General features: G+C 59.4%; 40 protein-coding genes, 1 pseudogene and 1 riboswitch (1 of these 42 cut by a window edge). Of the genes and pseudogenes, 14 read left to right on the top strand and 27 right to left on the bottom strand.

All coding sequences use genetic code 11. The features are described 5' to 3' along the window. Positions 1-33: 33 nt before the first annotated feature. The 3 genes from zapE to ACM6IR_RS10005 form a co-directional block, all read right to left on the bottom strand. Positions 34-1,128, bottom strand: a complete 1,095-nt coding sequence (zapE, locus tag ACM6IR_RS10015; protein ID WP_414907568.1) for a cell division protein ZapE — start codon at positions 1,126-1,128, stop codon at positions 34-36. A gap of 90 nt (positions 1,129-1,218) precedes the next feature. Further along, positions 1,219-2,574: a tryptophan--tRNA ligase gene (locus tag ACM6IR_RS10010; protein ID WP_414907567.1), complete on the bottom strand. Its 1,356-nt coding sequence runs from the start codon at positions 2,572-2,574 to the stop codon at positions 1,219-1,221. A gap of 24 nt (positions 2,575-2,598) precedes the next feature. Continuing rightward, the gene (locus tag ACM6IR_RS10005) at positions 2,599-3,228 is read right to left on the bottom strand and encodes an alpha/beta hydrolase (protein WP_414907566.1); all 630 of its coding nucleotides are present in this window, start codon (positions 3,226-3,228) and stop codon (positions 2,599-2,601) included. 144 nt (positions 3,229-3,372) lie between these two features. Between ACM6IR_RS10005 and ACM6IR_RS10000 the strand changes: the two genes are divergently transcribed. Next, positions 3,373-3,807, top strand: a complete 435-nt coding sequence (locus tag ACM6IR_RS10000) for a YhcB family protein (protein WP_414907565.1) — start codon at positions 3,373-3,375, stop codon at positions 3,805-3,807. 195 nt (positions 3,808-4,002) lie between these two features. On the opposite strand, the gene ACM6IR_RS09995 is transcribed toward ACM6IR_RS10000, so the two are convergent. The 8 genes from ACM6IR_RS09995 to ACM6IR_RS09960 all read right to left on the bottom strand — a co-directional run bounded on the left by ACM6IR_RS09995 (position 4,003) and on the right by ACM6IR_RS09960 (position 13,335). Then, the gene (locus ACM6IR_RS09995) at positions 4,003-5,388 is read right to left on the bottom strand and encodes an aspartate aminotransferase family protein (protein ID WP_414907564.1); all 1,386 of its coding nucleotides are present in this window, start codon (positions 5,386-5,388) and stop codon (positions 4,003-4,005) included. Positions 5,389-5,399: 11 nt separating this feature from the next. Then, the gene (locus ACM6IR_RS09990) at positions 5,400-6,872 is read right to left on the bottom strand and encodes an NAD-dependent succinate-semialdehyde dehydrogenase (protein ID WP_414907563.1); all 1,473 of its coding nucleotides are present in this window, start codon (positions 6,870-6,872) and stop codon (positions 5,400-5,402) included. Positions 6,873-7,018: 146 nt separating this feature from the next. After that, complete coding sequence (locus tag ACM6IR_RS09985; RefSeq protein ID WP_414907562.1) at positions 7,019-7,498, bottom strand: Lrp/AsnC family transcriptional regulator; 480 nt, start codon at positions 7,496-7,498, stop codon at positions 7,019-7,021. Positions 7,499-7,594: 96 nt separating this feature from the next. Then, the gene (gene doeB, locus ACM6IR_RS09980; protein ID WP_414907561.1) at positions 7,595-8,596 is read right to left on the bottom strand and encodes a N(2)-acetyl-L-2,4-diaminobutanoate deacetylase DoeB; all 1,002 of its coding nucleotides are present in this window, start codon (positions 8,594-8,596) and stop codon (positions 7,595-7,597) included. A gap of 3 nt (positions 8,597-8,599) precedes the next feature. Then, positions 8,600-9,790 (bottom strand): ectoine hydrolase DoeA, encoded by a 1,191-nt coding sequence (doeA, locus tag ACM6IR_RS09975; RefSeq protein ID WP_414907560.1) that lies wholly within the window; start codon positions 9,788-9,790, stop codon positions 8,600-8,602. 43 nt (positions 9,791-9,833) lie between these two features. Continuing rightward, positions 9,834-10,826, bottom strand: a complete 993-nt coding sequence (eutC, locus tag ACM6IR_RS09970) for an ectoine utilization protein EutC (protein WP_414907559.1) — start codon at positions 10,824-10,826, stop codon at positions 9,834-9,836. Between the two features lie 36 nt (positions 10,827-10,862). Further along, positions 10,863-11,834 (bottom strand): hydroxyectoine utilization dehydratase EutB, encoded by a 972-nt coding sequence (gene eutB, locus ACM6IR_RS09965; protein WP_414907558.1) that lies wholly within the window; start codon positions 11,832-11,834, stop codon positions 10,863-10,865. A 106-nt stretch (positions 11,835-11,940) separates the two neighbouring features. Beyond that, entirely contained in the window at positions 11,941-13,335 is a 1,395-nt protein-coding gene (locus tag ACM6IR_RS09960) for a PLP-dependent aminotransferase family protein (protein WP_414907557.1), read from the bottom strand. Positions 13,336-13,617: 282 nt separating this feature from the next. Between ACM6IR_RS09960 and ehuB the strand changes: the two genes are divergently transcribed. From ehuB to ehuA, 4 genes are all read left to right on the top strand, one after another. After that, positions 13,618-14,475: an ectoine/hydroxyectoine ABC transporter substrate-binding protein EhuB gene (gene ehuB, locus ACM6IR_RS09955; protein ID WP_414907556.1), complete on the top strand. Its 858-nt coding sequence runs from the start codon at positions 13,618-13,620 to the stop codon at positions 14,473-14,475. 69 nt (positions 14,476-14,544) lie between these two features. Further along, the gene (gene ehuC / locus ACM6IR_RS09950; RefSeq protein ID WP_414907555.1) at positions 14,545-15,204 is read left to right on the top strand and encodes an ectoine/hydroxyectoine ABC transporter permease subunit EhuC; all 660 of its coding nucleotides are present in this window, start codon (positions 14,545-14,547) and stop codon (positions 15,202-15,204) included. After that, positions 15,201-15,857 (top strand): ectoine/hydroxyectoine ABC transporter permease subunit EhuD, encoded by a 657-nt coding sequence (ehuD, locus tag ACM6IR_RS09945; RefSeq protein WP_240888109.1) that lies wholly within the window; start codon positions 15,201-15,203, stop codon positions 15,855-15,857. The genes ehuC and ehuD overlap by 4 nt, the downstream gene beginning before the upstream one ends. Positions 15,858-15,937: 80 nt before the next feature. Further along, a complete protein-coding gene (gene ehuA, locus ACM6IR_RS09940; RefSeq protein WP_414907574.1) occupies positions 15,938-16,732 on the top strand; it encodes an ectoine/hydroxyectoine ABC transporter ATP-binding protein EhuA in 795 nt (264 codons plus the stop codon). 76 nt (positions 16,733-16,808) lie between these two features. On the opposite strand, the gene ACM6IR_RS09935 is transcribed toward ehuA, so the two are convergent. The 8 genes from ACM6IR_RS09935 to ACM6IR_RS09900 form a co-directional block, all read right to left on the bottom strand. Further along, on the bottom strand, positions 16,809-17,528 hold the full coding sequence (locus ACM6IR_RS09935) for an OmpA family protein (RefSeq protein ID WP_414907554.1): 720 nt from the start codon (positions 17,526-17,528) through the stop codon (positions 16,809-16,811). A 105-nt stretch (positions 17,529-17,633) separates the two neighbouring features. Beyond that, entirely contained in the window at positions 17,634-18,278 is a 645-nt protein-coding gene (locus ACM6IR_RS09930; RefSeq protein WP_414907553.1) for an MBL fold metallo-hydrolase, read from the bottom strand. 101 nt (positions 18,279-18,379) lie between these two features. Beyond that, positions 18,380-18,958 carry a DUF4337 domain-containing protein gene (locus ACM6IR_RS09925; protein WP_414907552.1) on the bottom strand — a complete coding sequence of 193 codons (579 nt, stop codon included), beginning with the start codon at positions 18,956-18,958 and terminating at the stop codon, positions 18,380-18,382. A gap of 191 nt (positions 18,959-19,149) precedes the next feature. After that, entirely contained in the window at positions 19,150-21,888 is a 2,739-nt protein-coding gene (locus tag ACM6IR_RS09920; RefSeq protein WP_414907551.1) for a LuxR C-terminal-related transcriptional regulator, read from the bottom strand. 385 nt (positions 21,889-22,273) lie between these two features. After that, positions 22,274-23,638, bottom strand: coding sequence for a DUF1329 domain-containing protein (locus tag ACM6IR_RS09915; RefSeq protein ID WP_414907550.1), 1,365 nt, complete (start codon positions 23,636-23,638; stop codon positions 22,274-22,276). 28 nt (positions 23,639-23,666) lie between these two features. After that, positions 23,667-25,604, bottom strand: a complete 1,938-nt coding sequence (locus ACM6IR_RS09910) for a DUF1302 domain-containing protein (RefSeq protein WP_414907549.1) — start codon at positions 25,602-25,604, stop codon at positions 23,667-23,669. Between the two features lie 337 nt (positions 25,605-25,941). Next, positions 25,942-27,624: a fatty acid--CoA ligase gene (locus ACM6IR_RS09905; RefSeq protein ID WP_414907548.1), complete on the bottom strand. Its 1,683-nt coding sequence runs from the start codon at positions 27,622-27,624 to the stop codon at positions 25,942-25,944. Positions 27,625-27,923: 299 nt separating this feature from the next. Beyond that, positions 27,924-28,553, bottom strand: coding sequence for a LysE family translocator (locus ACM6IR_RS09900; RefSeq protein WP_414907547.1), 630 nt, complete (start codon positions 28,551-28,553; stop codon positions 27,924-27,926). Between the two features lie 313 nt (positions 28,554-28,866). Between ACM6IR_RS09900 and ACM6IR_RS09895 the strand changes: the two genes are divergently transcribed. The 3 genes from ACM6IR_RS09895 (at position 28,867) to ACM6IR_RS09885 (ending at position 31,713) form a co-directional block, all read left to right on the top strand. Continuing rightward, complete coding sequence (locus ACM6IR_RS09895; protein WP_414907546.1) at positions 28,867-29,832, top strand: 2-hydroxyacid dehydrogenase; 966 nt, start codon at positions 28,867-28,869, stop codon at positions 29,830-29,832. 33 nt (positions 29,833-29,865) lie between these two features. Continuing rightward, on the top strand, positions 29,866-30,864 hold the full coding sequence (locus tag ACM6IR_RS09890; RefSeq protein ID WP_414907545.1) for a methyltransferase: 999 nt from the start codon (positions 29,866-29,868) through the stop codon (positions 30,862-30,864). A 51-nt stretch (positions 30,865-30,915) separates the two neighbouring features. Next, positions 30,916-31,038: riboswitch (yybP-ykoY riboswitch) on the top strand. A 90-nt stretch (positions 31,039-31,128) separates the two neighbouring features. Beyond that, the gene (locus ACM6IR_RS09885) at positions 31,129-31,713 is read left to right on the top strand and encodes a TMEM165/GDT1 family protein (RefSeq protein WP_414907544.1); all 585 of its coding nucleotides are present in this window, start codon (positions 31,129-31,131) and stop codon (positions 31,711-31,713) included. Between the two features lie 124 nt (positions 31,714-31,837). On the opposite strand, the gene ACM6IR_RS09880 is transcribed toward ACM6IR_RS09885, so the two are convergent. Beyond that, positions 31,838-32,656: a M48 family metallopeptidase gene (locus ACM6IR_RS09880; protein ID WP_414907543.1), complete on the bottom strand. Its 819-nt coding sequence runs from the start codon at positions 32,654-32,656 to the stop codon at positions 31,838-31,840. Between the two features lie 222 nt (positions 32,657-32,878). On the opposite strand from ACM6IR_RS09880, the pseudogene ACM6IR_RS09875 reads away from it, so the two are divergent. Next, positions 32,879-33,997, top strand: a pseudogene (locus ACM6IR_RS09875) (methyl-accepting chemotaxis protein); the annotation flags it as partial. A gap of 118 nt (positions 33,998-34,115) precedes the next feature. On the opposite strand, the gene ACM6IR_RS09870 reads toward ACM6IR_RS09875, so the two are convergent. Genes ACM6IR_RS09870 through ACM6IR_RS09860 form a run of 3 tightly spaced genes read right to left on the bottom strand, consistent with a single transcriptional unit; the run spans position 34,116 to position 35,231 of the window. After that, positions 34,116-34,739, bottom strand: a complete 624-nt coding sequence (locus ACM6IR_RS09870; RefSeq protein ID WP_414907542.1) for an SOS response-associated peptidase — start codon at positions 34,737-34,739, stop codon at positions 34,116-34,118. A 35-nt stretch (positions 34,740-34,774) separates the two neighbouring features. Next, a complete protein-coding gene (locus ACM6IR_RS09865; protein ID WP_059406176.1) occupies positions 34,775-35,035 on the bottom strand; it encodes a putative signal transducing protein in 261 nt (86 codons plus the stop codon). Between the two features lie 13 nt (positions 35,036-35,048). After that, positions 35,049-35,231 (bottom strand): CPXCG motif-containing cysteine-rich protein, encoded by a 183-nt coding sequence (locus ACM6IR_RS09860; protein ID WP_414907541.1) that lies wholly within the window; start codon positions 35,229-35,231, stop codon positions 35,049-35,051. A 142-nt stretch (positions 35,232-35,373) separates the two neighbouring features. On the opposite strand from ACM6IR_RS09860, the gene ACM6IR_RS09855 reads away from it, so the two are divergent. Next, a complete protein-coding gene (locus tag ACM6IR_RS09855; protein ID WP_414907540.1) occupies positions 35,374-36,537 on the top strand; it encodes a 1-acyl-sn-glycerol-3-phosphate acyltransferase in 1,164 nt (387 codons plus the stop codon). 74 nt (positions 36,538-36,611) lie between these two features. Here the strand turns inward: ACM6IR_RS09855 and ACM6IR_RS09850 are convergent, their stop codons facing one another. Further along, positions 36,612-36,896: a hypothetical protein gene (locus ACM6IR_RS09850; protein WP_414907539.1), complete on the bottom strand. Its 285-nt coding sequence runs from the start codon at positions 36,894-36,896 to the stop codon at positions 36,612-36,614. A 194-nt stretch (positions 36,897-37,090) separates the two neighbouring features. Between ACM6IR_RS09850 and ACM6IR_RS09845 the strand changes: the two genes are divergently transcribed. Beyond that, entirely contained in the window at positions 37,091-37,297 is a 207-nt protein-coding gene (locus ACM6IR_RS09845) for a hypothetical protein (RefSeq protein WP_414907573.1), read from the top strand. A gap of 189 nt (positions 37,298-37,486) precedes the next feature. Here ACM6IR_RS09845 and ACM6IR_RS09840 read toward each other — a convergent pair whose 3' ends face one another. Beyond that, the gene (locus tag ACM6IR_RS09840) at positions 37,487-38,071 is read right to left on the bottom strand and encodes a YajG family lipoprotein (RefSeq protein ID WP_414907538.1); all 585 of its coding nucleotides are present in this window, start codon (positions 38,069-38,071) and stop codon (positions 37,487-37,489) included. A gap of 225 nt (positions 38,072-38,296) precedes the next feature. Between ACM6IR_RS09840 and ACM6IR_RS09835 the strand changes: the two genes are divergently transcribed. Together ACM6IR_RS09835 and mqo are read left to right on the top strand one after the other, a co-directional pair. Continuing rightward, positions 38,297-38,530: a hypothetical protein gene (locus ACM6IR_RS09835; protein ID WP_414907537.1), complete on the top strand. Its 234-nt coding sequence runs from the start codon at positions 38,297-38,299 to the stop codon at positions 38,528-38,530. Positions 38,531-39,266: 736 nt separating this feature from the next. Continuing rightward, positions 39,267-40,775 carry a malate dehydrogenase (quinone) gene (mqo, locus tag ACM6IR_RS09830; RefSeq protein WP_414907536.1) on the top strand — a complete coding sequence of 503 codons (1,509 nt, stop codon included), beginning with the start codon at positions 39,267-39,269 and terminating at the stop codon, positions 40,773-40,775. 135 nt (positions 40,776-40,910) lie between these two features. Here the strand turns inward: mqo and ACM6IR_RS09825 are convergent, their stop codons facing one another. Beyond that, the gene (locus ACM6IR_RS09825; RefSeq protein WP_414907535.1) at positions 40,911-41,198 is read right to left on the bottom strand and encodes a PA4642 family protein; all 288 of its coding nucleotides are present in this window, start codon (positions 41,196-41,198) and stop codon (positions 40,911-40,913) included. A 63-nt stretch (positions 41,199-41,261) separates the two neighbouring features. Next, positions 41,262-41,747: a hypothetical protein gene (locus tag ACM6IR_RS09820; RefSeq protein WP_414907534.1), complete on the bottom strand. Its 486-nt coding sequence runs from the start codon at positions 41,745-41,747 to the stop codon at positions 41,262-41,264. Positions 41,748-41,898: 151 nt separating this feature from the next. On the opposite strand from ACM6IR_RS09820, the gene dauA reads away from it, so the two are divergent. Continuing rightward, a protein-coding gene (dauA, locus tag ACM6IR_RS09815; RefSeq protein ID WP_414907533.1) for a C4-dicarboxylic acid transporter DauA crosses the window boundary here: on the top strand, positions 41,899-42,753 show its beginning. Its footprint extends 867 nt past the window's final position; 855 of the gene's 1,722 nt are visible here — the first part of the coding sequence; it begins with the start codon at positions 41,899-41,901; the stop codon falls past the right edge of the window.

The raw sequence follows: 42,753 nt of genomic DNA, 5'->3' as shown, positions 1-42,753 counted from the left end.
TGCAATGCAGGCCCTTTTTTTTTCCGAATCGTCCTACGGCTTGTGCGCCCGGGACAGGAATTCGTGGGACTGCATTTCCAGCAGTCGGCTGAGGGTGCGCTGGAACTCGAAGTTCAGGCGACCGCCGGTGTAGAGGTCTTTAAGCTCGACTTCAGCAGAAATGATCAGTTTCACGTTACGGTCGTAAAACTCATCGACCATGTTGATAAAGCGTCGGGCGATGTCGTCGGTGGTGACGCTCATCTGCTCGACACCGCTGAGCAACACGGCGTGGAAGATCTTGCCCAGTTCGATGTAATCGTTCTGGCTGCGCGGGCCGTCGCAGAGTTCGCGGAAGTCGAACCAGGCCACGTCATCACAGGTGCGCAAGGCACGGATTTCGCGGTTTTCGATCATCAGCACGTCGTTCTCAATGGCTGCCGTGCATTCCGGCGTCAAGGCGCGGAAGCTTTTACGCAGGCTTTCGTGAGACGCTTCGTCGAGCGGAGAGTGGAACAGCTCGGCTTGTTCGAGGTGACGCAGACGGTAGTCGACACCGCTGTCGACGTTGACGATCTCGGTGTTCTGCTTGATCAGCGCAATGGCCGGCAGGAAGCGAGCACGTTGCAGGCCGTCCTTGTACAGACCATCTGGCACGATGTTCGAGGTCGCGACCAGGGTCACGCCGTTCTTGAACAGCTCTTCCATCAGCGTGCCGAGGATCATCGCGTCGGTGATGTCGGACACGAAGAATTCATCGAAGCAGATGACCCGGGCTTCATCGGAGAAACGCTTGGCGATGATGGTCAGCGGGTTTTTCTCGCCGCCGAGGGTCTTCATCTCTTCGTGCACGCGCTTCATGAAGCGGTGGAAGTGAGTCCGGACCTTTTCCTTGAACGGCAGCGCTTCGAAGAAGGTGTCGACCAGGTAGGTCTTGCCACGGCCCACGCCACCCCAGAAGTACAGGCCCTTGACCGGCGCCTGCTCTTTCTTGCCAAACAGTTTGCCGAACAGGCCCGGCTTGCTGTGCGAGGCTGCGACCAGATCGTCGTACAGGCGCTGCAAATGGCGCACGGCAGTTTCCTGCGCGGCGTCATGAAAGAATTCCGGGCGTTTCAGATCAGCTTGATATCGTTCTAGGGGCGTCATAATTCGTTAGCAAGGCAACAAAAACGGGCCGACACTGTAGCGACGGCCCGGGGGAATGGCAATCGGCCCTTGGTCGGACCGAGCCGCTGATTATTCCTGAACTGGCGTCAGCGCAACGCGCAACGCGTCAATGGCGACGTCGCGAGCGGCACTGTCAGCAAAGGTTGCGCTGTCGGCAACACACTCACCTTCCAGCCAGATGCTGAAGCTCAAGTCTTCGCTGCGCACGTCCAGCGGTTGGCCCGCTTGCAGTTGTTTGGTGACCTGACCGGCGGTTTTGCCATCGGCAAAGTTGCGCGACAGCAGCAGTTGCTCGCCATCGGCCGCCAGCAGACGGAAGCGGAAACTGCCGTCGTCCTCACGAAAACTGACGAAACGCGCAGCTTTTGCGGCTTTCTTCTTGGTGGTCGCCGCGACTTGCGTCTGGGCGACGAAAGAACGCAGGCCGACCGCTTCTCGCAGTTCGTGAAGAAATGGCGTGGCCACCGAGCGAGCCTTTTTGGCGCCGGTTTGCAGGATGTCTTCCAGGTCCGCCGGACGCTCGATCAACTGGTGGTAACGCTCACGGGACTCACCCAATTCGCTGTCGAGCAGTTGGAACAGACGATTCTTCGCCTCGCCCCAACCCAGGCCCTGCAACAGTTCGCTGCGGAATTCGTCGGACTGCGCCGGAGTGGCGAAGGCCTGAAACAGCGTGAACAAGTGGGAATTGTCCGGATCCTTGGCTTCTCCCGGCGCGCGGGAGTCGGTGACGATCCGCGAAATCGCGTCTTTCATCTCTTTGGCGCTACTGAACAACGGAATGGTGTTGTCGTAGCTCTTCGACATCTTGCGCCCGTCGAGGCCTGGCAAGGTGGCGACGCTTTCTTCGATCAGCGCCTCGGGCATGGTGAAGAATTCTTTGCCCTGGCCGAACAGATGGTTGAAACGCTGGCCAATGTCGCGGGCCATTTCCACGTGCTGGATCTGATCACGACCGACCGGCACCTTGTGGGCGTTGAACATCAGAATGTCCGCGGCCATCAGCACCGGGTAGCTGTACAAGCCCATGGTGATGCCGGCATCCGGGTCTTCGCCGGTTTCGACGTTCTTGTCCACCGACGCCTTGTAGGCGTGGGCGCGATTGAGCAGGCCCTTGGCGGCAACGCAGGTCAGCAGCCAGGTCAATTCAGGAATTTCCGGAATGTCGGACTGGCGGTAAAAGGTCACGCGGTCCACATCCAGGCCACCGGCCAGCCAGGTCGCGGCGATTTCCAGACGCGAGCGCTGGATGCGCAGCGGGTCATCGCATTTGATCAGGGCGTGGTAGTCCGCCAGGAAGTAGAACGAATCGGCATTGCTGTCGCGGCTGGCCAGGATCGCCGGGCGGATGGCGCCGGCGTAGTTGCCCAGGTGCGGCGTGCCGGTGGTGGTGATGCCGGTGAGGATACGGGTACGAGTCGTCATGGGTAATCGCTTGTCAGACTGCAATCAATTCGAAAGACGCGGCAGGATCAGATCCTTGAGATCGGTCAGCTTGCCATGAAAAAAGTGTCCGCATTCTGCCACTTTCAGCAGCTCATGGGGGCGCTCAAGCGTGTCGGACCATACGTAAACGAGCTGCGGATCGATGACTTCGTCGGTTTCCGGTTGAATCAGGGTCAACTCGCCCTGCTGCGCCAGTTGATCCTGATCACCCAGGCGCATGACCGCTGGTGCGACCATGAACACATGCTTGAGCCGTTCGCCCTTGGCTTCCAGGCGCCCGCCGAGACTTGCTGCAACAAAGCCGCCGAAGGAGAAACCAAACAGGGTCAGTGGCAATTCAGGGTGCTTGGCGCGCAGCCATTCAGCCACTGCCTGGGCATCGTCGACTTCGCCAGTGCCCATGTCGTGCGTGCCTGCGCTGGCACCGACGCCACGGTAGTTGAATCGCAAGGTAATCAGACCGGCATCGCGCGCCGTGCGCTGCAGGGTCGATACCACTTTGTTGAGCATGGTGCCGCCCTGGACCGGGTTCGGGTGGCAGATCAGCGCAATGCCGCGGGGCTGGTCGCTGTCCAGGTAGAGGGCTTCCAGTTGGCCGACCGGGCCATCAATCAATACAGGGGTTTCGCGCATAAGCAAGGAAGGAACTCCGTGACCTCGAATCGGGTCGACTCGTCTAGCAAATTGTCTGTGCCAATCTATTGCGAGTGAATCGCGGTATACAGCGCAGGTTCGAGCCGTTAACGTAAAGCAAAGCCGTTTATAGAGGAAGGACTCGTGGAACACTCGCTCTTAGTTTGGTTGTTGCCGACTCTTGCCCTGGTTGTGGGTGTCGCCATTGGATTCCTGATCGCTCGCCTGGTGCCGAATGCCGCGCCTAGCAGCACGCAACGTCAGCTGGATGACATTCAGGAACGTTTTGACAGTTATCAGAACGAGGTGGTCACCCACTTCAACAGCACTGCAAACCTGGTCAAGAAACTGACTCAGAGCTATCAGGAAGTGCAGGACCATCTCGCCGAGGGCGCCAACCGCCTGGCCCTGGACGAGCAAACCCGCCAACGCCTACTGGCCTCCCTGCACGCCGACACGGCAGCAGCCCCACGGGAGCGCCTGACGCCGCCGCGCAATCAGGAGCCGCCTCGCGACTACGCCCCGAAAGCCCCGAACTCACCGGGCATGCTCGATGAGCATTACGGCCTGAAGAAGTAATCAGGTTTCGCGCCGCACAAAAAAGCCCTCGGACAAGTGATTGTTCGAGGGCTTTTTTGTTTCTGACAGCTGCTTTACCAGTTCGGGCCTCTTCGCGAGCAGGCTCGCTCCCACTGGAAACCGGGCAACCATCCAACAACTCGGTCAACGGTGGGAGCGAGCCTGCTCGCGAAGGGTCACTCAGTTCGAACGGGGTTAGCCAAGCACCTCGCTGGCCACATGATCGACCGCACTTTTGGTGATGTCGACAATCAGGTCGGCCTCTTCCTCGGTCAGGATCAGCGGTGGTGCAAAGCCGAGAATGTCGCCATGGGGCATGGCCCGGGCAATCATGCCGCGCTCAAGACAGGCTGCCGATACTTTCGGACCAACCTTCAACGCAGCATCGAAGGGTGTGCGTTGTTCACGATCGGCCATGAACTCGACCGCAGCCAGCATGCCGTCGCCGCGCACTTCGCCCACCAGCGGATGGCCCTCCAGGGTTTCGCGCAACCGACGATTGAGGTAGCTGCCGACCTTCTCGGCGTTGGCCGTCAGGTTTTCCCGTTCCAGGATGTCGAGGTTGGCCAAGGCCGCCGCCGCGCAAATCGGATGCCCGGAGTAAGTCCAGCCGTGCCCCATGGCACCTTGGGATTCGGAGGCTTTTTCGATCACGTCCCAGACCTTTTCACCGACGATCACTGCCGACAACGGCGCGTAGGCGCTGGTCAGGCCTTTGGCCGTGGTGATCAGGTCCGGGCGCATGCCGTAGCGCTGACTGCCCATTTTCGAACCCAGGCGACCGAAGGCGCAGACCACTTCGTCGGCGATCAGCAACACGTCGTACTTGTTCAACACCGCTTGTATGGCGGTCCAATAGCCGGCCGGCGGAACGATGATGCCGCCGGTCCCCATCAACGGTTCGCCGATGAACGCGGCCACGGTGTCCGGCCCTTCGGCCAGGATCATTTTTTCCAGCTCGTCGGCGCAGTAGCGCACAAATGCCGCTTCATCCATGCCGACCGGTGCCTTGCGGTACCAGTGCGGACAAACGGTGTGTTTGACGCCTTGTTCGGGTAGATCGAAATGCTGATGGAAGGTCGGCAGGCCGGTCAGGCTGCCGGTCATGATGCCCGAGCCGTGATAACCACGATCACGGGAGATGATTTTCTTCTTCTGCGGGCGACCCAGCACGTTGTTGTAGTACCGCACCAGTTTGACCTGGGTTTCGTTGGCGTCGGAACCGGACAGGCCGTAATAGACCTTTTTCATGCCCTCGGGCGCCCAGTCCATGATGCGGCTCGACAGCTCGATGATCGCTTCGGTCGAGTGCCCGACATAGGTGTGGTAATAGGCCAGCTCCTTGGCCTGCTTGTAGATCGCATCGGCGACTTCGGTGCGGCCGTAGCCGATATTCACGCAGTACAGCCCGGCAAAGGCGTCGATGAATTCGCGTCCCTCATGGTCGCGAATGCGGATGCCCGACGCGCTCTTGATTATGCGTCCCTTGAGCGCGCCGCTGGCGTGGTCATGGGCATGGGTCGAGGGGTGCATGAAGTGCGCACGGTCTTGTTCGAACAGCGTTTCGAGTTCTTGGTTCATGGCATGTCTCCTTAGAACTGGCCTTGATGGTGCAGGCAAAAGTATTTGGTTTCGACAAAGGCTTCGAAGCCCTCGGTGCCGCCCTCGCGGCCCAGCCCCGAGGCTTTCATGCCACCGAACGGGATCGGATGGCCGGTGAACTTGACGCCATTGACCGCGACCATGGCGTGGTCGAGGCGGCGAATCAGGGGGTAGATCAGGTCGAGGCGGTTGGAGCAAACGTAGGCGGCCAGACCGTATTCGGTGTCGTTAGCCATTTCGATGGCCTGCTCCAGCGTGTCAAACGGCATCACCCCGGCGATAGGCGCGAAATTCTCTTCACGGTAGATGCGCATCTGCGGCGTGACATCGGCCAGCACCGTTGGCTGATAGAACAACCCGCCAAGGGCATGCGCTTCGCCACCCACCAGACGTTGTGCGCCACGTTGCAGGGCGTCTTCGACGCGTTCAGTCGTGACATCAAACGCGGCCTGGTGCATCAGCGGACCGACATCGACGTTTTGCTCCTGATCACCCACCAGCGCCGGGCCGACCCGCAGTTCGCGCACTGCAGAGGCGAAGCGATTGAGAAACGCCGGGTAAATCGAGCGCTGCACCATGATCCGATTGGCCGCACAGCAATCCTGGCCGGAGGTCTGGAACTTGGCCTCCACCGCGACTTTCACCGCCAGCTCCAGATCGGCATCGGCACAGACAATGAACGGCGCGTTGCCGCCCAGTTCCAGCGACACCTTCTTCACATCCTGGGCTGCTGCTTGCAGCACCAACTTGCCGACGCGAGTCGAGCCGGTGAAGCTGACCGAGCGCACGCGAGTGTCCTGCACCAGGGTTTGCATGGTCATTTGCGGGTCACCCAGCACCACGTTGAACACGCCAGCCGGGAAGCCCGCCTCCTCTGCCAGTTGCGCCAGAGCCAATGCGGAAAACGGCGTTTCATGGGCTGGCTTGATCACCACCGTGCAACCGGCGGCCAGTGCGGCAGCCGCTTTGCGGGTGATCATCGCCGACGGAAAATTCCATGGGGTCAGCAGCGCACAGACGCCGACGGGTTCCTTGATCGTGCCCAAGTGCGCGCCAGGGATATGGCTGGGGATGTTCTGCCCATAAAGACGCCGCGCCTCTTCGGCAAACCAGGGAATGAAGCTGGCGGCGTAGGCGATTTCGCCGCGAGACTCGGCCAAGGGTTTGCCTTGTTCCTGGCTGAGGATGCGCGCCAGGTCTTCCTGATGCTCAAGAATCAACGCCGCCCAGCGCCGCAGAATCGTCCCGCGGGCATCGAGGCTTTGTTCACGCCAGGTAGCAAACGCCCGGTGTGCAGCATCAACGGCGGCAATGATCTGAGGCTGATCGAGCATCGGCACATGACCGATCAACTTCTGATCGGCCGGATTGTGCACGGCGACGCTGTGGCCGCTCTCGCTGTGGACCCAATGCCCGTCTACGTAGCAAAGTGCTTTGAACAACAGCGGATGTTTGTATGTCATGGCGTTCACTCCAAACCGTGTGCGTGAATCCATGCTAGGGCAGCGCAGCCCGGGTGATTTGGCGTTTGGCGGGGTCGTAACCACAGGTTTTTTCTGATTGAGCACCGGCAAACAGGGGCTTTTTGTGGTGAAGGTTTTGCCCCGGTTTATGGCTCTTGCGCCAGCTCGGTCGGCAGGGCTCCCGCGGTCTTGATGGTTTTGGTGACGATGTAGGTGAAGTAGCGCTCGATGCCCAGGTCATCGAGCAACAACTGGTCGATAAACCGCTGGTAATGGTCGATGTCCGGCGCCTGGATCATCGCCATGTAATCGACGCCGCCACCGGTGGCGTAACAGAACGCCACTTCGGCAGCTTCGTTCATGCGTTGCTCGAAACGCCGCATGTCCTGGGCGGTGTGCCGGGCCAGAGTGATTTCCACTAGCACCTGCTGGCTTTTGAACACCGCGTTCCAGTCAATCTGCGCTCGGTACCCTTTGATCAGCCCAAGCGCCTCCAGCTTGCGAACCCGCTCCCATGCCGGAGTCACCGAGAGATTGATCGCCTCAGCCAGGCTCGACTTGGTGATCCGACCGTCTTCGGCGAGGATTCGCAGGATCTTCAGGTCATAGCGATCGAGTTTGTGCATGGTTTGAGGATCTCCGGTGCGATTAGAGAGGTTGGGCTGGAACACTGACCTGTGGGAGCGAGCAGGCTTGCTCCCACAAGGTTTCGTTTCAGCCGGTCAGGTCAACACATCGGCGATGACTGCAAGGGTATCGCCGCACTGCACCAGGCCGGGAAAGTGGCGCGCCGCCAGCAATCCATTGCGCGCCGCGCGATATTCCACCGGGGCGACGCCGCTGCGGGTGGCGTCGTACACACGGGCGATCACCTCGCCCTTGTTCACGTTGTCGCCCAGATCACGGCACATTTCCAGCAAGCCGTCGTGTTCGCTGGCGATGAAACAATCGGCATCAGGCATGTCGAGCATGCACGACTCCGAAGTCTGGATTTCACCTTGGAGAATCCCCGCATGTACCAACAGATTGCGCACCCCACGCTCGGCAATCGCCACACTGCGAGCCGTGGACGTGCCTCCGCCCCCCAGCTCGGTCGTAACAAAGACTTTGCCCTGGCGTTCAGCGGCGGTGTCGTACATCGCCCCGGCGTCGAGTTCCAGCATGCGCATGCTGTAGGGCGCATTGAACGCGCGCATGCCCGCTTCACACCGGGCCTGCTGGTTTTTATCGGGTAGCACATGACAGGCTGCGAACGGCAGGAAATCCAGGGTGCGGCCGCCGGAATGAATGTCCAGCACGATATCGGCCAAGGGCAACAAGGTCCGGTTGAAGTAATCGGCGATTTTCTCCGTCACGGTGCCGTCCGGCTTGCCGGGGAAACTGCGATTCAAATTGCCCTTGTCGATAGGCGAAGTCCGCCGCCCGGCATGGAACGCCGGAGTGTTCATGAACGGGACGATAATCACACGCCCGGTTACTTCGGTAGCCGTCAGGCTCTGCGCAAGCTTGCTCAGCGCCACCGGGCCTTCATATTCGTCACCGTGGTTACCACCGGTGAGCAACGCAGTCGGACCCTGACCGCGCTGAATCACTGTGACCGGAATCATCACTGCGCCCCAGGCCGAGTCATCCCGGGAATACGGCAGTTTGAGAAATCCGTGCTGCACGCCTTCGCGGGCAAAGTCCACCGTGGCATTGATCGGGTTGTCAGGCAATTCGCTCATGGCTCAATCCTTCACGAACAATTGGCGTGGCACGTTGCACAACGTCTCGACGCCGGTCTCGGTGATCAGAATGCTTTCGGTGATTTCCAGCCCCCAGTCGTCCATCCACAAACCCGGCATGAAGTGAAAAGTCATGCCCGGTTGCAACACGCTGGTGTCGCCGGGACGCAGGCTCATGGTGCGTTCGCCCCAGTCTGGCGGATAACTGATCCCGATCGGGTAGCCGCAACGGCTGTCCTTATGGATGCCGAATTTCTCCAACACTTTGAAAAACGCCACAGCGATGTCGCCAGTGGTGTTGCCCGGTTTCGCTGCTTCCAGTCCCGCGGTGATGCCTTCGACCACGGCTTTTTCGCCGTCGAGGAAGTGCTTTGGCGGTTTGCCCAAATAGATCGTCCGCGACAGCGGGCAGTGATAACGCTTGTAGCAACCGGCGATTTCAAAGAAGGTCCCGGCGCCTTTTTCGAACGGCGTATCGTCCCAGGTCAGGTGCGGCGCGCTGGCGTCGGCACCCGTGGGCAATAGCGGCACGATGGCCGGGTAATCGCCGCCATGGCCATCAGCACCGAGGATCCCGCTGCTGTAGATTTCAGCCACCAGTTCATTTTTGCGCATGCCCGGCTCGATCCGTTCGAGGATCCGCCCATGCATGTTTTCGACGATGCGCGCAGCGATGCGCATGTAAGCGATTTCCTGGGGCGACTTGATCGCCCGCTGCCAGTTCACCAACCCGAGCGCGTCGATCAGCCTGGCCTGCGGCAGGTTTTTCTGCAGCGACAAATACGCGGCGGCGCTGAAGTAATAGTTGTCCATTTCCACGCCAATGGTCAGCGCGTCCCAACCCCGGGCACTGATGACTTCCCGAGACAGGTAATCCATCGGATGGCGCTCCCGGGACTGCACATAGATGTCCGGGTAACCGACGATGTTCTCGTGCTGCATGAACACCGTGCGCTTGGCGCCGTTGGCGTCTTGTCCGCGACCGAACCAGACCGGCTCGCCGTCGAGCGCCAACAATACGCATTGGTGAACATAAAACGACCAACCGTCATAGCCGGTCAGCCAGGCCATGTTCGACGGATCGGTGACCAGCAACAGCTCGATGCCCTGAACCTGCATGGCCGCTCGAACCTTGGCCAGACGCTGGGCGTATTCCTCCCGTTCGAACGGGAGATTGACGACTATCTGAGACATGCACATGCCCTCTGATAAATGACGCACGGATGAAAAAAGTGGATTAGCTGCCGAACTGAAAACCCTTGCCGGCCGAGCGCGCGCGCTCAAAGGCCAGATTGGCCATGGCGGTGTCCTGGGCACCGGTACCGGTGAGGTCGCACAAGGTGACTTGCGCATCGCTGGTCCGACCCGGGCGTTGACCCGCGAGCACTTGCCCCAATTCGGCCAAGCCCGACTCGTCGGCAATAACGCCGGCCGCCAGAGCGTGATGCAACTCGCCGAGGATTCGCGTCTGGCTCAAGCGATCCGCCACGTAGCGGTCGACCTGTGCCAGCGCCTGGGGGGATATTTCGTTTTTGTGCTCGGCGTCCGAGCCCATGGCAGTGATGTGCAAGCCGGGGTGCAGATGGCGCACTTCGATCAAGGGTTCGCGGCTCGGGGTGCAGGTGATCGCAATGTCCACGCCAGTCATGGCCTCGTCGATGCTTGCGCAAGGCGTGACCGTCAGACCGCTGTCGCGCGCCAGCTCGGCGCTGAAGTCTTTGGCCTTGGCGCTGTCGCGTGCCCAGACTTGAACGGATTCAATCGGCCGAACCAAACGCAATGCCTGAAGCTGCAACGCGGCTTGCTCGCCGGCACCGATCAGCGCCACGCTACGACTGTCGACCCGGGACAGGGCACGAGCCGCCACGGCACCCGCCGCGGCTGTGCGTACGGCGGTCAGATAACCGTTGTCCAACAGCAAGGCGTCGAGCAAACCCGTGCGCGCCGACAGCAACATCATCATCCCGTTAAGGCTCGGTAGGCCGAGTTTCGGATTATCGAAAAAACCCGGACTGACCTTGATCGCAAAACGCTCCAGGCCCGGCAGGTACGCAGTCTTTACGTCCACTTCGCCATTATGTTCGGGGATGTCCAGGCGCAGGATCGGCGGCATTGCCACCGCTGCCGTGGCCAGCAACACAAAGGCTTGTTCGATGGCTTCGATGCTCGGCAAGTCGAGTGCCACGCAGGCACGCAGATCCGCTTCGCTCAATAAGGTGATGTCACTCATCAATGCAGCACTCCATTCAGTCGTTATTGTTAGGGGTCACGCCTCTGCGCCCGCGAGGACTCGCAGGTGCTGATCGATGTCGACGTTACGGCCGCTGACCACCACCACGATCGGCCCGCGCGGCTCAATCAATCCATCAAGCAACGCGGCAATCCCGACCACGGCCGCGCCTTCCAGCACCAGCCGCTCTTCGCGATAGGCATGGCGCAGGGCATTGGCGATGGACGTTTCGCTGAGCAAATGCAGGTGGTCACACAGATCGCGCGTCATGTTGAAGGTGTAACGGTTGTTCAGGCCGATGCCACCGCCGAGCGAGTCGGCCAGGGTCGGCAGCTCTTCGACTTCCACCGGATGCCCGGCTGCGAGGCTGGCGTGCATGGCGGCACCGCGTTGCATGCTGATGCCGTGGGTGATGATGTTTGCGCTGACACTTTTGATCGCCAGCGCCACACCGGCAAATAAACCGCCGCCGGACAACGGCACGAGGATTTGCGCCACGTCCGGTTGCTGTTCAAGGATTTCCAGCCCCAGCGTGCCCTGCCCGGCGATGATGGCCGGGTGATCGAACGGCGGCAGCAATGTTGCGCCTTGCTCGTTGGCGATCCGTTCGGCTTCACGTTGGGCGTCGTCCTGGGACTGGCCGATGATGCAGACCTCGGCGCCCAGATCACGAATGGCTTGAACCTTGTTCGCCGGCACCAGATGTGACAGGCAAATCGTCGCCTTCACGCCTTGTCGGGAAGCGGCATACGCCAGAGCACGACCGTGATTACCGGTCGACGCCGCCACCACGCCACGCGCTTTCTCTTCGGCGCTGAGCTGCGCTACGGCATTGCTTGCGCCGCGCAATTTGAAACTGCCGGTGATTTGCCGGGATTCCAGCTTGAGGTATACCGCCACGCCCACTCGCTGCGAAAGGCTGGGCGAATATTCCATGGGGGTACGCCGGACAAGCGATTCGATGCGCTGGCGAGCGAGGTAAACATCATGTAGCTGCAACGTTGACATGACCGCGTCCCGACTGTGGTGTTGGGCGCAGTCTAAGAGGACTGGATTGTCGCAATGAATGTACTAGGGCAATTTAGCCAACAAACTTTCTGCGGACTTTTCCCGCTCAAAAATCGTGGATTTGCGGGTATTGCCCGAATATCTCGCGCATGCTCATCAATGCATCACGCATTTCTTCGTCGCTGCATTCGGCGCCCACACACATCCTCACCGCTCGAGCCCGAGGCGTTCCACGCACGGTGAACGGGTCAGGCGACGTGACGGCAATGTGCCGGTGACGCAGGGCCCGAGCCAGGCTGTCGACCTCCCAATGCGGGGGAATGCCGACCCACGCATTCAATGCATGAGGATGCTGGCCGAGCAGGTGCTCGCCCAAGTATTCGGTGACCATCGCCTGACGGCCGGCCAGCAGTTTGCGCTGCAAACGCACGAGCGTGTCGGCGCGACCGTCGCGAATCCAGCGCGCGGCGATTTCGGAGACCATGGGCGTGGCCATCCAGCTGTTGACCCGCAAGATGCTCTCGGTGCGCAACGCCAGACGCTTGGGCACCACCAGATAGCCGATGCGCAAACCGGTCAGCACCGACTTGGTCATGCTGGTGCAATAGAACGACAGTTCTGGCAGGTAATGGCTGATCGGCGGCGCGCGATACTCATCCAGCAATGGTCCGTATACGTCGTCCTCGATGATGTGCACACCGAAACGCCGGGCGATGTCGGCAATCTCCCGCCGACGACTGTCCGGCATCAGGCTGGTGGTCGGGTTGTTCAGGTTGGGCGTGCACACCAGTGCGGTGATGCGCTCGTTACTGCACATGTCTTCGAAATGTTCCGGATCAATGCCATAACGGTCCATTTCCAGGCCTTTGAGGGTGAACCCCAACACCTGAGAGTTGCCGATTACGCCGTGATCGGTGAGCCCTTCGCAGAGCACCACATCATCGGGACCGGCTAGAGACGCCAGCGCAAGGAAGATGCCGTGAGCCGCGCCGTTGGTAATCAGGATGTCATCACGCTCGACCCGCAGTCCTTGCCGTCCGATCCAGTGCATGGCCGCTTCGCGGTGCGACTCGAAACCGGCGATCGGACGAAATGCGTGAATCCAAGGCTGATCTTCTTCAGTGCTGAGTTCGAAACAAGTGTCACGCCAGAACTGGTCATGCTCGCGAGTGTGCAGGATCCGCGTGATGGAAAAATCCACCAGCGCCCGTTCGGGGCTATCGAGAATATAGGTAGCCACTCGATCGCTCATGCGCCGCGACACAAAGCTGCCGCGCCCGACTTCACAACGCACCAGCCCCTGACGCTCCAGCTCTTTATAGGCATTGGTGACCGTCTGCACGCTGATGCCCATGGCATCGGCAACGTGCCGCTGGGGTGGCAGGCGCTGATCATTGGCCAGGACGCCCTGCTCGATATCGTTGGCAATCGCCTGCACTAGAATCTTGTATTTGGACTCGCCGCTGCGGGCGATTTCCAATGCTGCTTTCCACTTGTCCATCGGCGCTAAAACCCGCGTCTGTGCTCGTCGGGACAGCATCCCGCGAGAATCCATACAAAGCAATTGTCCTAGTGCAATGCAATGTGGCTCAGAGCTTTTGTATGCTCGGTTCAAGGTCGATCGCCGGGCACGCTTCAAGCCCCCCACAACAAAACCATTCGACCTGTACCGGAACTGTGTCCAGATCCATGGGATCAGTCCTTGTACGCTTTGCTCTTGTAACACTGCCTCCTACCACAGAGCCGTCACCGACGGGTCCACAAGAAACAGGAGATTTTATCGATGAGCAATTTCCCTTCCCGCACCACCCATGTATTGCGTCGCCTGTTCGTGGCTTGCGCAATGTTCGGCCTGGCCGCCAGCGCCCAAGCCGCCAGCACGCTGGAAACCGTTAAACAGAACAACAGCATCCGCATCGGTTACGCGAATGAAACTCCATTCGCCTTTACCGAAACCGATGGCAGGGTCACCGGTGAATCGCCGGAAATTGCCAAAGCCATTTTCGCCAAAATGGGCATTACAAAAGTCGATGGTGTGTTGACCGAGTGGGGCTCCTTGATCCCGGGGCTGCGCGCCGGGCGTTTCGATGTAATTGCCGCCGGCATGTACATCACGCCGGCCCGCTGCAAGCAGGTGCTGTTCACCGATCCGCAGTATCAACTGCCGGACGCCTTGCTCACAGCCAAAGGCAATCCGAAGAACTTGCACAGTTATGACGACATCGCCAAAAACCCCGAGGTAAAACTGGCGATCATGGCCGGGACGGTGAACCTGGCGTATGCGCGGGATTCGGGCGTGAAAGACACGCAAATTCTCCAGGTGCCGGACACCACCGCCCAGTTGCAAGCCGTGCGCGCCGGTCGTGCCGATGCTGCAGTGGGTACTCAACTGACCATGAAAGGTCTGGCCGCCAAGGGTGGCGAAAAAGTCGAAGCGGTCACCGAGTTCAAGGACGACCCGTCCCACATAGGATACGGCGCTCTCGCCTTCCGTCCGGAAGACAAAGACCTGCGCGATGCGGTCAACGCCGAGTTGAAAAAGTGGCTGGGCTCCGAAGAGCACCTCAAGGCGGTCGCCCCTTTCGGGTTTGACAAATCCAACGTAACAAGCAAAACGGCTGCCGAGCTCTGCGCTCAATAGTCGAAACAGGCATGGCGCCACGGCGCGATGCCTTTTTCCCTGCTTAATCCGGATGGCCAGGTTTTAACCATGGGTGAATTACTTCCGCTATTGATACAAGGCGCCTGGGTGACGCTCCAGGTGACCATCTTCGGTTCGCTGCTGGCGATTGTCGCGGCGATTCTCGCAGCCCTGGGGCGCATGTCGCCATGGCGACCATTGCGCTGGTTTTCCATTGCTTACATTGAAGTGTTTCGCGGCACGTCGTTGCTGGTGCAATTGTTCTGGCTGTTTTTCGTGCTGCCGCTGCCGCCGTTCAACCTTGAACTGAGCCCCTACAGCGTGGCCATCGTCGGCCTCGGTTTGCACATTGGTGCTTACGGCGCCGAGGTGATGCGCGGTGCGATCAGCTCTGTCGCCAAGGGTCAGTACGAAGCGTCCACGGCACTGAACTTCAGCGGCTACAAGCGCTTTCGCCGCATCATTCTTCCGCAGGCGTTGCTGGCCGCTATTCCGCCGGGCACCAACCTGCTGATCGAACTGCTGAAAAATACTTCGCTGGTGTCGTTAATCACCCTGTCAGACCTGAGCTTCAGGGCTCGTCAATTGGATCAGGCAACTTTCGAGACTCTGGAAATTTTTAGCCTGGCGCTGGTGATGTACTTCGTCCTGGCGCAGGCGATCAACATCGGCATGCGTCGCATTGAGCGCCATCTGGCTCGCGGGCGGATGCGTGGAGGTCTGTCATGACACTGTTTGATTGGACCTACGCCTGGCAAATCCTCCCTGATTTACTGCGCGCCTCGCTTAACACCGTAGGGATTACCCTGATCGGCTTCCTGATCGCCATCGTGCTGGGGCTGTTCCTGGCTATCGGCCGACGCAGCCGCAGAGTCTGGCTATCGTGGCCGGCCACCGCCGTGATCGAGTTCATTCGCAGCACGCCGCTGCTGATCCAGGTGTATTTCCTTTACTACGTGCTGCCCAATTACGGCGTCAGCATGACCGCCATGCAAGTGGGGATTCTCGGCATAGGCCTGCATTACGCCTGCTACATCGCCGAGGTGTATCGCGGCGGCCTCGATGCAGTGCCGCGCGCACAATGGGAAGCGGTCACGGCGCTGAACATCGCCCCGTACAGCGCTTATCGCAACATCATCCTGCCCCAGGCCCTGCGGCCGATCCTGCCGCCATTGGGCAACTACCTGGTGGCGATGCTCAAGGATACGCCGGTACTGTCGGCGATTACCGTGGTGGAAATCATGCAACAGGCCAAGAACATCGGCTCCGAGAACTTCCGCTATCTGGAGCCGATCACCATGGTCGGTCTGTTTTTCCTCGCCCTGAGCATCGCTTTGGCTTATCTGGTACGGCGCCTTGAAGTGCGCCTGGAGCTACGCTAATGACTTCTCCACTCTCGACACCCAGCGACCTTTCCCGGCACAGCAACCCGACCCCGCTGCATTCGCAGGAGGCCACGGCCATGCAGGAAACCAAACCGGTCAAGCCGATCGTCAGCTTCCAGGACGTCACCAAGAGCTATGGCAACTTCACGGTGCTCGATCACTTGAACCTTGATGTCACGCCGGGTGAGAAAGTCGCGATCATCGGCCCCAGCGGCTCGGGCAAATCCACACTGTTACGGGTCCTGATGACGCTTGAAGGCATCGATGACGGGTTAATCCGCATTGAGGACGACTTGCTGACCCACATGCCCAATCGCAACGGTGTATTGGTGCCAGCCAATGACCGGCACATCCGCCGGGTGCGTGGAAAGATCGGCATGGTGTTCCAGAGTTTTAACCTGTTCCCGCACATGACGGCGTTGCAAAACGTCATGGAGGCGCCGGTCCAAGTCCTCGGCATGAAACCAGCTGAAGCACGTGAACGTGCAGCAGACTTGCTGGAGATGGTGGGTCTGGGCAGCAAACTCGGGCATTACCCATCGCAGTTGTCCGGTGGTCAGCAACAACGGGTGGCGATCGCCCGGGCACTGGCCATGCGCCCGAAAGTGATGCTGTTCGACGAAGTGACCTCCGCGCTCGACCCGGAACTGTGCGGCGAAGTACTCAACGTGATCCGCAAGCTCGGCACCGAGCACAATCTGACCATGCTGATGGTTACGCACCAGATGGGCTTCGCCCGGGAGTTCGCCGATCGTGTGTGCTTCTTCTACAAGGGGCAGATACACGAACAGGGAACGCCAGCGCAAATATTCGAACACCCGCAGCAAGAGCGGACCTGCGCATTTCTCAGCGCGGTGAAAGAAGCCAACTAGGGCAAATCCCAGGCAAAAAAAACGGGCGCTGTGCTTTGCACAATGCCCGTTTTTTTTGGGTCAGGTGTTATGGATACTACTGAACCTGGCCTGGTTGCTGACCGCCATACTGCTGACCTGGAATCGCCTTGAGGTTGACCTCGACCCGGCGGTTCTGCGCCCGGCCATTGACGTCAGCGTTGCTGGCAATCGGGTTATCCGGCCCGGCACCGCGTGCCGACAGGTTGGCACCGCTCACGCCCTGCGACGTCAGGTAAGTCGCCACGCTCTGGGCGCGACGCTGGGACAGGTCCATGTTGTGCTGACGAGCGCCGGTACTGTCGGTGTAGCCAACGATCTCGATCTGGTTCTGGCTGAACTCCTTGAGCGAGCCTGCCAGGCTGTTCAGCGGCTGATAGAAGCTGGACGCGATATTCGCCGAATCGGTAGCGAATGTGATGTTGCCCGGCATGATCAGCTTGATCTGATCGCCCTGGCGTTGCACTTCAACACCCGTGTTGGCCATGCTGGCGCGCAGCTTTTTCTCTTGCTGGTCAGCGTAGTAGCCATAACCGGCGGCGGAAGCACCGCCCAGAGCAGCACCAATCAATGCCCCTTTGCCACGGTTATCGTGGTTAATGGCAGCACCGGCCACAGCACCGGCCAAAGCACCGAGACCGCCGTATTTGGCGGTTTTGCTCATGCCTTGGGAACCGCCATCAGCCTGACCCTGGTTATCGTAAGGGCTAGGCGAGGCGCAGCCAGACAGCAAGGCCACTGCGGTGGCGACAATAATCAAACGACGCGTGGTGAACATGTAGAGCTCCTACTTTTTTGCATTCTATGGTGCAACGGACTTAAGCATTGGACCTTTTGCGGGCGTTGGATCATCTCGCCGGTCAAAAATTCCCCGTGTTACAAATCAGGCCCGCACAAAAGGGTTTTCGCGCATTTCATCGCCCAAACGCGTGTCCGGACCATGCCCGGTCACCACGGTTGCCTCTTCATCGAGGGTGTACAGCCGCTGCTTGATTGACCGCACGATGGTCGCCTGATCGCCACCCCACAAATCCGTACGCCCTACCCCGCGCCGAAACAACGTGTCACCGGCAATCAGCAGCTTAGCCTCTGAAAACCAAAAGCTCATGGAGCCCGGCGTATGACCCGGCGTGTGCAACGCCACGCCGCAGCCGCACGCCAGCTCCTCATCATCGGCCAGCCAGCGATCCGGCGAGGGCACCGGGGTGTAAGGCACACCGAACATTTGGCACTGCATTTCCAGGTTGTCCCAGAGAAATTGATCTTCTTTGTGCAGATGCAAGGTCGCGCCGGTTTTCTCTTTGAGCTGACCGGAGGCCAGAAAGTGATCGAGGTGCGCGTGGGTGTGAATGATACTGACCACCTTCAGGCCCAACGCGTCGAGCCGAGCCAGAATCAGCTCATGATTGCCCCCCGGATCGACCACAATGGCCTTTTTCGTGACAGGATCACCGATGATCGTGCAGTTGCACTGCAACGGGCCGACGGGGAAGGTTTCGCGGATAAGCAGGGGCTTTTCGGCTGCCATGGGTGTTCCTGTAAAGTTAATGGCACATTTCTGGTTCTGTGCAAAAAAGCGATGGTGATGTTTAGGAAGTAAGGCCCGCACCAACATGTTCGGCCATTACTTCAGATATGCAGCCATGCCATGGAGCCGATCAAGACACCAGCGCCAGCGGCACAATACGCGACCTTTTTCAGCCATTCCTTACGCGTCAACAAGGTGATCGCCGCCAGTGAAATGGCGATCTGGATAGCCGTCATGGCCTGGGCCCAGCGGTGATGCTGGTGCAATACTAGTTCGGATTTCGCATCCCACTCGCGAGCCTCGTTCTCAAGCACTTCTGCCTTCTTGCGTGCTTCTTCTTTCTGGTCCTTGTACCGCTGGGCTTCTGCAACGTAGTGCGCGGCGTCCAAGCCAGGTAGATGGCTCGCCAGTTCAGAAAGGTTTTGCCGGCTGGACTTGGCCTGGTAGTAATTCCATTCGTTGGAGGCTTCGGTTTTCGAGATGGCCGCGTTGTTCTTGTCCATGGCCGCCTCACTCTCCGTGGAGCCGGCCTGATAGCTGAGCAACGCACCAATGGTCGCCATGACCGCCGTCATCACCGCGATCTTGCTGGCGAAATCGTCGCCACGGGCATGAGCGTGGTGGGTCGCATGTTCAACATGTTGTTCGTGAGGGCTGGGGACTTCGAACTCTTCAGGCATGGATGTCGATCTTGAGGGATTGATTTCGGATGTTTTCAGGCAGCAAATGCCCGCGGCTTTATATCAATGGATCACCCGTAAGTCGACGCAGGGGACCGTCGTCCCCCCAGCAAGCGTGCAGCCACGCGCGGGAGGATTGAGCATCATGTCCTTCCTGCGAGTCCTGGTGTCGCGGATTGTAAAAAAAATCACTAGCCCAATACCCCCAACTCCTTGGCCCGAGCCACCGCCTGCGTGCGTCGCTCCACCCCAAGCTTGCTGTTGATATGGCTCGCATGGGTTTTAACCGTGTGCAGGGAGATGAATAGCTGATCACTGATTTCCTGGTTGGAACAGCCCTGCGCGATCAGTAGCAGGACAGCCATTTCCCGGGCGCTAAGTTGTTCCGCCGCACAAGCGGCCTCGGGCGCTGAACGGCCTGCCAATACTGGAAGTTTTTCGCAGAGGCTCTGTGCAACAGGCGTCGGCGCACTGAGTTGAAGTTGTCCGCGCAGCCAGTCCGGATGCTCAATCAGTAACCCGTCGAAGGGTTGCAGCACACCCCCCGCTGCCGCATCCATCGCCTGAATCAAGGCCTTGCGGGCCTCGGGTTCACGTCCACTCCCGAGCAACAACTTCACTTTCTGCGTCAGCACCATGACGCTGAGCATCTGCCTGCCGGTTTGCTGACCCTGCTCAAGCAATGCATTCAATCGTCCCTCGGCCAGCATCGGCTGCCCCTGAATGACCTCAAGCAAGGCTTGCTGCAATTCGATGTGCAGCGGCAGTTGTGGATGGAACTCTGGAGGTGCCGCCGCGTGCTCGCCGGTGTAGGTGTGGCCTAATCGCGCCAGCCAGGCCTCGGCCAGGTCGGTGCGCCCCTGGGCCAGCCAGAGTTCGCATTTGACCTGGGTGATCATCGCCAGGTAGTAGATCGGCGGTACGTCCCAAATGTGCATCAGACGTTCAGCTTCAGCGAGCTCGGCGAAGGCTTTGGCAAACTCGCCGCTGCTGCCTTCAAGCCTGGCGATTACACAATGACCGATCAATATGCTGATATCGCGACAGGCGCGCGCTTCAGTCAAACCGCTTTGCAAACGTACCCGGGCGGCTTGTGGCTGCAGGCGCAGGGCCAGCAAAAAACCTTCGTACAAGGTCAGTCGGGCACGTATGGCATAGAGGCGTTGCGGGGATAACCCTTGCAGGCGCTGCTGCCCCTGACGGACCTCATCGAGCGAACGAAGGACTTCCCCTCGCGCTTGCAGCACTCGCGCGCGGTCGTAATGGGCCAGCGCTTCGAACAACGGGTTATCCACCCGTTGCGCCAATTCCAGCGAGTCTCGGTTCAACGCGCGTGCACGCCACAAGTCACCATCGGCAATGGCCAGGTTGGACAGGGTTGAGAGGCACACCAGTCGCTGACCATAACGCTTGGCCGGAAGACTCTCCAGCGCTTCAGTGCAATAGAGCAGTGTCAGTTCGCGATTGCCGCGACCGCGAGCGATGATTCCACTCAAGGCGAGCCATTGCGCCAGCATGGATTTTTGCGCGGTGGCTGATGGGGCTGGCAGGAAGCGGCTCAAATGGCTGGCCAGCTCCTCGGCGGCGTCCAACTGACAGGCCAGCCCCAACGCCCAGCTGTAGAGCACGATAAGCCGCGGCGTACTGACCAGCAGGCTGTCAGGCAAATCCATCTTCCAGCGCAGCAACATGCCGACGTTCTGCTCGGCCAGCAGTTGTTCTTCAGAAAGGTTCTGTACCAGATTCGCCGCAACGTCGAGGTGTCCGGCGCGTAACGCCTGTTCCACCGCCTCATCGATCAATCCTTGAGCATTGAACCAGCGACAGGCGCGCAGGTGCAGGCTGGCGGCCGGCACCACCGTCTGAGCTGTCGGCCGGGTGCGCAGCAGGTCGGAGAACAGATGGTGATAGCGGTACCAGTGACCGTTTTCGTCCAGCGGCACCAGGAACACTTGATGAGCCAGCAGAAAGCGCAAGATCTCTGCACTGTCATGAGCTTCACGGACGGCGTCGCACAGCTCGCTGCAAAAGCGTTCCTGCGGGGCGGTGTCGTACAGGAATGATTGCACCTCGGAAGGCAGGCAGTCGATGACCTCTTCAAGCAGGTAATCGCGGATCAGCCCTTCCCCACCATGCAGCGTCTGGGGCAATGCACCCTGGGTCCCCGCTTCGGAGGCCGCCAGCAGCCAGAAACGCAACCCCGCGACCCAGCCTTCGCTGCGCTGAATCAAGCTTTCCAGCGCTTCACCGCGCAAGGAACTGCTGTGCCGATCAAGCAGGGTCAAGGCTTCGTCGTAGGTCAGGCGCAAGTCCTGCTCGTTCAACTCGAGCAGCTGCCGAGACAGTCGCAAACGCGCGAGATGCCAGTCCGGGCGCTGACGACTGGTGACCATGACCAGCAAACCATCGGGCAAATGATTGAGGAAAAATTGCAAACAACGATCAAGCACCGGCCCCTGGGCCAGATGGTAGTCATCGAGCACCAGCAGCAAGGGCGCCGTCGGCAGCAAGTGCACGGCCAACTCATCGAGCAAACCGTCCAGCCATTCTTCGAAAGCGAACGGTTGATGCCGCTGGCGCATTTTCAGCAACCCCAGAGACTGCCTCCCGAGCTGCGGAAAAAAATCCTGAAGGCCTTCGAGCAACCGCTCAAGAAAACGGCCCGGATCGCTGTCCCGTGGACTCAATCCGAGCCAGAGGCTTTGCCAATGAGCCGGCAGGCTCTGACAGAATTCCACTGCCAATGAACTCTTGCCAAACCCCGCGGGAGCGCTGACCAGCAATAACCTGCCACCCAGACCGGCACTCAGGCGTTCGCACAGGCGAGGTCGCAGCACATGGCCGTCGGGCAACGGAGGCCGGAAAAAACGTCCGTCCAGTGCCGCGACGGCAATGCTTGCAGGGCCCGGAAGTGGGGACAAATCAGTCATGGCCGGCTCTTGTTTGAATTGCTGTTGGCGGCATTGCAGATGTCCGCAGACTAGCGGTAAACGAAGAGGGAATGAAGATTAATGCTACAAATGGCTACAAAAAGGCTACAAACAACATCTTCAGCAGAAGTAGAAACTCGACGCAGAGCCGGGCCGTAGCAGCTGTCGAGCTTGCGAGGCTGCGTTCGGCTGCGCAGCAGTCGCCATATCCGGCACCGCGCCGTGACAGGCCAATTGAGGAGACAGGTCCTACGACTGCTGCGCAGTCGGACGCAGCCTCGCAGGCTCGGCAGCTGCTACAACGGACTGTGTTGATGCTCCAAAAAAAAACGCCCCGAACCAGTCGGGGCGTTTTTTCGAGGATGCGGCCTCAATTCAGTGCTGGTTAGCGAACACCGTCCTGACGCAATGCCGCCGGGGTAAAGTCGCTGGTGGTTGCACTGAAACCGAAGTCATACGCCGACTTTTCTTCGTTCTTCATGCCCAGTGCCAGGTAACGGCCCGACTGCAGGTCGTACAGGGTTTCCAGGGTGTACCACGGCACTTGAACGTTGTAGTAGTTCTGAGAGTGAGCTTCTGCCACACGCCAGAGCTGATTACGACCATCGTAGTGATCGATCACCGCAGCCTGCCAAGTGTCCTCGTCAATGTAGAAGTCACGCTTGGCATAGATGTGACGCTGACCTTCCTTCAGGGTTGCAACCACATGCCAGACCCGGCGCAGCTCGTAACGAGCCAGGTCCTGGTTGATGTGGCCGGCCTTGATGATGTCGGCGTACTTGAGCTGTGGCGAGTCGAGCTTGTAGCTGTCGGAGGCGATGTACATCTCTTTCTTGCCTTCGAGTTTCCAGTCGTAACGATCCGGCGCACCGTTGTACATGTCCAGGTTGTCGGAGGTACGCAGGCCATCGGCAGCGGTACCCGGTCCGTCATAGGACACTTGTGGTGCACGACGCACACGACGCTGACCGGCGTTGTAGACCCACGCCGAACGCGGTTCCTTAACCTGGTCGAGGGTTTCGTGTACCAGCAGCACACCACCGGCCAGACGTGCTGGCGCGGTCACTTTCTGCTTGAAGTAAAACAGGATGTTGCCCGGGTTTTTCGGGTCGTAATCCTTCATCTTGTCGCGGAACACGAACTGGTCCTGGAAGTACACCAGGCTAAACGAACCGTTCGGTTGCGGCGTGGCCTGGGTGACCAGACGGGTCACGCTGCCGCCGCGATAGCGGGTGATGTGGTTCCAGATGACTTCGACGCCGCTTTTCGGAATCGGGAACGGTACTGCGGATTCGAAGTTCTCCAGACCGTTGCCGCCGGACACCAGGTTAGTGGCAATGGCGTTTTTCTTGATGGCGGCGAACACGTCGTCCGGCACGGTCGCACCGCGATGGGACGGGTAGACCGGCATCTTGAAGGTTTCCGGGTAGCGCTTGAACATCGCGTACTGACCCGGAGCGAGTTTGTCTTTGTACTGGTCGACGTTCTGCGCAGTGATGGTAAACAGTGGTTTTTCACTGGCGTACGGGTCGGACAGGAAACCTTTGCTGTCTGCCGTACCGGCGTTTTTCGCCAACGGCTTCCAGGCCGGGATCGAACCGTCGGCGTTGCCCGCCATTTCGGCGCCCATTGGGGTCAGGCTTTTGCCCAGCTTGTCCGCTTCGGCAGCGGGGACCGCCGCCATGACACTGGTCGCCAGCAACGAAAGCCCCAGAACACCAGCGTGGAACAGACTCTTTGTTATTTTCATATGTGTGCTCGTCCTGAAAATACAGTGCTTAGAAGTTCACGCCAACGCTGAGCGCGACGAAGTCACGGTCATCCACGGTGGTGTACTTGCCGTCGAAGAAGTTGGTGTAGGCCAGGCTGGCGGTGTAGGTGTTCTGGTACTCGGCGTCGACTCCCAGGCTCACCGCTTTGCGGCCTTCCTCGAAGTTGCCGCCAGGGCCAGGCGAGTAACCGCTGACGTCATGGGACCAGGCTATGTTCGGCTTAAGGTTCACACCGGCAAATACGTCGTTGTATTCCCAGATGGCGCGACCGCGATAACCCCAGGAGTTGGCAGTGGTGAAGCCATCGTTTTCACAGTAGCGACTGACGTTGTTTTGCGGTCCGCCGGCCAGGGTGCTGGCGTTCAACGCCTCGCACTGACCATTCGGCAATGGCCCAGGGCCATAGCTCGGGTCGCGGCCATAACGTATTTTCGAAGTGCTTTCCAGACCGCCAACGTGCGTCAGGCCGATCTCGCCGACCAGCGTCAGTCGCTCGGCGCCCATCACTTGGTCGAAGAAGTGGGTAAAGGTCGTCTGGAACTGGGTCACTTCCTTGCGGCGATAACCTGGTTCATCCTGCCCTGGCGTTCCCTGGAGCAAGGAAACGTTAGGGTTCAGTGGTGTCAGACCGGAGTAGAGAATGTCGGTGGTGTTGATCTGAACCGGCGCATTCGGACGGTAGCTGACTTCACCGCTCCACGCAGTCCCCGTAGGCAGCGTGGTGGAGAAGCTCAGGCCATACAGGCGAATATCTTCCGGGTATTCGACGTAGTAACTGGAGTTCCCCGCGACCACCAGCGGCAGCAAGCTCGGAGCCAGCCCGCGGGCAACACCGACCGGAACGCCCGAGCCGACCAATGAGCCTACCAGGCCTGCCGCGCTATAAGCGCTCGCCGGAGCCCCCTTGCCGCTGAAAATCGGCGCACGGCTGTGGTAGTTCATGAAGTAGGCACCGAATTCGGTGTCCAGCGGGTCGAACATGTATTTGAAGGACAGGCCAAACTGGCCGCTGTCACGGGCATCGCGATCCGGACCACGAGGAACGATGACACCTTCATCCGGGTTACCCCAGGTGACGCCCTTGGCAGCGAGTGTGTTGATGCTGGCATTACGCAATGAAGCCGGCAGCCCAGCCGCCGCCAGTGAATTGTTCAGTCCGTTTTGGGTACGCAACACAGCCAGGTTATTGTTGCAGCCATCCGCGATCACGTCCGGTTGCGAGAAGAAGGTGCCGCAGTTGTCGACAACGGTCTGTTCCCAATTCAACTGGTAGAAGGCTTCGGTCGAGAGATTCTCGGTGAGGCTCTGGGACACGTAGAACATGTTGACCGGAATCAGGCCTTCCTTGATCTCGGCACCTGGCCGACGAAACGCGGAAACGTCGATCGGGTTAATCGAGTTGATGCCGCCGCCGATGAAGGTACTTTCACCCCAGCTCACGACCTGCTTGCCCAAGCGCACGGAGCCCGGCTCGTCGGCAATGGCGTAGTTGTGGTAGATGAAGGCGTCGAGGATTTCGCCACCGGAGGACTTGGCGCCTTCCTTGCGTCCATCGTTGCTGACGTTCTTGAATTCCAGGTCTTCGTTTTGCAGCGCAAAGTCGTACCAGTATTTACCTCGCACGAAGATGCCGGTGTCGCCGTACTTCAGTTCTAGGTCATGGATGCCCTTGAAGATCTTCGAAAAGGCTTGTCCGCTCTTGAAGTTCAAGTGGCCGTCATCGGACGTCTGGGACAGACCTTGCCCCCCGTTGTTGACACCAATCAGGTTCTTGTTCGGCTGCTGGGTCGACACACTCATACCCAGAGAAAGAGACGAGTCGAACTGACCTTCGATTTCACCAACGTTGAAACTGACGCCGAATGCTGGCCCGGCGAGCGTAGAAGCAAGACTGATCGCCAGGGGCAGTTTCGCCCGGCGCCAGAACTGGTTTACTGATGTCATCGACGCTACTCCATGTGCATTATTGTTATGGCAGTTAGCACTTCTAAAAACGCTGTGGTTGACTGGGCACCAAGGTGTCCCAAAGTCATTCCAAAGTTGCATCGCCCCGTTTTGTGCGTTTGCTCCGTTCTTAAAAATCCGTGAACGGACTATAGCCAGCAGGTAGTACTGCTTGATCCCTCTAAAGTGTGATTTGCAGCTGCCGGCCACTCTGGAACAGTCCTTTGCCAAGCCGACACCCGTCGGCACGGCAAGAATGACTGAAAACGCGAACTTCACAAGCCAAGCGCTTGCTTGGTGGGGCTGGCGTGCCGTTTATGGCACGCCAGGGGGGCGCTTAAAGCGTCGAGAGGAAGGTGCTGTTGTTGGCCTGCCATTCAGTAATGTCGACGCGAATCCGCTTCTTGTCGAGTTTGCCGACACTGGTCTTGGGAATTTCAGTAACAAGGGCGATCTGGCTCGGGATAGCCCACTTGCTCAGGTGCCCCAGCTCCACAAACGGCTTAAGGTGTTCCTTGAGTTCCCTGGCCCCTATCACATGCCCTTCGCGGACCACCAGCAACGCAAACGGGCGCTCGCCCCACTGCGGATCGGCAATGCCCACCACTGCTACTTCGCGTACCGCCACATGGCGGCTGATCAAGTCCTCCAGGTCCAGAGAAGAGATCCACTCGCCCCCCGTCTTGATCACGTCCTTGATGCGGTCGCGAATGTCGATCACGCCCATGCTGTCCAGGGTCGCCACGTCGCCGGTATGCAGCCAGCCCCCGGCCCAGAGCTCGGCCCCCTTGTGCGGCTCATTGAAATAGCCTTCGGTGAGCCACGGCGCACGCAGGACCAGCTCCCCTTGAGTCTCGCCATCGGCGGGCAGGAAGTTGCCTTCGGTGTCGACGATCGCCGCCTCCACTAATGGCCCCGGCACTCCGGCCTTGATCCGATACGTGGTGCGCTCGTCTTCAGTGCCTGCCATCAACTCGTCGTTGAGGTGAGCACACGACACCAGCGGACCGGTTTCCGACATGCCATAGGCGGCGGTCAGCTGAATGCCCTTGGCCTTGGCGGCGTCATACAGTGCCCGGTTCAACGCACTGCCGCCGATAACGATTTTCCAGCCACCGAAGTCGGTGTTTTGCGCAGCCTTGGAGTTGAGGACCATTTGCAGGATGGTCGGCACGCAGTGGGAGAAGCTGACCTTTTCCTTGCGCCACAGCTCCACCAGATATTCCGGGTCGTAGCGACCGGGATAAACCTGCTTGAGCCCGAGCATGGTTGCCACATACGGCAACCCCCAGGCGTGCACGTGGAACATCGGGGTGATAGGCATGTACACGTCGTTGGTGCCCAACAGCCGCACGCTGTCGATGGCCCCCATGATGGTCGACACCCCCATGGTGTGCAGCACCAGTTGCCGATGGGTGAAGTACACGCCTTTGGGATTGCCCGTCGTGCCGGTCGTGTAGAAGGTGGTCGCGACCGAGTTTTCGTCGAAGTCCTGGAAGTCGTACTGCGTGCTCGCGGCGGCCAGCAGTTGCTCATACTCGCCGATCAGGTTCGGCAGGTCGGCGGTTTTTTCCGGCAGGTCGGTCAACAGCAGGGTTTTCTCGACCGTGGTCAGGTGCCCCGCGATTGCCTGGTAGAGCCCCACGAACTCGCTGTTGACCAGCACGAAGCGGTCCTGGGCGTGGTTCATTGTGTAGAGGATCTGTTCCGGCGACAGGCGCACATTGATGGTGTGGATCACTGCGCCAATCATCGGGATGGCGAACATGCACTCCAGGTAACGATGGCTGTCCCAATCCATCACCGCCACTGTATCTCCGGCTTTTACCCCGGCCGCCGTCAATACATTGGCCAGTCGTGCGACCCGCTCGATCAGGGTCGGATAGCTGTAGCGTAACTGATCGCGGTACACGATCTCGCGGGTTTTCTCGTAACGAGCACCGGACATCAGCAGCCGTTTAATCAGCAGCGGATACTGGTAAGCGCCTTCGGCTGGGGGAATAACGCGAGTCTGTAACATAAGAATCCCTTTTCTGACTGCTCGGTCGTGACTGAAAGTAAGCACTCTAGTGCTCTTATACGCCAGCCAAATCAGCCAAAGGAATGATTTGTAGTGCCAGGCAAATGATGGCGTTGCGCCAGCACTCACAGCCACATGAACATAGAGCTGCCGCAGGCTGCGATCTTGTATGTTGACCGGAGAATGTAGGAGCGAGCTTGCTCGCGAAGGACGTTAACGATAATGCACCCTTCCCGAGTAAACCCGTTGCCCTCAAGCCCTTCGCGAGCAAGCTCGCTCCTACAGGGCGGCGCGGTTGATCAATGCATCTCGGTGAGCGCGAGTTTTACGCCAATGGCGATCAGCACTGCGCCCATCGTCCGGTCGAACCAGTGCCCCATACGGGCGAACCCGGCGCGCACCCGCTGCTGGCTGAACAGCATCGCCACCAGGCAGAACCACACAGCCGTGGCCACTGCGAGGTAAACCCCGTAGCCGGCCTGCACCGCCAGCGGCGTGTGCGGGTTGATCACCACGGTGAACAGCGACAGGAAGAACAGTGTGGCTTTCGGATTCAGACCGTTGGTCACAAAACCGGAAGTAAAAGCACCGCGTGCCGTGCGCTCGCCCGCCTCCTTGTGCAGATCGTCCGCCACCGGTTTCGCCGGTTGTGCACGCAGGGCCTTGAAGCCGATGTACAGCAGGTAAGCGGCGGCGGCCCATTTCAAGGCGTTGAACAGCACGATCGACTGCGACACGATCAGGCCAATGCCCAGCAGTGAATAGCCCACGTGGAGGAAAATCGCCGTACCGACGCCCAGCGCCGTCCAGGTACCCGCGCGACGACCGTGAGTCACACTCTCACGCACCACCACCGCAAAGTCAGGGCCGGGACTGGCGACGGCCAGCAAGTGAATCAGGGCAACGGTCAAAAACTCTGTCCAGTACATGGGGGGGGGCTCCTTTGGGCATTCTGGTCAAATAAAATTCCCGCCAACGACATCACTTGTAGCAGCTGGCGAAGCCTGCGTTCGGCTGCGAAGCAGTCGTTACCTGAGCGTGCGGGCTTTCTGAAAGAGCGCGGTGCTTGATTTCACGACTGCTTCGCAGCCGAACGCAGGCTTCGCCAGCTGCTACGGGGGCATCGTCGCTTCATTGCATAGTGCGCGAACTTAGCCACTTTGGTGCAATGGGTAACCATTTGTTTCATCTGGTAGGCTCGGCAGATTACGCCTTCAGTTCAATGCACAAAAGGTACAGTTGATGACGAACTCTCGCCGCGCCGTTTTCCTCGATCATCCATCGCTGGATCTTGGCGATCTCGATCTCAGTCCGCTGCGCGATTGCTTCGATGATTTGCAACTGTTTGCGCAAACCGCACCGGATCAAGTCATCGAACGCCTCAAGGGCGCTACCGTCGCCATCAGCAACAAGATCCTGATCGACGCCGCGGCCATCGCCGCCAGCCCCGAGCTGAAGCTGATCCTGATCACCGCCACCGGCACCAACAACGTCGACCTTGCCGCCGCCCGTGCTCACGGCGTTACCGTCTGCAATTGCCAGGGTTACGGCACGCCGTCGGTGGCGCAGCACACGATCATGTTGTTGCTCAATATGGCGACGCGCCTCGCCGACTATCAGAAAGCCGTTGGCGAAGGCCGTTGGCAGCAAGCGAAACAATTCTGCTTGCTGGATTACCCGATCGTCGAACTGCAAGGCAAAACCCTTGGCCTGCTCGGTCACGGCGAACTGGGCGGCGCGGTGGCGCGACTGGCCGAAGCCTTCGGCATGCGCGTACTGCTGGGTCAAATTCCCGGGCGCCCTGCCCGAGCGGACCGATTGCCGCTGGATCAACTGCTGCCGCAAATCGACGCGCTGACCCTGCACTGCCCGCTCAATGAACACACCCGCCACTTCATTGGCGCCCGTGAGCTGGCCTCAATGAAACCCGGCGCCTTCGTGGTCAACACCGCACGCGGTGGTTTGATCGACGAACAGGCGCTGGCCGATGCCTTGCGCAACGGTCACCTCGGCGGTGCGGCGACTGACGTGCTGAGTGTCGAGCCTCCGTCCGCTGGCAACCCGTTACTGGCCGCTGACATTCCACGACTGATCGTCACGCCGCATAACGCCTGGGGCAGTCGCGAGGCGCGGCAGCGGATCGTTGGCCAATTGACCGAAAATGCTCAGGGTTTCTTCAGCGGTAAGGCACTGCGGGTCGTCAGTTGATAGACTGCTGCACTTTTTTTCAGGGAGCAGATTATGGATCCGCGCAGTGAAGTACTGCTTCGTCAGGCCGAGTTATTCCAGGGCTCGGTGTTGCTGGCCGGTTTGCCCGCCGATGATCTGTTGGGCCGCCTGCCCGATGCTCATGGCTGGTGCTGGCATGCCGGCGACCAGGCCGCGCTGGACGCCCGCTTCGCCGAGCGCAGCCATTTTGGCGTGGACGTCCCGGAACGCGAATTCGATAGCGCGGTGGTGTTTCTGCCCAAGTCCAAGGACCTGACCGACTACATCCTCAACGCCCTCGCCTCGCGCCTGGCCGGGCGTGAGTTGTACCTGGTGGGCGAAAAACGCAGTGGCATCGAAGGTGCAGCCAAGCAACTGAACCCGTTCGGTAAACCACGCAAGCTCGACAGCGCGCGGCATTGCCAGCTCTGGCAAGTCACCGTGGCCAATGCGCCAGAAGCCAAATCGCTGGAAAGCCTGGCCCAGACCTATGAGCTGCCACTGGCCGAAGGTCCACTTAAAGTCATCAGCCTGCCGGGCGTGTTCAGCCACGGTCGACTGGATCGCGGCAGCGCGCTGTTGCTGGAGCATCTGGACAAATTACCGAGTGGGCATTTACTGGATTTCGGTTGCGGCGCCGGCGTGTTGGGGGCAGCGGTGAAACGTCGTTATCCGCACAACCAGGTCACGTTGCTCGACGTGGATGCCTTCGCCGCCGCCAGCAGTCGCCTGACGCTGGCTGCCAACGGTCTGGAAGCCGACGTGATTACCGGTGATGGCATCGATGCTGCGCCGATGGGTTTGAGTGCGATCTTGAGCAACCCACCGTTCCATGTCGGCGTTCACACGGATTACTTCGCGACCGAAAACTTGCTGCGAAAAGCGGCCAAACATCTGAAAAACGGTGGCGAACTTCGCTTGGTCGCCAACAGTTTCCTTAAATATCAACCGCTGATCGAAGAGCACCTCGGCGTGTGCGCGATCAAAGCCGAAGGGCAAGGTTTCAGAATTTACCGGGCCAAACGCGGCTAGCACTTCTTTTTTAAAAGAGGCTTGCCCTATCGGGTTTGCCTAGGCAGAATCCGCTCCGTCCTAGGGGAGTAGTCTCCCACGAGCGCCATGCTCGTCCGGCATACGTCAACATACTTGGTCCTCAGACCATGGCGTATGCGACCCACGCGTCCGCATCAGTCGGATCGCAGGGTTTGACAAGACCTATGACACGAACACCTTACCCGGGGCGGGAAGGCTGTACGTGTCATAGCCGTGTCGACCCGCCCCTTAGGAAAAACCCTGATGCTGGATTCTTTACTCGTTCCCACCGCAATCGTTGCCTTGGCCGAAATCGGCGACAAGACGCAACTGCTCGCGCTCATTCTCGCCGCCCGCTTTCGCAAACCCTGGCCGATCATCGCCGGCATCATCGCCGCGACCCTGGCCAACCATGCGGCAGCCGGCGCGGTAGGCGCCTGGGTCGGCAGTTTCTTCTCGGATGCGATGCTGCACTGGATCCTCGCCGCAAGTTTCTCCGCGACCGCGCTGTGGACCCTGGTGCCGGACAAGATGGATGACGACGAAGCCAGCACGGCCCGCAAGTTCGGGCCGTTCCTGACCACGCTGATCGCATTCTTCCTCGCCGAAATCGGCGACAAGACCCAGATCGCGACCATCATGCTCGCCGCGCAATACCCGGAACTGTGGCTGGTGATCATCGGCACCACCGCCGGCATGTTGATTGCCAACGTGCCGGTGGTACTGGCCGGTAATTTTGCGGCGGATAAATTGCCATTGACGTTGATCCGTCGTTTGGCGGCCGCGGCGTTCTTCATCCTGGCGGTGGTTGCGGTGTACAAGGCGATGCAGAGCAGCGGCTGGGTTTGATGCGTTTAGTCAATAGCACCGAGTGATCGTTCTTCGCGAGCAGGCTCGCTCCCACATTTGGAATGCGATCAAATGTGGGAGCGAGCCTGCTCGCGAAGGCGTCAGCAGCCGCGCCGCATGACTGTCAGTTCTTTTTGGCCTGCTCGTACAACGGCATCACCTTCGGAATCGCCGCCTGTAATGAAGCAATACGACTGGACGACGCCGGGTGAGTACTCATGAACTCAGGCGGCGAACTTTCCGAGGCCTTGCTCATCTTGTTCCAGAGGGTGATCGCAGCGTTCGGGTTATAGCCGGCTCGCGCGGCCAGTTCCAGACCGATCAGGTCCGCCTCGTTTTCGTTGGCGCGGCTGTTGGGCAGCGTCATGCCGTAGTTCGCCACGGTATCCGCCAGCGCCAGGCTGTCCTGGCTCAGACCCAACAAGGCACCGGCGCCCTGCTTGGCCATTTCAATGCCGTAGGCCTTGGACATCGCTTCACGACCGTGCTCGCGCAACGCGTGGGCGATTTCATGGCCCATGACGGCGGCGATTTCATCGTCAGTCAATTGCAGGCTGTCGATCAGCCCGGTGTAGAAAATGATCTTGCCACCAGGGCCGCAGTTGGCGTTGAGCTCGTCGCTCTTGATCAGGTTGACTTCCCACTTCCACTGGGCCGAATCCGGACGAAAAACCGGTGCCTGGGCAATCAGCCGATCGGCAATGGCCTGGACGCGCTTGGCTTCATTACTGGTCTTGTCCAACACACCTTGGGTGCTCGCCTGGCCAACTGTCTTTTGATAAGACTGGGCGTACATCTGGTTGACCTCATCAGTCGACAGCATGCTGAACATGTACTGTTTGCGCTCAACGCCCACGGCACCACCGTTGGTGGTATTAACCGACTGGCAACCGGCGAGCAACAAACCTGCACTCAGTGCACACAAAACCAATGTCTTGTTCATCAAAAAACTCCCTGAAAACATGCCGCGTATCCTAGGTGGGGAATGGTATCGACGCCAGATACAAATGCCATCCAGAGGTACTTTTCAGACAAAGCTTTCGTCACGGCAGGATAAAATTCACACAACGACGTCCACCGGTAAAGGCCCACGATAATTCTGTTGCGACATCCACCACTCCAAAACAGTCAATTCGCCCCACCCTGCTCATGGCCTTCGAGCCCCCTGCCGTTCGGCATCGGACAGACCGACGCTCGTTGGACCCTGATGCTGCAACTGCCGCTGAATGCGGTGATGGCGGATCTGCAAAAACTTCAAGGCGACCTGAACACCCAGCGCAAGTCCGATACCTTCGGCATGGCCATGGTCGGTCTATTGATCGCGGGTATCGGCTTGCCGGTGATCTGGCTGGTGGGCCACGGCATTGCCCGGCCACTCAAGCAAATGGTCGCCATGCTCGATGACATTGCCAAAGGTGAAGGCGACCTGACACGCCGCCTGACCAGCGATCGCGCCGACGAATTGGGTTCGATCGCCAAAGGCTTCAACACCTTCCTGGCCAAGTTGCAGGCGATGATCACGCAAGTGGTGACCTCGGTGCAGAGCGTCAGCGATTCATCGGAACACACGGCCGACATCGCCATCCGCACCAACATCGGCGTGCAGAAGCAAATGGCCGAGATCGATCAAGTTGCCACGGCGGTGCACGAAATGACCGCCACGGCCCAGGATGTGGCGCGCAATGCGACCCAGGCGGCGCAAGCCGCCAGCCATGCCGATCAGGCCGCGGCGCAGGGCATGCAGATCGTCCGGGACACGTCGAACTCGATTGGTGTGCTGGCGATTGAAATCGGCAAGGCTGTCGGCGTGGTGCAGACCCTGGCCAAGGATAGCGAGAACATCAACGCGATCCTCACCGCCATTCGCGGGATCGCCGAGCAGACCAACCTGCTGGCCTTGAACGCGGCCATCGAAGCGGCCCGGGCTGGCGAACAGGGCCGTGGTTTTGCGGTGGTGGCGGACGAGGTGCACAACCTGGCGCAGAAGACTCAAAAGGCTACTGAAGAAATTCAGACCATGATCCAGCAACTGCAACAAGGCACACGTGACGTTGTGCGGGTGATGGAAGACAGCCAGAACCGCACCGACGAAAGCGTGCAGCATGCGGCGAAAGCGGCCGAAGAGCAGAGCGCCGTGGCGGATGACATCAACCGCAACGTGATCAACATTGGGCAAGTGGCCAATGAAGTGGCAGGCGGGGCGGATGAATCGAGTGCGGCGAGTGCGGGCCTGACCAAATTGGCGGAGCAGCAGCGGCGGTTGATCAATCAGTTCAAGGTTTGATCCAAAGGCCCCTTCGCGAGCAGGCTCGCTCCCACATTTGATCGCGTCCGTCTGGGCACCTCGGTCAACTGTGGGAGCGAGCCTGCTCGCGAAGGGGCCAGCACCGGCACCGCAAAACTCAACCCGGGGTCAGACACTCCGGCGCATTCAACTTCGGATCATTCACCAAATTGGCCAACACCCGCTCGCGCAATGCCGCGGGCTCACTGGCAAGCAACCCCTGCAACACATGCAACGGCGTCTGCGGATCGAGCCACGCCGCCTGCCCGGCCTCATCAAGAATCAACGGTCGACGCTGACTGGCCGCCGGCTGGGTGATCACCGCCGTACTCAACCAGACCTGTTCCTGCACCGGATACGCCTCCCAAATCGCCGCAAAAAACAGCGCCGAGCCCTCCCCCGGCGTCAGCCAATACGGGCGTTTGCGTGTGGTGCCGCGCCATTCGTAAAAACCATTGGCCGGCAGCAGGCAACGGCGCTCGCGCAAGGCCTGGCGGAACATCGGTTGCTCGGCTACGGTTTCGGCCCGGGCATGGGCCGGCGTACGGGACAGATCGGTCAGCCACGGCGGCGTCAAACCCCAGCGTGCTCGTGCCAACTCACGTTGACCATCGACGCCTGCACGCAGCATTAACACCGAATCGTTTGGGGAAATATTCCACTGGGCCTGCTGATCGGCGGGAAAGCCAGGCAGGGCCGCGAAGGCGGGGTTCCAGCGAAACAGGGCATAACGTCCACACATGGGGCAGCACGACTCTTGATAAAACGAACGCCAGCCTAACAGACCAGCGTGCCTGGGAAGCTCTCCGGTTCATCGCCGGGCAGCGGCAGCGCGGCATTGTACGCGGTGATCAACTCCCGGGCGTATTGCGCCTGGTCATTATCCACCGACAATCCCAAAAGGCCGAAGATAGGCAATTCGCCGGTGCCACCGAGTAAATCACGCCCCACCAGATGCGCCTCTATCCCCTCGCTGGCCAACATGCTTTGCAACAACTCGCCTTCCATCAGGTTTTCCGGCTCGTAGATTCGCTGCATCGGGGTGCCCCTCTCATTCGTTTTCACTAAAAACTTCGAGATGCCATTCCTCGTCATGAACCTGTAAAACAAACGTGATCGGCCGGCAGCACACCTGGCAATCTTCAATATAGGTCTGATCCCCCCCGGACAGATCCACGGTCGTCTCAACCTCTTCACCACAATACGGACATTCATACTGCGCAGTTTCCAGCATCGCGGTCTCCCAGGTGACTTGTGCGTATAATCGCCGGTCTATTTGCAGGGCTATTTTTGTCTGGCTACTTTTTCAGACCGTGCCCCGCTGGTTTTCGATCAAAACCTTTACTTACCCTAGCCGTTTCTAACAAGAGAGCATGATGGGCGAATTCGATGCCATCCGACCTTACGACGACAGCGAAGTCCCAGCGGTGCTGGAAAGGCTGCTCGGCGACAAGGCGTTTCTAGATATCCTCACCCACTTCCGCTTCCCGCGTTTTGCCGGTGCATTCGGCTGGATGCTCAAACCTCTTATAGCTCATCGGCTGCGCCGCGAGTTTGCTGATGTCACATCGGTGGCCACGTTGCAGGACAAAGTCGAGATGTATGTCGACCACACCATCGAGCGGGCCACGGACGGTGTGACGTACACCGGCGTCGAGCAGTTCAAGTCTGGCAGCGCCTATCTGTTCATCGCCAACCACCGCGACATCGTGATGGACCCGGCCTTCGTCAACTACGCCGTGTACCACGCCGGCCTGCCGACACCGCGCATCGCGATCGGCGACAACCTGCTGCAAAAACCCTTCGTCAGCGACCTGATGCGCTTGAACAAGAGTTTCATCGTGCACCGTTCGATCGCCGGTCGCCGCGAAAAGATGGCGGCGTATCAGCTGCTGTCGGCTTACATCAACCACTCGATCCGCCACGATTGCGCATCGATCTGGATCGCCCAGGCCGAAGGCCGGGCCAAGGACGGCGACGACCGCACCGAGTCGGCCATCCTCAAAATGTTCCACATGAGCCGCAAGGACGAGCCGTTCGGCGAAGTCATCCGCTCGCTGAATGTCACCCCGGTGTCGATCAGCTACGAATACGACCCGTGTGACCAGGCCAAGGCCCGCGAACTGTTCATCCGCGCAACCACCGGCAGCTACACCAAAGTGCCGGGCGAGGATGACGCGAGCATTGCCAAGGGCATCACCGGTTACAAGGGCCGCGTTCACGTGAACTTCGCCTCGCCGATCACCGAGTTGTTCGAAGACACCAAGCTGTTGGCGATCGAGATGGACCGGCAGATCCTCGGCGGCTACCGCCTGTTCCCGGTGCACTACCTGGCCTACGCGCAATGGAAGGATGCCGACCCGCAATTGCAGGTTCCAAAAGCCGCCGAGGTGTTCCCGGCCGACGAACTGGCCAAGGCCCAGGAGCAATGGCAGCAACGTCTGGAGGCTTGCCCCGAGGAACATCGTCCATTCCTGGTGCTGCAATATGCAATGCCGGTGCGCAATCAGTACCGCGTGAAAGCGGGATTGCCGCTGTAAAGTTTTTGGCCTGAATACGACAACGGCGCCTTCGGGCGCCGTTTTTCATTCCAGATCTTTTGATCTTTAACAACTCAGACCCGCGTACTGATCCACGACACCAGCAACGCCACCCCCAGGCAAGCAAAGCCGAATCGATAGAAAAACCGATTCATGCGCAAGGTCGCGCCGTCCAGCATCAAGGTGGGCTCATCCATGCGACGGCTCTGGGTTTGCGCGTCCAGGCTGGCCAGCGCACGTTGTTCGCGGCGACGGGTGGCATGCAACAACCAACTCCCCGGGAACGCAAACAGCAACGCCAGCAGGTTGATCAATTTGGCAGGGTGGGCGGTAAACAGCGTCATCAAATGCAGCGACATCGCGGACCTCAAGCAAAACAGGTGTGGCAGACGCCGGACGGACGACTGCGGCGCGGATTCTACCGAAAGCCTTCCCTCTTGCCCTGCGCTTTACGACAAATAACGAACCATTTGGCAGATTGCTGCCCTGCGTCACGGCTTCGTCATCTGAATACGTCAGTCTGGCGCTCCTCAAAACGGACAAGGAGCCCGTCATGCTGCACGCCGAAAATCAGGATCGTCTCTACCTCATCGCCCAAAGCGACGAACAACAAAACCTCGTCGGAAGCCTTGCCTTCAACGTTCAGGATCGGCACTGGCTGGTCTATTGCGCGCTGAGTGGGCATCAACACGCGGATTTGCCGGAGACGGATTTGCTGACAGGCGTGAGCATGCTGGATTTCTATTCGCAAGCCGCCTGACAACGCAGATCCCTTTGTAGGAGCGAGCCTGCTCGCGAAAGCGGTGTGTCGGTTTCATTGATGTCGACTGACACGACGCCTTCGCGAGCAGGCTCGCTCCCACAGTTGTACGGTGCACACCTGCAAAACAGGCAGGCATGAAAAAGCCCGGGGCCATTGCTGGCACCGGGCTTTTTTGAATCCAGCGATTTACTCGCCGAGCATCTGACCCACAGTCGGGTCCTTGAACAGACGCGTCAATGCATCGCTCAACACATCGCTGACCAGCTTGGTGTTGGTTTCCTGATTCGGCGCCATGCCAAAACGCTGATCCAGGGACGAACCATAACGACCGCTGTAACGACGATTGGCATTCTGCACATCGGAGCGGAACGTCGCACCAATGGTCGCTTCAGTCACATACATGCCTTCTTTAGGCGACTGATACTTCAACTCGACCAGGGTCACGGTCAACTGCGGTGCATTCATGCCATTGGGGACCGGGGTAAACCCCAGCAAACGCACGGCCGCTTCGGCCTGAGCCTGTAACTTCGGCAGAATCTGCGTGCCCTGCACCGTAATCGCACTGGTCTCAGGATACAGGCCACCACGGGTTCCCAGGGTTGGCGACGGACGACCATCCACTACACGGACCACGACCTGCTGACCATGGCCAACTGGGGCGAGCTGAGTGGTCAGCTTCGGTTCCGGACTCAGTTGTTGCGGGCTGTTGGCGCAGCCGACCAGGGTCAAGCTGGTCACAGTGATCAAACCGAACAACAGGCGTTGCAACATGCTCTTCTCTCCAGAATCAGGCAAAAACAGGCTGGCAGTATAGCGGTGGGCCATCGTTGCGAACCAGTGTTCGGTCTCGCAAATACATTTCTCGCAGTGACTATCGAAATATCTGACAAACCCTTCAGACCACGGTTCCTGTCACACCTCTGTCACCGTACTCACACAAACACGTCACGACTCACGGGCAACCTGTAGAACAGTTCCCCTACACGGTACTTTGCCATGCGTCACCTCATCTCACTGTTCGCGCCACGCCCGCTGCATCGCAGCTTTGCCCTGCTCGACCGCGAGGGACTGTGCCAGGCGTTCAAGCAGTGCAGCCTCCAGCCGATGGGCGATGGCTGGGTCGAAATCGAAGAAATCCATCTCGACTGGCTGCACCATCCCCTGCCTCCGAGCGCGCGTGTCAGCCAGCGCCAGCCGCGCGCGCGGGTGCAACCTCTGTTGACCACCTGACCAGACGTCTAATAAAAGTCATCAAACACGTCCATTTCCCCACGTTTCTTAGATACAATCTCCCCCCGATTATAAGGACGTCTCCTGATCGGGCCTCGCAGCATCGTTAATGCCTTGGTATTGACACCCCGCACCGCCCACAGAGAGCCGCCCACACAGATCGAGTGAAGCTGGCGCGCTTGCTGTTCTTTGAGCAAAAACCCCACTTTTCGCGAATCTGCAGAGCTGTCATTACGCTCGGTCACTGAGCTGTTTGCCCGTTTTGCCTGTCATGTATCCCATGATGGCAATCCATCCGGGCACGGTGCCAGGCTGGACAGCCCTTTTTTGAGGTTCACGTCTTCAAAAGAGCGTGAAAAAAACGGGTTTTCACAACTTCACAAGAGTGTGGCGAGCAAATGAATAGTTTTGCGTCTGAATATGCACCATTAGCGTCTGAAACAGCCCAACGACACAGGACCGAGTATTCCTCGAACACCGGAGCCTGAAGCCTGTCCGCTACGGATTTGGTTGCACAAACGGATGTCTCGACCATAAGTCGAATTGCCAGTCGCGCGTTGAAATGAGTTCATAGGGCTCATTAACCCGACCGGTAGCGTCCGTCGAAGTTGCGAAAAATTGCGAAGATTCGGACATGGCGACACTGCCATGGGTACCTGGGGCCTCACTGACACGCCCCGTCACTCCTGGCAGCCATGCCGACAATTTGGTGCTGCAGATTTTGGAGACGCGTTAAATGGCGCATAACGAAGCAGTCGACGTAGTACTGGTTGGGGCCGGCATCATGAGTGCCACCCTTGCTGTACTGCTCAAAGAGCTCGACCCCGCGATCAAGCTGGAAGTCGTCGAGTTGATGGATTCCGGTGCCGCGGAAAGTTCGAACCCGTGGAACAACGCCGGTACCGGTCACGCCGGGCTGTGTGAGCTCAACTACACACCGCAGGCCGCCGACGGCACCGTCGACATCAAGAAAGCCGTGCACATCAACACCCAGTTTGAGGTGTCGAAGCAGTTCTGGTCGTACCTGACCAAAAAAGGCACCTTCGGCTCGTGCAAGACCTTCATCAGCCCGGTGCCGCACCTGAGCTTCGTGCAGAGCGAGAGTGGTGTTTCCTTTCTCAAGGAACGCTTCAAGACGCTGAGCAAGCACCACGCCTTCTCGGACATGGAATACACCGAAGACAAGGCCACCATGGCCGAGTGGATGCCGTTGATGATGCCGGGCCGTCCAGCCGACGAAGTCGTCGCCGCGACCCGCGTGATGAACGGCACCGACGTCAACTTTGGCGCCCTGACCAATCAACTGCTCAAGCACCTGACCAGCGCACCCGATGCCCAGGTCAAGTACTGCAAGCGTGTGACCGGCCTGAAGCGTAACAACGGCGGCTGGACCGTCAGCATCAAGGACGTCAACAGCGGCAACACCCGTGAAGTCGACGCCAAATTCGTCTTCCTCGGCGCTGGCGGCGCGGCATTGCCGCTGTTGCAGGCCTCGGGCATCGAAGAAAGCAAAGGCTTCGGCGGCTTCCCGATCAGCGGCCAATGGCTGCGTTGCGATAACCCGGAAGTGGTCAAGCACCATCAGGCCAAAGTCTACAGCCAGGCTGCCGTGGGCTCGCCACCGATGTCGGTGCCGCACCTGGACACCCGTGTGGTCGATGGCAAGAAGTCCCTGCTGTTCGGACCTTACGCCGGCTTCACCACCAAGTTCCTCAAGCACGGCTCCTTCATGGACCTGCCGATGTCGGTTCGCGCCGGCAACATCGGCCCGATGCTGGCCGTGGCGAAAAACAACATGGACCTGACCAAGTACCTGGTCAGCGAAGTGATGCAGTCGATGGAGCAACGCCTGGATTCGCTGCGCCGCTTCTACCCTGAAGCGAAAGCCGAAGACTGGCGCCTGGAAGTGGCTGGCCAACGGGTGCAGATCATCAAGAAAGACCCGAAAAAAGGCGGTGTTCTGCAGTTCGGTACCGAACTGGTCGCGTCCAAGGACGGCTCCCTGGCCGCCCTGCTCGGCGCTTCGCCAGGCGCGTCGGTCACCGTTTCGATCATGCTGGAACTGATCGAAAAATGCTTCCCGGGCAAGGCGACCGGCGAGTGGGCTGCCAAACTGGCGGAAATCTTCCCGGCTCGGGAAAAGGTTCTGGAAACCGATGCTGCGCTGTATCGCAAGATCAATGCGCACAACAACATCGCACTGGAGCTGGTTGAAGCCAGTAACGAGACCGAAAGCTACGCTTGATTCGGTTGCATGAAAAACGCCCCGTACTCATTGAGTGCGGGGCGTTTTTTTGTGCCTTCTGTAGGAGCCAGGCTTGCCGGCGAAAGCGATCTCACGGACGCCTTCGCCGGCAAGCCTGGCTCCTACAGGTAAGGGTTAACCGCGAGCCTTGGCGATCAGCTCAATGTACTCGGCCGCGTTACGCTGATCCTTGATCACCGCGACGAAATCATTGCCGTGCTCATCCTTGCCGTCCAGGTCAAAACCGGCTTCGACGAAGAACATCAGAAAACGCTCGAAATCATCGATACGCAGACCGCGATAGGCCTTGATCAATTTGTGCAGCGACGGTGAAGTGGCGTCGACCGGTTCAAAATCGAGGAACAGTTTGATCTGCTCATCGCCGATCTCGTCACCAATCACTTGCTTCTTATCTTTACGCATTGCCGACTCCAGCTCGCAGACATTTCACGGGGCGGGCAGTTTACCCCTCCCTTGCCGCCGGGCTCAACGCGAACGAACGCTGCCTGTGTGCAGATCAGCCCAGACATGACCGTTGGCGTAGCTGAGGAACTGGCAATACACCGTGTCGTTGCGCAGCAGGTCGATGACCATCCGGTATTGGGCCAGCGGGTAATAAAGCGTCAGGGTTTTGCTCTTGTCATCGTAGATCGGCTTTTTCAGGCTTTTGCTTTCGCCGTCGAAGTTGACCAACACCTGGCTGATGGTTGCGCCCTTGTTCAAGGATTTTCCCTTGAGACGGATCAGTACCGGAGACGTAACCGGGATCGGCTGTTGGGTGGACTGGCGCTGACTGCCCACCACCACAGAGTACTCGGTGACCTGCAACAGTTGTTGCTGTTCGGGTTCGGCGTCACGCAGGGTCAGGTCGTCCGGGGGCAAGAACTGTGCGTGCATGGGCGCCGGAGCAGCGGCAAGGGGTAGGCTGAGCGCCAGCAACAGGGTGGCGCAGCTGCGGATCAAAAGGCTCATGACGGGCTCCCAGGGCGAAGCCGAGCACTCTAGCATGAGGATCAACCGCGCGAATTAGGGATATGGGTCAATACTTCGCAGTACAAGGCTGGCCATACTGGAAGAGCTTTCAGCCGTCGTTCAACGGTGCGCCGTCTACCGTGGAGTGCTCATGTCGTTCTCCGTTCCCCCGTTGTTCGCCGCCTGGCGTCAGACCTGGCGCGCCGGCTACACCTTCAGACGCTTACGCGGCGACATCAGTGCCGGGTTGACGGTAGGGATTATCGCCATCCCGTTGGCCATGGCCCTGGCGATTGCCGTAGGTGTACCGCCCCAGCAAGGGTTGTATACGATACTGATCGCCGCGCCCCTGATCGCCCTGACAGGCGGTTCGCGTTTCAATGTCAGCGGGCCGACCGCCGCGTTCGTGGTCATTCTGCTGCCCATCACCCAACAATATGGCCTGGGCGGCCTGTTGCTCTGCACCATGCTTGCCGGCGTCATCCTCATTGCCCTGGGGCTGATTCGAGCCGGGCGGTTGATTCAGTACATTCCGTATCCGGTCACCCTGGGCTTTACCGCCGGGATCGGCATTGTCATTGCCACTCTGCAATTGAAGGACTTGTTGGGCCTGAACACTGCCGGCCAGGCAGAGCACTACATCGAACAGCTGGGTGTACTGATTCTGGCGTTGCCCAGCGCTCGGCTGGGGGACGGGATTATCGGCATCGCATGCCTGGCTATTCTGATTGTGTGGCCACGGTGGGTGCCGAGGATTCCGGGGCATCTGGTGGCGCTGACCATCGGCGCGCTCCTGGGGTTGGCGCTGGAGCACGGTGGGCTGGCGGTGGCGACATTGGGTGAGCGTTTCAGCTATATAGTCGAGGGCGTCAGCCATCCCGGCATTCCGCCGTTCCTGCCAAGCTTCGATTGGCCGTGGAATCTACCCGGTCCCGACGGCCACCCGCTGCACCTGTCTTACGACTTGATCCGTCAATTAATGGCGCCGGCGTTCGCCATTGCCATG

This window comes from Pseudomonas sp. IT-P253, assembly GCF_949768125.1.
In the GTDB taxonomy this organism is placed as follows: domain Bacteria; phylum Pseudomonadota; class Gammaproteobacteria; order Pseudomonadales; family Pseudomonadaceae; genus Aquipseudomonas.
Note: the sequence above shows the minus strand (reverse complement) of the source record. Positions and strands in the feature narration are given on the sequence as shown.

Excerpts from the sequence above, each read along its gene's own strand:
- ACM6IR_RS09885 (WP_414907544.1), top strand. The coding sequence starts at position 31,129 with ATGCTGGATTCTTTACTCGTTCCCACCGCAATCGTTGCCTTGGCCGAA.
- ACM6IR_RS09870 (WP_414907542.1), bottom strand. The coding sequence starts at position 34,739 with ATGTGTGGACGTTATGCCCTGTTTCGCTGGAACCCCGCCTTCGCGGCC.
- ehuD (WP_240888109.1), top strand. The coding sequence starts at position 15,201 with ATGACACTGTTTGATTGGACCTACGCCTGGCAAATCCTCCCTGATTTA.
- ACM6IR_RS09825 (WP_414907535.1), bottom strand. The coding sequence starts at position 41,198 with ATGCGTAAAGATAAGAAGCAAGTGATTGGTGACGAGATCGGCGATGAG.
- ACM6IR_RS09960 (WP_414907557.1), bottom strand. The coding sequence starts at position 13,335 with ATGGACAAGTGGAAAGCAGCATTGGAAATCGCCCGCAGCGGCGAGTCC.
- ehuA (WP_414907574.1), top strand. The coding sequence starts at position 15,938 with ATGCAGGAAACCAAACCGGTCAAGCCGATCGTCAGCTTCCAGGACGTC.
- eutC (WP_414907559.1), bottom strand. The coding sequence starts at position 10,826 with ATGAGTGACATCACCTTATTGAGCGAAGCGGATCTGCGTGCCTGCGTG.
- ACM6IR_RS09985 (WP_414907562.1), bottom strand. The coding sequence starts at position 7,498 with ATGCACAAACTCGATCGCTATGACCTGAAGATCCTGCGAATCCTCGCC.
- zapE (WP_414907568.1), bottom strand. The coding sequence starts at position 1,128 with ATGACGCCCCTAGAACGATATCAAGCTGATCTGAAACGCCCGGAATTC.
- ACM6IR_RS09840 (WP_414907538.1), bottom strand. The coding sequence starts at position 38,071 with ATGTTGCAACGCCTGTTGTTCGGTTTGATCACTGTGACCAGCTTGACC.
- ACM6IR_RS09820 (WP_414907534.1), bottom strand. The coding sequence starts at position 41,747 with ATGAGCCTTTTGATCCGCAGCTGCGCCACCCTGTTGCTGGCGCTCAGC.
- ACM6IR_RS09910 (WP_414907549.1), bottom strand. The coding sequence starts at position 25,604 with ATGACATCAGTAAACCAGTTCTGGCGCCGGGCGAAACTGCCCCTGGCG.
- ACM6IR_RS09905 (WP_414907548.1), bottom strand. The coding sequence starts at position 27,624 with ATGTTACAGACTCGCGTTATTCCCCCAGCCGAAGGCGCTTACCAGTAT.
- eutB (WP_414907558.1), bottom strand. The coding sequence starts at position 11,834 with ATGTCAACGTTGCAGCTACATGATGTTTACCTCGCTCGCCAGCGCATC.
- doeA (WP_414907560.1), bottom strand. The coding sequence starts at position 9,790 with ATGTCTCAGATAGTCGTCAATCTCCCGTTCGAACGGGAGGAATACGCC.
- ACM6IR_RS09845 (WP_414907573.1), top strand. The coding sequence starts at position 37,091 with ATGCTGCACGCCGAAAATCAGGATCGTCTCTACCTCATCGCCCAAAGC.
- ACM6IR_RS09865 (WP_059406176.1), bottom strand. The coding sequence starts at position 35,035 with ATGCAGCGAATCTACGAGCCGGAAAACCTGATGGAAGGCGAGTTGTTG.
- ACM6IR_RS09930 (WP_414907553.1), bottom strand. The coding sequence starts at position 18,278 with ATGGCAGCCGAAAAGCCCCTGCTTATCCGCGAAACCTTCCCCGTCGGC.
- ACM6IR_RS09880 (WP_414907543.1), bottom strand. The coding sequence starts at position 32,656 with ATGAACAAGACATTGGTTTTGTGTGCACTGAGTGCAGGTTTGTTGCTC.
- ACM6IR_RS09835 (WP_414907537.1), top strand. The coding sequence starts at position 38,297 with ATGCGTCACCTCATCTCACTGTTCGCGCCACGCCCGCTGCATCGCAGC.
- ACM6IR_RS09990 (WP_414907563.1), bottom strand. The coding sequence starts at position 6,872 with ATGACATACAAACATCCGCTGTTGTTCAAAGCACTTTGCTACGTAGAC.
- ACM6IR_RS10005 (WP_414907566.1), bottom strand. The coding sequence starts at position 3,228 with ATGCGCGAAACCCCTGTATTGATTGATGGCCCGGTCGGCCAACTGGAA.
- ACM6IR_RS09935 (WP_414907554.1), bottom strand. The coding sequence starts at position 17,528 with ATGTTCACCACGCGTCGTTTGATTATTGTCGCCACCGCAGTGGCCTTG.
- ehuB (WP_414907556.1), top strand. The coding sequence starts at position 13,618 with ATGAGCAATTTCCCTTCCCGCACCACCCATGTATTGCGTCGCCTGTTC.
- ACM6IR_RS09900 (WP_414907547.1), bottom strand. The coding sequence starts at position 28,553 with ATGTACTGGACAGAGTTTTTGACCGTTGCCCTGATTCACTTGCTGGCC.
- ACM6IR_RS09925 (WP_414907552.1), bottom strand. The coding sequence starts at position 18,958 with ATGCCTGAAGAGTTCGAAGTCCCCAGCCCTCACGAACAACATGTTGAA.
- doeB (WP_414907561.1), bottom strand. The coding sequence starts at position 8,596 with ATGAGCGAATTGCCTGACAACCCGATCAATGCCACGGTGGACTTTGCC.
- ACM6IR_RS09895 (WP_414907546.1), top strand. The coding sequence starts at position 28,867 with ATGACGAACTCTCGCCGCGCCGTTTTCCTCGATCATCCATCGCTGGAT.
- ACM6IR_RS09850 (WP_414907539.1), bottom strand. The coding sequence starts at position 36,896 with ATGTCGCTGCATTTGATGACGCTGTTTACCGCCCACCCTGCCAAATTG.
- ACM6IR_RS09855 (WP_414907540.1), top strand. The coding sequence starts at position 35,374 with ATGGGCGAATTCGATGCCATCCGACCTTACGACGACAGCGAAGTCCCA.
- ACM6IR_RS09915 (WP_414907550.1), bottom strand. The coding sequence starts at position 23,638 with ATGAAAATAACAAAGAGTCTGTTCCACGCTGGTGTTCTGGGGCTTTCG.
- ACM6IR_RS10010 (WP_414907567.1), bottom strand. The coding sequence starts at position 2,574 with ATGACGACTCGTACCCGTATCCTCACCGGCATCACCACCACCGGCACG.
- ACM6IR_RS09890 (WP_414907545.1), top strand. The coding sequence starts at position 29,866 with ATGGATCCGCGCAGTGAAGTACTGCTTCGTCAGGCCGAGTTATTCCAG.
- mqo (WP_414907536.1), top strand. The coding sequence starts at position 39,267 with ATGGCGCATAACGAAGCAGTCGACGTAGTACTGGTTGGGGCCGGCATC.
- ACM6IR_RS09860 (WP_414907541.1), bottom strand. The coding sequence starts at position 35,231 with ATGCTGGAAACTGCGCAGTATGAATGTCCGTATTGTGGTGAAGAGGTT.
- ACM6IR_RS09920 (WP_414907551.1), bottom strand. The coding sequence starts at position 21,888 with ATGACTGATTTGTCCCCACTTCCGGGCCCTGCAAGCATTGCCGTCGCG.
- ehuC (WP_414907555.1), top strand. The coding sequence starts at position 14,545 with ATGGGTGAATTACTTCCGCTATTGATACAAGGCGCCTGGGTGACGCTC.
- ACM6IR_RS09995 (WP_414907564.1), bottom strand. The coding sequence starts at position 5,388 with ATGAACCAAGAACTCGAAACGCTGTTCGAACAAGACCGTGCGCACTTC.